Annotated in this window: 41 protein-coding genes (2 of these 41 running past the window's edge); 23 read left to right on the forward strand and 18 right to left on the reverse strand. The window is 48.1% G+C overall.

Features of this window, described 5'->3' with window-relative positions; translation table 11 throughout:
* The 5 genes from HJG54_RS32745 to HJG54_RS32765 form a co-directional block, all read left to right on the forward strand.
* Positions 1-27 carry the 3' end of a glycosyltransferase family 2 protein gene (locus HJG54_RS32745; RefSeq protein ID WP_316436027.1) on the forward strand. The gene continues 1,050 nt to the left of window position 1, outside the view, so the window shows 27 of its 1,077 coding nt (coding positions 1,051-1,077); its start codon lies beyond the left edge, outside the window; it ends in the stop codon at positions 25-27.
* Positions 28-67: 40 nt separating this feature from the next.
* Entirely contained in the window at positions 68-1,033 is a 966-nt protein-coding gene (locus HJG54_RS32750; RefSeq protein WP_051926087.1) for an aldo/keto reductase, read from the forward strand.
* Positions 1,034-1,080: 47 nt separating this feature from the next.
* On the forward strand, positions 1,081-2,970 hold the full coding sequence (locus HJG54_RS32755; protein WP_316436031.1) for an ABC transporter ATP-binding protein: 1,890 nt from the start codon (positions 1,081-1,083) through the stop codon (positions 2,968-2,970).
* 73 nt (positions 2,971-3,043) lie between these two features.
* Positions 3,044-4,279, forward strand: coding sequence for a histidine phosphatase family protein (locus HJG54_RS32760; protein ID WP_316436033.1), 1,236 nt, complete (start codon positions 3,044-3,046; stop codon positions 4,277-4,279).
* Complete coding sequence (locus HJG54_RS32765; RefSeq protein ID WP_316436035.1) at positions 4,272-5,321, forward strand: NAD-dependent epimerase; 1,050 nt, start codon at positions 4,272-4,274, stop codon at positions 5,319-5,321. The genes HJG54_RS32760 and HJG54_RS32765 overlap by 8 nt, the downstream gene beginning before the upstream one ends.
* Before the next feature lie 326 nt (positions 5,322-5,647).
* Here the strand turns inward: HJG54_RS32765 and HJG54_RS32770 are convergent, their stop codons facing one another.
* Positions 5,648-6,673 (reverse strand): LysR family transcriptional regulator, encoded by a 1,026-nt coding sequence (locus HJG54_RS32770; RefSeq protein ID WP_316436038.1) that lies wholly within the window; start codon positions 6,671-6,673, stop codon positions 5,648-5,650.
* Between the two features lie 465 nt (positions 6,674-7,138).
* Between HJG54_RS32770 and HJG54_RS32775 the strand changes: the two genes are divergently transcribed.
* A complete protein-coding gene (locus tag HJG54_RS32775) occupies positions 7,139-8,362 on the forward strand; it encodes an S-layer homology domain-containing protein (RefSeq protein WP_316436041.1) in 1,224 nt (407 codons plus the stop codon).
* Between the two features lie 379 nt (positions 8,363-8,741).
* Here the strand turns inward: HJG54_RS32775 and HJG54_RS32780 are convergent, their stop codons facing one another.
* The 5 genes from HJG54_RS32780 to HJG54_RS32800 form a co-directional block, all read right to left on the reverse strand.
* Positions 8,742-9,068, reverse strand: a complete 327-nt coding sequence (locus HJG54_RS32780) for a hypothetical protein (protein ID WP_316436042.1) — start codon at positions 9,066-9,068, stop codon at positions 8,742-8,744.
* Positions 9,069-9,234: 166 nt separating this feature from the next.
* A complete protein-coding gene (gene ltrA, locus HJG54_RS32785; protein WP_316436043.1) occupies positions 9,235-11,016 on the reverse strand; it encodes a group II intron reverse transcriptase/maturase in 1,782 nt (593 codons plus the stop codon).
* A gap of 634 nt (positions 11,017-11,650) precedes the next feature.
* Positions 11,651-13,102 (reverse strand): sensor histidine kinase, encoded by a 1,452-nt coding sequence (locus HJG54_RS32790; RefSeq protein WP_316436045.1) that lies wholly within the window; start codon positions 13,100-13,102, stop codon positions 11,651-11,653.
* Between the two features lie 19 nt (positions 13,103-13,121).
* A complete protein-coding gene (rppA, locus tag HJG54_RS32795; RefSeq protein WP_316436048.1) occupies positions 13,122-13,799 on the reverse strand; it encodes a two-component system response regulator RppA in 678 nt (225 codons plus the stop codon).
* A 293-nt stretch (positions 13,800-14,092) separates the two neighbouring features.
* Entirely contained in the window at positions 14,093-14,965 is an 873-nt protein-coding gene (locus HJG54_RS32800) for a hypothetical protein (RefSeq protein ID WP_316436050.1), read from the reverse strand.
* Between the two features lie 231 nt (positions 14,966-15,196).
* On the opposite strand from HJG54_RS32800, the gene HJG54_RS32805 reads away from it, so the two are divergent.
* On the forward strand, positions 15,197-15,916 hold the full coding sequence (locus HJG54_RS32805; protein ID WP_316436051.1) for a DUF2459 domain-containing protein: 720 nt from the start codon (positions 15,197-15,199) through the stop codon (positions 15,914-15,916).
* Positions 15,917-16,077: 161 nt separating this feature from the next.
* A complete protein-coding gene (locus HJG54_RS32810) occupies positions 16,078-16,335 on the forward strand; it encodes a hypothetical protein (protein ID WP_211627482.1) in 258 nt (85 codons plus the stop codon).
* A gap of 61 nt (positions 16,336-16,396) precedes the next feature.
* Here HJG54_RS32810 and HJG54_RS32815 read toward each other — a convergent pair whose 3' ends face one another.
* The gene (locus HJG54_RS32815) at positions 16,397-19,822 is read right to left on the reverse strand and encodes a hypothetical protein (RefSeq protein WP_316436054.1); all 3,426 of its coding nucleotides are present in this window, start codon (positions 19,820-19,822) and stop codon (positions 16,397-16,399) included.
* 718 nt (positions 19,823-20,540) lie between these two features.
* Here HJG54_RS32815 and HJG54_RS32820 point away from each other — a divergent pair.
* The 3 genes from HJG54_RS32820 to HJG54_RS32830 all read left to right on the forward strand — a co-directional run bounded on the left by HJG54_RS32820 (position 20,541) and on the right by HJG54_RS32830 (position 21,905).
* Entirely contained in the window at positions 20,541-20,885 is a 345-nt protein-coding gene (locus HJG54_RS32820) for a hypothetical protein (RefSeq protein ID WP_316436056.1), read from the forward strand.
* 311 nt (positions 20,886-21,196) lie between these two features.
* Positions 21,197-21,502 carry a hypothetical protein gene (locus HJG54_RS32825; protein ID WP_316436058.1) on the forward strand — a complete coding sequence of 102 codons (306 nt, stop codon included), beginning with the start codon at positions 21,197-21,199 and terminating at the stop codon, positions 21,500-21,502.
* 43 nt (positions 21,503-21,545) lie between these two features.
* Positions 21,546-21,905: a DUF4359 domain-containing protein gene (locus tag HJG54_RS32830; RefSeq protein ID WP_316436059.1), complete on the forward strand. Its 360-nt coding sequence runs from the start codon at positions 21,546-21,548 to the stop codon at positions 21,903-21,905.
* A 25-nt stretch (positions 21,906-21,930) separates the two neighbouring features.
* On the opposite strand, the gene HJG54_RS32835 is transcribed toward HJG54_RS32830, so the two are convergent.
* Positions 21,931-22,914, reverse strand: a complete 984-nt coding sequence (locus HJG54_RS32835) for an S-layer homology domain-containing protein (RefSeq protein ID WP_316436061.1) — start codon at positions 22,912-22,914, stop codon at positions 21,931-21,933.
* A gap of 466 nt (positions 22,915-23,380) precedes the next feature.
* Here HJG54_RS32835 and HJG54_RS32840 point away from each other — a divergent pair, with 466 nt between their 5' ends.
* Together HJG54_RS32840 and HJG54_RS32845 are read left to right on the forward strand one after the other, a co-directional pair.
* Positions 23,381-24,250, forward strand: a complete 870-nt coding sequence (locus HJG54_RS32840) for a DUF2382 domain-containing protein (RefSeq protein WP_316436063.1) — start codon at positions 23,381-23,383, stop codon at positions 24,248-24,250.
* A 350-nt stretch (positions 24,251-24,600) separates the two neighbouring features.
* Positions 24,601-25,584 (forward strand): alpha/beta hydrolase family protein, encoded by a 984-nt coding sequence (locus HJG54_RS32845; protein WP_316436064.1) that lies wholly within the window; start codon positions 24,601-24,603, stop codon positions 25,582-25,584.
* Positions 25,585-25,833: 249 nt separating this feature from the next.
* Here the strand turns inward: HJG54_RS32845 and HJG54_RS32850 are convergent, their stop codons facing one another.
* Positions 25,834-26,907 (reverse strand): class I SAM-dependent methyltransferase, encoded by a 1,074-nt coding sequence (locus tag HJG54_RS32850; protein WP_316436065.1) that lies wholly within the window; start codon positions 26,905-26,907, stop codon positions 25,834-25,836.
* A 346-nt stretch (positions 26,908-27,253) separates the two neighbouring features.
* On the opposite strand from HJG54_RS32850, the gene HJG54_RS32855 reads away from it, so the two are divergent.
* Positions 27,254-30,856 (forward strand): pentapeptide repeat-containing protein, encoded by a 3,603-nt coding sequence (locus HJG54_RS32855; protein ID WP_316436066.1) that lies wholly within the window; start codon positions 27,254-27,256, stop codon positions 30,854-30,856.
* 28 nt (positions 30,857-30,884) lie between these two features.
* Here HJG54_RS32855 and HJG54_RS32860 read toward each other — a convergent pair whose 3' ends face one another.
* From HJG54_RS32860 to HJG54_RS32870, 3 genes are all read right to left on the reverse strand, one after another.
* Complete coding sequence (locus tag HJG54_RS32860) at positions 30,885-32,588, reverse strand: mechanosensitive ion channel family protein (RefSeq protein WP_316436067.1); 1,704 nt, start codon at positions 32,586-32,588, stop codon at positions 30,885-30,887.
* 53 nt (positions 32,589-32,641) lie between these two features.
* Positions 32,642-33,616, reverse strand: coding sequence for a TIGR03885 family FMN-dependent LLM class oxidoreductase (locus tag HJG54_RS32865; protein ID WP_316436068.1), 975 nt, complete (start codon positions 33,614-33,616; stop codon positions 32,642-32,644).
* A 211-nt stretch (positions 33,617-33,827) separates the two neighbouring features.
* Positions 33,828-35,132, reverse strand: a complete 1,305-nt coding sequence (locus tag HJG54_RS32870; RefSeq protein WP_316436069.1) for an FAD-dependent oxidoreductase — start codon at positions 35,130-35,132, stop codon at positions 33,828-33,830.
* 267 nt (positions 35,133-35,399) lie between these two features.
* On the opposite strand from HJG54_RS32870, the gene HJG54_RS32875 reads away from it, so the two are divergent.
* Positions 35,400-35,849 (forward strand): orange carotenoid protein N-terminal domain-containing protein, encoded by a 450-nt coding sequence (locus HJG54_RS32875; RefSeq protein WP_316436070.1) that lies wholly within the window; start codon positions 35,400-35,402, stop codon positions 35,847-35,849.
* Positions 35,850-36,138: 289 nt separating this feature from the next.
* On the opposite strand, the gene HJG54_RS35675 is transcribed toward HJG54_RS32875, so the two are convergent.
* The gene (locus tag HJG54_RS35675; protein ID WP_420717421.1) at positions 36,139-36,315 is read right to left on the reverse strand and encodes a thioredoxin domain-containing protein; all 177 of its coding nucleotides are present in this window, start codon (positions 36,313-36,315) and stop codon (positions 36,139-36,141) included.
* Positions 36,316-36,422: 107 nt separating this feature from the next.
* Between HJG54_RS35675 and moaB the strand changes: the two genes are divergently transcribed.
* The 3 genes from moaB (at position 36,423) to HJG54_RS32890 (ending at position 38,183) form a co-directional block, all read left to right on the forward strand.
* Complete coding sequence (gene moaB, locus HJG54_RS32880) at positions 36,423-36,941, forward strand: molybdenum cofactor biosynthesis protein B (protein WP_316436071.1); 519 nt, start codon at positions 36,423-36,425, stop codon at positions 36,939-36,941.
* A gap of 88 nt (positions 36,942-37,029) precedes the next feature.
* Positions 37,030-37,344, forward strand: coding sequence for a hypothetical protein (locus HJG54_RS32885; protein WP_316436072.1), 315 nt, complete (start codon positions 37,030-37,032; stop codon positions 37,342-37,344).
* 2 nt (positions 37,345-37,346) lie between these two features.
* A complete protein-coding gene (locus tag HJG54_RS32890) occupies positions 37,347-38,183 on the forward strand; it encodes a DUF3598 family protein (RefSeq protein WP_316436074.1) in 837 nt (278 codons plus the stop codon).
* A 148-nt stretch (positions 38,184-38,331) separates the two neighbouring features.
* On the opposite strand, the gene psbA is transcribed toward HJG54_RS32890, so the two are convergent.
* A complete protein-coding gene (psbA, locus tag HJG54_RS32895) occupies positions 38,332-39,429 on the reverse strand; it encodes a photosystem II q(b) protein (RefSeq protein WP_316436075.1) in 1,098 nt (365 codons plus the stop codon).
* A 210-nt stretch (positions 39,430-39,639) separates the two neighbouring features.
* Between psbA and HJG54_RS32900 the strand changes: the two genes are divergently transcribed.
* Together HJG54_RS32900 and HJG54_RS32905 are read left to right on the forward strand one after the other, a co-directional pair.
* On the forward strand, positions 39,640-40,281 hold the full coding sequence (locus HJG54_RS32900; RefSeq protein ID WP_316436077.1) for a TetR/AcrR family transcriptional regulator: 642 nt from the start codon (positions 39,640-39,642) through the stop codon (positions 40,279-40,281).
* Positions 40,282-40,598: 317 nt separating this feature from the next.
* Positions 40,599-41,237, forward strand: coding sequence for a peptidylprolyl isomerase (locus HJG54_RS32905; protein WP_316436078.1), 639 nt, complete (start codon positions 40,599-40,601; stop codon positions 41,235-41,237).
* A gap of 10 nt (positions 41,238-41,247) precedes the next feature.
* On the opposite strand, the gene HJG54_RS32910 is transcribed toward HJG54_RS32905, so the two are convergent.
* Positions 41,248-41,913: a sugar transferase gene (locus HJG54_RS32910; protein WP_316436079.1), complete on the reverse strand. Its 666-nt coding sequence runs from the start codon at positions 41,911-41,913 to the stop codon at positions 41,248-41,250.
* A gap of 376 nt (positions 41,914-42,289) precedes the next feature.
* Positions 42,290-44,674 carry an NACHT domain-containing protein gene (locus HJG54_RS32915; protein WP_316436080.1) on the reverse strand — a complete coding sequence of 795 codons (2,385 nt, stop codon included), beginning with the start codon at positions 44,672-44,674 and terminating at the stop codon, positions 42,290-42,292.
* Positions 44,675-46,553: 1,879 nt separating this feature from the next.
* Here HJG54_RS32915 and HJG54_RS32920 point away from each other — a divergent pair.
* A complete protein-coding gene (locus HJG54_RS32920; RefSeq protein WP_316437107.1) occupies positions 46,554-47,960 on the forward strand; it encodes an SLBB domain-containing protein in 1,407 nt (468 codons plus the stop codon).
* Positions 47,961-47,996: 36 nt separating this feature from the next.
* Complete coding sequence (locus tag HJG54_RS32925) at positions 47,997-50,135, forward strand: GumC family protein (protein WP_316436082.1); 2,139 nt, start codon at positions 47,997-47,999, stop codon at positions 50,133-50,135.
* Positions 50,136-50,275: 140 nt separating this feature from the next.
* Here the strand turns inward: HJG54_RS32925 and HJG54_RS32930 are convergent, their stop codons facing one another.
* Together HJG54_RS32930 and HJG54_RS32935 are read right to left on the reverse strand one after the other, a co-directional pair.
* A complete protein-coding gene (locus tag HJG54_RS32930; RefSeq protein ID WP_316436083.1) occupies positions 50,276-51,481 on the reverse strand; it encodes a glycosyltransferase family 4 protein in 1,206 nt (401 codons plus the stop codon).
* A gap of 15 nt (positions 51,482-51,496) precedes the next feature.
* Positions 51,497-52,141 carry a WecB/TagA/CpsF family glycosyltransferase gene (locus tag HJG54_RS32935; RefSeq protein ID WP_316436084.1) on the reverse strand — a complete coding sequence of 215 codons (645 nt, stop codon included), beginning with the start codon at positions 52,139-52,141 and terminating at the stop codon, positions 51,497-51,499.
* A gap of 1,137 nt (positions 52,142-53,278) precedes the next feature.
* Between HJG54_RS32935 and HJG54_RS32940 the strand changes: the two genes are divergently transcribed.
* Positions 53,279-57,671, forward strand: partial view of a non-ribosomal peptide synthetase/type I polyketide synthase gene (locus HJG54_RS32940; RefSeq protein ID WP_316436086.1) — the 5' portion only. 3,221 nt of this gene lie beyond the right edge of the window; 4,393 of the gene's 7,614 nt are visible here — the first part of the coding sequence; it begins with the start codon at positions 53,279-53,281; its stop codon lies beyond the right edge, outside the window.

Here is a 57,671-nt window from a genome sequence, read left to right on the forward strand (position 1 = left end):
CATGTGACAGCTACGCTGGTGCAGTAAGCTCTCAGGATAGCTTTGAGTCAATAATCAGGAGAACATCATGCTGTATCGTCCATTTGGCAACGCAGGATTTAATGTTTCCACCATTGGGATGGGAACCTGGAATATTGGTAACCAGTGGGGTGAAATCGATCAGGAAACGGCTTTAGCTACCGTTCGCAGTGCAGTAGAGCACGGCATTAATCTATTTGATACGGCAGAGTCCTATGGTATCCCGACCGGATTGTCGGAAGAACGACTGGGCAAAGCACTGATGGGGCTGCGCGACCGGGTACATCTGGTGTCTAAGATTGGTCGCTGGGGCAGACGTACTGGGCAGATGGTGCCGATGACTACTGTGGATATGGTGCGGCTCTGTGTCCATGCTTCGCTCTACCGGCTACGAACCGATTACATTGACGTGATGCTGTGTCACGATGGCAAAATCGAAGATCCGAGCGTATATCTAGAGGGATTTGAGCGACTGAAGGAACAGGGCTTGATTCGCGCCTACGGTATTTCCACCGACAAACTTAAGGTGCTAAAGCGGTTTAATGTTCACAATACTTGCAGCGTTGTGGAAGTGGAATACTCGTTGCTCAATCGCAAAGCCGAAGCAGAATTCTTCCCCTATTGTCAAGAACATGGCATTGCCGTGCTGGTGCGCGGTCCGCTTTACAAGGGTCTACTGTCAGGCAAATACTCGCCGGATACGGTGTTTACCGATACGGTTCGGTCCGAGTGGTATAGTGACGAGAATCGCAGCCGCAAACTAGCCGAACAACTGGCAATCGTCGAGCGGCTCAAGAACCTGTTGCCGCCAGGAGAAGACATGGTGACCGCAGCCCTGCGGTTTGTCACCTCCCATCCGGTGCAGCCGGTCGCGATTCCGGGAGCCAAATCCCCAGAACAGGCGGCCATGAATGCCAGAGCTGGAGACAAACTGCTGACCCCCAGAGAGCGCGAGCTACTGCTAGAGGCGATCACGCCTATTACGGCTGGAGAACCAGCGGCAATGGCTGGATAATAGAACTCCAATCGTCCTTCGACCTACTGCAATTACTGACTAGAGCAATGAAACACACTGCCAGTTTAAAAGAAACGTTGCCGGGAATGGGGCGAATCCTACGCCGGTTTGCCCCACAGATTAGCAAACAGCGGACACTGCTGTTCCTATCGTTTCTAGCGCTGCTGGCAGAAACCTTGCTGCGCTTGCTAGAACCCTGGCCGCTGAAGATTATCTTCGACTACATTCTGTTACCCGGTGCCAATCGTACGGCACTAACGTTACCGGGAATTGGTCCCGTTTCAACGCTGCTGCTATTGTCACTGCTGACGCTGGGATCGATCGGGTTGGCAATGTTGCGCGGTGCGGCGGCCTACTCTAGTACCGCAGGCATGGCGGTAGCGGCTTCACGGGTGATGGCCGAAATCCGGGGTGACCTCTATAGCCATTTGCAGCGGCTGTCGCTGTCGTTCCACAGTCAGGCCAAGACCGGCGACCTGATTGCCCGCGTCACGCAAGATATTACCCGCCTGCGGGAAGTGACGGTGATGGCTCTCTTGCCTCTATTCGCCAGCACTCTTACCCTAGTGGGCATGATTGCCGTAATGTTCTGGCTGCACTGGGAAATGGCCGTGATTGCCATCGCCATCTTTCCCCTGTTTGTCTGGTCCATGACCCGCACAAGCCGCCAAATTCGGGAGGTCGTGCGCCGCCAGCGGAAGCGCGAAGGAGCGATGGCCGCCACTGCCGCCGAGGCAATCGGAGCGATCAAAGTGGTGCAGGCTTTGTCGCTACAAAATCTCTTGGAGTCTACGTTCTCCAGCCACAACCGCGAAAGTTTGCAGGAAGATGCCGAAGCCCAAAAACTCAGTGCGGCCCTAGAGCGGACCATGGAAGTGCTAGTCACGGTGGGAGTGGCGCTAGTACTATGGCGAGGCGTGCAGCTCGTGCTCGCAGGAGCGGTGACGGCAGGCGAACTGCTAGTATTCATCACCTATCTCAAGACGACCTTCAAACCGATTCGCCAGCTGGCCAAATACGCTGGCCAGATTGCCAAAGCCACCGCTTCGGGTGAGCGGGTTATTGATGTTCTGGACCGTATTCCCGATGTGCGAGATATGCGCGGCGCAATCGAGGCTCCTGCCTTTCGGGGTGCAGTCGAGTTTCAGCAGGTGACCTTTGCCTACAACCGACCCGATTTTGCTGACCAAAAATCAATTGAGATGAACGCGGATACCCTCTGTGATGTCAGCTTTGTGGTGCAGCCCGGTGAACATGTGGCGTTGGTCGGACCCTCCGGTAGCGGTAAATCCACTCTGGTCAGTTTGCTGTTACGCTTCTATGACCCGCTGGAAGGGCGCATCCTGATCGACGGCCATGACCTACGCGAATACAAAATTGATTCCCTGCGACGGCAGATCAGCATCGTTTTGCAAGACAGCATTCTGTTTGCCTCAACCGTGCGGGAAAACATTGCCTACGGCTGTCTGGGCGCGACGGATGCAGATGTAGAAGCCGCTGCCAAATTAGCCAACGCCCATGAATTTATCATCAAGTTACCCCAAGGCTACGATACGGTTCTGGGCGAACGGGGAGCCACCCTCTCTGGCGGCCAGCGGCAGCGGATTGCCATTGCTCGAGCTGCGATCCGACGCGCCCCCATTGTCATCCTTGATGAACCAACCACCGGTCTCGACAACCACAGCGAACAGGTGGTGAATCAGGCATTGAAACGGTTAACCCAAGGCTACACAACCTTCATTATTTCCCATAACCTGCATACCGTAGAGCAGGTCGATCGAATTCTCTATGTAGAAAATGGCCGAGTTCTAGAACAAGGCACTCATCAAGAGCTACTTCAACTCGGCGGCAAATACGCCAAACTATACCACGCCCAATCCAAAGTCTATTCCCTCCAAAATAAACGCAATGGTGGCAATAATGTCATCGCCATCTAGCTGAACTCACCCCACCCCCACCCTCTACCCCCCACCCCCTCCCCCCACCCCCTACCCCTCCCCCCTCAGACCTATGAATCCAACCAACCGGGCAACTCGCGTCATTTTAATGCGACATGGACGCAGTACCTTTAACCAACAGCAACGCTATCAAGGGAGTTCGGATGCATCAGAATTAACCGAACAGGGATGCGAAACAGCATGTCAGATCGGCCAATGGCTGCAAGATCTGGAGATTGATGCGATCTACGTCAGTCCGTTGCGCCGCGCCAAACAGACCCTGGAGCAGATTCAACCCTATCTGGATCACCGCATTCCTGTTTATGTTCGCCCTCAGCTCCGAGAAATTGAGCTGCCAGACTGGGAAGGACTGCCCTATGAGCAGGTAAAAACTGAATTTACGGAGCTGTATCAAACCTGGAAACAGCAGCCCCATAAGTTCAAGATGGGCCATCGACATGCTTCAGAGTATGAATTAGAGAAGCATTACGGGAATACTGCTGTCCTGACTGCTCCTGCCCCAACAGCTACTCAAACCGAATATTTCCCCGTCCTCGATCTCTATTTACGCGCCGAGCAGTTTTGGCAAGACGTTCTGCCCCACCGCCCCGGTCAGACCATTCTGGTAATCAGCCACGGTGGGACAAATCATGCCCTGATTAGCACAGCGTTAGGATTATCACCGGCCCACCACCACAGCTTGCAGCAATCCAACTGCGGTATCAGTATCCTTAATGTTGCGGCTGATTTGCAAACTGCCCAACTGGAAGTTCTGAATTTGACAACCCCTCTGGGAGAAACCTTGCCCAAACTCAAGGAAGGCAAACAGGGGCTGCGGTTGTTGCTGGTGCCGTCTGATACCAATGCCACGGATGCTGCTAAACTAGCTGAATTTCTCAAATCTGTTCCAATCGAGTTCAGCCTCGCCAGCGACCTCGATCATCCTACTGTAGATCGCCTCTTAGTCCACCATCCTAGAGCTGTGAACCTGCAGGTTTGCCGCGAACAGTTTTTGCAGGATTGGCTGGGAACCTTACGCTGGAAACCGATTACCATTTCCGATCTGACCACTGGACTAGTGGTTGCGCCCCCAGCTAGCTTGCAGTTGCTCCTAGCTGAGGCGACTGGACTCCCCCTGAACCAACACCGACGGTTCCAACTCCATCCTGGTTGCCTGTCTGTATTGCACTACCCCAGTGCTAACCAGCGCCCAGTTGTGCAGGCTATTAACTTGTCTACTGCAGGAACTGCCGGATTAGCTGCCGCAACTCAAACTAGTGTCACGTTAGGAGGTAGGGTCAATGGCTAAAATTCTTGTCACGGGTGCTGCGGGCTTTATTGGGTTTCATGTCTGCCAAGCGCTGTTGCAGCAGGGTGAAACGGTTATTGGCCTCGATAACCTGAATGACTACTATGATGTAGCCCTGAAGCAAAGCCGTCTGTTTTTGCTGAACCAGCCCAATTTTCAGTTCCATAAGCTAGATGTGGCCGATACGGAAGCGGTGATGGCTCTGTTTGCCCAGCACCAGCCAGAACGAGTGATTCATCTAGCGGCTCAGGCGGGCGTGCGCTATTCACTGCAAAATCCCCATGCCTATGTGCAAAGTAATCTGGTTGGCTTCACCAATATCTTAGAAGGTTGCCGCTACGCCAATGTTCGCCATTTGGTGTTTGCTTCTTCGAGTTCGGTGTATGGAGCCAATCGCACTACGCCCTTCTCGGAACACCACGCTACGGACCATCCCGTCAGCCTCTATGCGGCCAGCAAAAAAGCCAACGAGCTGATGGCCCACACCTACAGCCACCTCTACGGCATTCCCACCACCGGACTGCGGTTTTTCACGGTCTATGGTCCTTGGGGGCGGCCCGACATGGCGCTGTTCTCGTTTACGGAAGCGATTTTGCAAGGCAAGCCGATTCAGGTCTACAACTACGGCAAAATGCGACGCGACTTCACCTATATCGATGATATTGTAGATGGCATTCTGCGGGTTTTAGATCGCCCGCCTGCCTCGAATCCCGACTGGTGCGCCACTCACCCCGATCCGGCTACGAGCTACGCCCCCTACCGCATCTACAACATTGGCAATAATCAGCCGGTTGAGCTGTTGCGCTTTATCGAAGTCTTGGAAGCTAGTTTGGGCCTTAAAGCCAAGAAAAACCTGCTGCCGCTGCAACCCGGCGATGTGCTGGAAACCTATGCCAATATTGATGACCTAAACCGCGACGTTGGCTTTGAGCCGACTACTCCAATCGAAGTGGGCATTCCCCGCTTTGTAGATTGGTACCGCAGCTATTATCAAATCCCGATGATTGCGGCATCCCGGCTGGCCACCTCGGTAATGGGCTAACAATCAAAGTAAGGGCGAAGCATTTGCGTTAGCAGCTCTGTAGCCACGCCTTGGATTCATTTCGCAAATGCTTCGCCCCTCCTATCCTCCTAATTATGGCTACTTCTCCTACCGTCAAATATCGCATCAACCTCCACTACCAGGAACAGCGCAGCCGTTATTACGCCGTCAATTCTGATTGTCCCCGACCTGATCACCCCCGATCTAATTAGGGTACATAAAACCTGCTAACTGTACCCTAATTTTTTATTCAAATGCCTGCCTCAGCCAGTAGAAAATCGGCGTCTATCAACTAGACGTGCTGGCGAGCGGGGGTTGACAACCTGCTACGAAACCAGACTCGCTTCCATCCTCTGCTGATTACTCTCTAGGTTTGCTATGTGTGTAGTTTGAGCAATTGAAATTGGATGGACCTGACAATACTGCGAACTTTCTGCTAGCAGGTAATCGACGAATGTTCTTGCAACCGTTGAGAGAATTTTTTCTTTAGGGAAAACGGTATACCACTGTTGATGGATTGGAAAATGGTCTACGTTGAGCACAGATAGCTGAAGCTCTGAATCCCGGTCTGTCAGGCTATGCAGTGATAGAATAGACAGCCCCAGCCCTTGGCTAACGGCTTGCTTGATGGCTTCATTACTGCCTAGCTCTAGCTTCACTCGCACAGGGATGCCCTGCTGCCGCAATAGGTGATCGGCTGCTTCACGGGTCGCAGAACCTCGCTCCCTCATCACAAACGGGTACTCAGCTAAATCGGTGAGTGTAACCTGCGGTTTGTGCATCAGCGGATGCTCAGTAGGTGCAACCACTACTAGCGGATTACAGAGAAATGCTTTGATCTCAATATCGTCTCGTTTCGGTAAACGACTAAAGATATAAATGTCGTCTAAGTTGTCATTCAATCGGTCTAGTACGGTATCATGGCTGCCCACTTCTAGGGAGACATTAATGCCAGAGAATTGCTGACAAAATGGCGTCAGCAGTTTGGGCAGGAAGTATTTTGCCGTCGTTGTGGCAGAGAGGCGTAGCCGGCCCTGCGCCACTCCTTTCAACTCGAATAGGTTGATTTCCAATCGGTCTAGACGCTCGAAGACCTCCTGGCAGGTTTTGAACAGTACTTGACCTGATTCGGTCAAATAAAGCCGTTTGCCAATTTGTTCGAATAAAGGGGCGCCAATGGCTTTAGCAAGATGCTTCACCTGCATCGATACGGTGGGTTGTGTTAAATGTAATTCTTCCGCTGCGCGTGTAAAACTTCCAAGTCGTGCAGTTGCCTCAAATACCTGCAACTGGTGTAGCGTCATTGTCTGCCAAATGAACGGTCTTTTTAGCTTGCCTTTGATCTGTGCCATAGCATCTACAAATCACCAGAGATCTCTTGTTTATTGGCTTTGAGCCATGTCGGCTCTTCACAGAGAACAGATGCCCCTGCACAAGATTTAAACAACAGAGCTGTTGTTTAAACTAACTATACCCTACTTTAGCAATAGCCATGTTGTCAAAGTAATGCAAAAGCTGAGGTTCCTAAAGCATCGCTGGACAGGCAATGAATCGCTAACGATGCGAAACGGTGAAAAACCATAGCCAACAACAAGCGGGAACTTTCGTCGTCTGGCGCAGGTCAATTCATCTAACCCTAAACGGAACAACTATCCCAAACGAACGGACAAGGAATCGGCCCCATCCCTTGTGCTGAACGCTCAAACGATGAATCTGGGTTGCATTTTAGGGAACGGTTAAGGGAACTAAGTTTAGGGAACTTTATTGAGGGGACTTCACCCAATCGTTATTCTATTTTTGCAAAAGGACCTTTGCCGATGTCTCGTTTCAACACCTGGCAGTCTGGTACTGCGCTATTTTCCATGCTCGCTCTAACGGCTGGAGCTGCTGCACCTCTAGTGGCCTATGCTCCGGTTCAAGCGCAAACCCAATTTTCCGATGTCTCAGCCAGCTACTGGGCGGCAGGATTTATTCAAGAACTGAACCAGCGCAATATTATTCGAGGATTTCCAGACGGTACATTCCGCCCCAATGATCCGGTGACACGGGCGCAGTTTGCCGCCATGGTACGTCAGGCGTTTTCCCGTGCGCCAATGCGGCAAGAAGCCCGCTTTGTGGATGTGCCGAACAACTACTGGGGGGCGGCGGCTATCCAGGATGCCTATAAAACTGGGTTTTTAAGTGGTTATCCCGGCAATGTATTCCGCCCTGAAGAAAACATTCCTCGTGCTCAGGTTCTGGTATCTTTGGCTAATGGATTAGGATACACTGCTAGCAATTCGGCAGGTAATGTACTGCAGGTTTATAACGATGCGAGCGCTATACCAAACTGGGCGACGAACAGCATTGCTGCCGCGACTGAAAAGAAAATAGTGGTTAACTACCCGAACGTGCAAACCCTCAACCCGAATCGGGCTGCAACGCGAGCAGAAGTAGCCGCCTTTATTTATCAGGCGATGGTAAGTATGGGACAAACTGCTGCTATCTCGTCTCCCTATATCGTTGGTCAAGCAAGTAGCCCAGCGGTTTCCCAATTGCCCGCTGGTACTATGCTAACAGTCGGCCACCAAGCTGAGAAAATTTTGGTTTCGCTTGAGGAACCCAAACCGGTACCGCTGACGCTGACGCTGAACCGCGACGTGATGATGGATGGGAAAGTGCTGATTCCAGCCAATAGCCAGGTGGTCGGTGAGATTCGCCTGGAGGGAGAAGGGGCACGATTCTATGCCAATGAACTGTTGGTGAATGGCTCTCGCCTGCCTTTGAGCGCCACCTCAGCGGTTGTCACCAAAACGCAACGGGTGACACGAGGAGCCAATGCCCTCGAAATTATCGGAGGAGCTGCCTTGGGTGCTGGAGCCGCTGCTGCCATTACGGGACTGACGGGCGACCGGGAAGTCGAACTCATCACCGTATTGGGCGGAGGTGCTGCTGGTGCCCTAGCCGGTTACTTCCTAGGCCGTGATTCGGTGACGCTGATTTCGATCAATCCCAATACCGACTTGAACCTGACTCTAAGTGCGCCGTTAGCCATGCGCTAGATTGTATGACCGGTGAGGGGGAGAGGAGTTAGCGGTTTGTTTACGGCAGGTTGCTATCTCCCATCTCCTCCCATCTCTTCAATCGTTCTCAGTAGAGCGCAAACCTTGTGAGATCCCCCCTAGCCCCCCTTGAAAAAGGGGGGAACCAAGCCAGTAGAGCGCAAACCTTGTGAGATCCCCCCTAGCCCCCCTTGAAAAAGGGGGGAACCAAGCCAACTGTGGTTTGAAGTTCCCCTTTATCTACGCCGAGGGCGTATCCCCGTAGCGGTTTAGGGGGATTGTGCGATGCACACGCTGCGCGAACGAACCTAAGACTAGTCATCAAAACGAATTCATCTTCGATCGACTGATTCTAGTTTGCTAAAGGTCGTTGAGTTGCTTACCGAGCCAGCCGTCTCCGCCCACCTGCCCAGGGAGGAGGACCACCCCCCTCGCGAATTTGAATTACTTCTCCATTACTGCGGGTGATGCGAAAGGCGTCAAAATCGTAGTCATCATATTCACCTACAACCGTGACTTGTTCTCCTGGTTCCAGGCTCAATTGGTGATACCAGCGGGGTCCTGCATCTACAATGATTTGGCCGGTGCCGTCATCCAAAATGAATTCATTGCCGACCACACTGCGAATCTCGCCAGAAATGCTGGTTCCCGGATTGCGCTGCAAATCACGGATTGGAATCTGTGCTTCTGCAACAGGAAGCGTCATTGCAACTAGAGTAGAGGTTAAGACTGTAGTTAGGATTGGTTTCATAGACTTAAATCAAACTACACTATCGACTATGACAATAGACTAACGAGAGATTATGACCAGATTATGACCAGCATTACTGCTAGAGAGATTTGTTTACAAAGCAGAGCGTAAAGCCGCTGACCTAAGCATGGAGGTCGCCCCCCATGCTCGGCTTCAAAACCGGACGTGAGCGTTTCCGCTCATCCGGCTTCTCTCCAGATTGACCCTTGACATGGGTACTAAGCTGAGTTGAAAGATTGCCGCTTCCACCGTGTATCCGGTCGTGGCAGTGACGGTGGATGGCTGTCAAATTTTCCATTTTGGTATTGCGGTGATTTCCATCAAGGTGATGAATTTCAATCACGTCGTCCATATGGAAGTGAAGTCCACATTCGGCGCATTTGCCTTTTTGCCGCTTGATTGCGGTTGAGACGGTTGTGCTGACTCCAGGGTATGTGCCCCGTCTTTGACTCCAGTATGTCCAGTTTCCGTCGTAAGGGGTTGCCTTTCCTTTGACTTTGATGTGGTCACGGATGGGCGTCTCGATGTGACGCAGAAGCTTATGCTTCCCATCACTGAATCGCCATCCTTCACCCTTGTCAATCAGCCAATATCGGTTGGCAATCCATCGTTTTCCTTTCTTGGGATGTCTGAACTTTGCCCATCGCCAGAGTTTCTTCCATAACAGAAAGTCGAGCTTTGAGTAGATCGCTTTGCTGCTTACAGTTGAGTAATAGTTACTCCAACCCCGAATTGCTGGGTTGAGATCCCTAATAATTCTCTGTTGAGGGGCTGCCTTAAGCGACTCAATATGCTCCGCTATTTTGCGATACTGAGCTTTGATATTCGCTTTGCTCGGCTTGATGATTGTTTTGAATCCAGTTAACTTGCTATTGTTCTTACCGCTATGTGTTCTACCTACCGGGTACGACCGGACATTAAATCCGAGGAAATCGAACCCAGGTTGATGTTCCCCTACGGGATTGAGCGTGTGAACAATTCTGGTCTTGCTGGGTTTTAGTTCCAATCCAAGAGCTTTTAACCAGTCTGAAATCAAGGTTTGACATTCCTCGACTACCTTCAAGTCGGGGTGGAGAACCACAAAGTCGTCGGCGTACCGAATTAATTGCGGTTTCCAGTTCTGTCCCTTCTTGTTGTGCGGGTACTGACTGAGAATGAACGTTTCTATTCCGTGCAGCGCGACATTCGCGAGTAACGGGCTGATTACTCCGCCCTGCGGTACGCCTTCAGGCGTGGGGAATAGATTGTCTCCATCCATCACACCCGCTTTGAGCCATCCACGGATAGCTCGACCTGCTAGGGAAAAGGTGTTCAGTTTTCTCAATAGCTCGTCGTGGTTAATTTTATCGAAGCATTGAGCAACGTCTGCATCCAAGACAAACTTGGATTTCTGACAAATTGCTATGTGAATTTCTTCGATAGCATCTTGGGCGGAACGTCCTGGGCGGAAGCCGTATGAATTTGGCTCGAATTTTGCTTCCCATTCTGGCTCCAGTGCCAGTTTGAGAAGTGCCTGTAGTGCTCGGTCATGCATTGTCGGAATGCCCAAAGGTCGCTTTTCAGCCTTGCCAGGTTTAGGAATCCAAACTCTTCTAACGGCTCGACTCCTGGACTTGAAATCCATTGAGTTGATCAGTTGGAAGCGTTGGGCAGGAGTGAGGGATTTGACCCCATCTACTCCGGCAGTTTTCTTACCCTGGTTATCCTGTGAGATTCGTCTAACTGCCAAGTATTTAGCATACCAGGACTTCATCAAAAGCCGTTGGAGTCTGTGGACTTGTTTGACATCTCCACTTAGCGAAGCTCGATAAATTCGACGTTGGAGCTTAAAGATTTTCACCTGAATTTTCTTCCAGGGGATGTCCTTCCATTCATACCTAATCGGGTTTAGCGATTGGCTCATGACATTTAAACTCTACTAATGGACTTTATCGTTCAATCTGTAGTGGTTACGTCTGCATATCCCTGACGTTACTCAGGGCGTTTGCTTCTTAACCAATCCCACCTTCTGGGACATTCGGTTTGACACCTGCTCTAGGGTATCGACCTCCGCTAGAGAGCCGTCAGAAGGTTATCTCGTTCCCAGTGTTCGTTTGATGTTAGGGTTAGGACTCCACTGTTCTCCGGGTTGCTGGGATTGCTCCCTGAGTGAATGTTGCCTGTCGCGTGAACCAGACAACCAACAACCGTTACCTTTTGGTCAAGCCTATCAGCCTGATTTGGCTTGTCACTAATGACGAAGATTCGGACATGGATTCGTCTCCTATCCATACCTAACTGTGCTGGAAGAGTTTCCGGCTTAGGCTACCAGATACTTCCGTGCATCCCGCTTCATCTTTTGAGAGTCAGTCGCTAGATGGGGATGTGCTTTCACCTTGTCACCACAAGAGGTCGGAATTGCACCGACACGAACAATGAGTTGTCAAGGTTCCTTAGACCTCTCGGTCTTGTGGCTCCTTGCCGCTAATCTTCTAATCTATTGCTAGATTAGTTTCTAGCGAACGAGTCGCAGCACGCGCTTTTGCCGTGGGAGTATGTCAATCTATCAAAGCTGCACTGGTGGGTAATACAATCTGGAATACTGATCCCTTGCCCACAGTACTAGTGACGCTAATTTGGCCTCGATGGGCCTGAGTAATTTGTTGGGCGATTGCTAGTCCTAACCCCATTCCACCGGACGCTTTAGACCGTTTTGAATCCACGCGATAGAAGCGCTCAAACACGTGGGGTAGTGCGTCAGGAGGAATGCCAATGCCGCTATCTTCTACTTGAATCAGGCTCTGATTGCCTTGCACAAGTAGGCGTAGTTTCACCGTCCCCCCAGCAGCCGTATAGCGGCAGGCGTTACTGAGCAGATTGGCAACTGCCTGACGGAGCAAACAAGCATCGGCCTTCACAATTACAGGATGACTGGGTAATTGCTCGATCAACTGTAGCTGATGGGCTTGAGCCTGGGGCAACCAGTCCGCCTTGAGCTGATGCAATAAGTTTGTCAGATCAACGGGTTGCAGCGTTTCAGCCGCCAATAACCCTTCATGACGGGCTAGAAACAACAGCTCATCGACTAACCCACTCATCTGCTTGGTCAGGCTGACAATTTTATTCAGTCGCTTGTGGAGCGGTGGCGCAGGCTCCTCTAAGTCTTCCAGATCCATCAACCCAATTTGGGCATTGCTCAGCATGGCAGCTAACGGTGCTCTCAGTTCATGGGAGGCATTGGCAGTAAATCGCTGAAGCTGGTCACAGGCATTTTCTAGCCGCTCATTCGTCTGCCGTAAAGCAACTTCTCGGTTGGCTAATTCTCGCTCCAATTGGTAAAACAGGTGAATTGCAAACCAGGCCCCTACTGTACCGATTATTCCTGAGATACACAGCGCCATCCAGGTAATTTGGCGATAGAAATCCTGATGTTGTTTTCGTTGTGTTAACAGATCCTCTTCCGTTTGAATAAACCGATCAATTGCAAGACGTGCTTCATCCATAGTCGTTCTTCCTTCCTCCAACCATTCATATAGGGAGGCGGCTGGAACTAGAGTATCGACGCCAGTATGAATGCGTCTTAGTTCTCGCTGCAAGGTCAACTTCTGCTGCAAAATCGCTAAATTTTCAGCAACCAGAACACGGATATCTCGAATACGACGGGTCTGCTCCGGATTGTCTTGTACTAGCCGTTCTAGTTGATCCAACGAGCGGGGAATCACGGTTTGAGCGCGATTATAGGGAGTCAAGAACTGATCGCGCTGCGTCAAGCCATAGCCCCTCACTCCTGTTTCTGCATCAATTAAAGCATTCAGCAGATTTTTGGTTTCCAGACGCACAGTTTGTGTGTGCTGAACCCAGGTTTCATCTTCTACCAGGCTGGCTTTTAACCAGGCGAAGGCAGACAGAGCTGTAAATAGACAGGTTACAGGAATGGCAATAATGACGGTTCCCCGGACGCGGATGGGAAGAGTTTGCCAGTATTTGTGCAGCTGCCGTAGGTCAGGCATGGTGATCAATCAAGCATGGTTAGGGAGCAGGAGGTTCTAAGCGATAGCCTATGCCATAAACGGTCTCAATCCAAGTATCAATTCCGATTTCACGCAGGCGTTGCCGCAATCGCTTGATGCGACTGGCGACGGCGTTACTTTCCGGTTCTGCTTCCCATTCCCACAGGGCCTGCTCGATCTGGTCATGAGTCAAGATTTGGCACGGATGCCGCATCATATATTCCAGGAGCTGGAAATCGCGGCTTGCTAGCTTTAGGCTGTCGCTGCCTCGGGTCAGACGCATCGTATCGAGGTGCAGCGATAGATCTGCAACTTTCAGGGTATCACCACACCAATGGGGCGAACGCCGCCGCAAAGCCCGAACCCGCGCCAGTAATTCCACAATATCTACGGGTTTGACCAAGTAATCATCGGCTCCGGCATCTAATCCCATTACTTTGTCGGCAGTTGTATCTTTTGCAGTCAGCATGAGAATCGGTGCTGTTTTACCAGCCTGGCGATAGTGTTGACAAAGGACAATGCCATCTTCACCCGGCAACATCCAATCTAGAATCAGCAGGTCATAGCCCTTTTCGCCAATTAACCACTGAGCGGTTGTCCCATCTTCAACGGCATCCACAATATGACCAGAGCGGGTGAGGGCTGCATAAAGGGGTTCTGATTGCTCAGGATCATCTTCCACCAGTAGAATCCGCATACAAAACCTGTATCGCTTGCTAGGCTGTCATTTTTATTTTGAACGAATCTACAGCCTTTTTCAGGCTAGTGAAGTACGAAAAACCGGGTGTAGGGCACTGCCCCTGCGTGGGGGCTTCGCCCCCAACCCCCATACCTTCCATGAGTGAAAAACGCTGTATGTCTTAAAGCTAGGGCAATAAAACGTACTAAAAGAGGACAGAGCAACGCTCTACCCTCTCAGGATCCGGTATATCGTTAACCACTAAATAGAATAGAAATAAATTCATCTTAAGGGAACACAAGAACGAAACGTTAGAAGATGGATGAATCGACATCAAGGGGCTGTGCCCAGGACTGGTCGGTGGATTGGAGAAAACTGCGAGGACCACCCGGTTGCCCAGCCCAAGGCGGCGGACCAGCAAATTCATCCCCTTGCCAGCCTCTTGGACCGCCCGGTCTTCCTGCCCAAGGCGGCGGGCCGCTGAAATCACCGTTCTCTCTGCCGTCTCTGAAGTCTCCATCTCTCCGTCGATTTCGGGGTTGGGCTGGCTGGGATGCCACGATGGAACCATCCGGTCTAGTAATTCTCAACGCATCAAAGTCCTGATCATCTAAATCTCCAACTACCGTCAGCCGATCGCCAATGGCAATATCGAGACTGCCACCGCCTCTGCGGATTCCATCGACCAGCACCTGACCAGTCCGATCACGCAGAATAAACTCATCGTCCCGAATCTGAGTCACAGTGCCAGTAATGGTCACAAAGAGATCATCACGCACACGCAAATCGCCAATATTCACTCGCGGGGCAGCATCGAGGTCAATCGGGCGATCGTTCTCCGGTCTACCGTTTCCTGGCCTACCGTTTCCTGGCCTACCGTTTCCTGGCCTACCGTTTCCTGGTCTGCCGTTTCTTGGGCGGGGTTGCCCAATCACCTCTGATCCATCTGCGCGAGTAATCCGAATTGCATCGAAGTCTTCCAGATCATCCAAATCCCCCGTCACGGTCACCTGTTCGCCTATTGCTAGGTCGATGGTGCCCGAACCTCGCCGGATGGCATCAACCCAAATCTGCCCTGTGCTGTCCTGGAGCAGAAACTCGTCTTCACGGACATTGATGACTGTTCCAGCAATGGTAACAATAAAGTCATCGCGAACTTGTAGATCCCTGATATTTGTAACCATCTCGAAGACCTCCAGCAAAGCAATAGAGTATTGAAGCCAAACAGAACTGATTTTTTCTGGTTACAGAACAATGTTTAGCAGTGAATGATGACCAGAAAATGACCAGAAGGCTACCTCCTGCATTGCGGACTTCAGAGATTTTCTGCGCTTGAAATAAAATTCCTTGGAAAGTATCTTGGTAAAATTGTACTGGTGGTGTCATACTTTACTGCCCCTCTCAAATTCAGCACAATGAAATCAAAACAATTGGTTGCTTATTGTTTAATGGCGGGGTTGACGATTGGGCTAGTGGCCTTAGTCAGCCTATTTACTCCTAGGAAAGGTGAAGGCAACGCTACTGCAACCTGTGCCTATCGAGTCTGTATGGCGCGCTTTGGTTACCATTCGATGTTGATTATCCCGGCTGAAAACCAACTGTATAGCTGGCGAGGTCGCTTCAGTGGTGTGGATCAGACTATTCAGTATGTCGGCATTGGCTGGGGCGAGAGAACTTGGTACGTAGATCCACCTAGCTCATCGGTTGCTCAATTGATTCAGGGCACTAGAGCACTGCTGTTGCCGAATGCGTCGATCATCAAAATTCAGCGCTATTCTGATTTTCCTGGCCATTACGAAACCGAATGCATTGGGGTGACTGCAATCCATTATCTCAAGCTGATTGAATTCATTCAACAAACGTTTCAAACTGATGCTAATCATCAGCCTATCCTTGTTACAACCGATAAAGAATTGAATGCTACCTTCTATGAGGCTAAGGGCACCTATTCGCTGTTCAATAACAGCAACCATTGGACAGCGCGAGGCTTGCATGTGGCCGGTGCTGATACTCCCCTATGGGCAGCTCATGCTGCGGCAACTATGCATGTGCTAAAGCCAACCTGTGCTGAACCATACTCAACGAGTTCGCAAGCTAACAAAATCACAAAGCAACAACTGACAAATCTGAATTGATACTTGCAAACCGCTTCCAAATGGCGCGAAAGTAAAATATTTATGAAAGGGTGTCCTATCTACTTCCAAAAAATCTGCTTTTTGGCTAAGCTATCGTATGACCCAAAAGGGCATTCCTAAACGCAAATCTATAAAACTCACTACTCAATCCCTATTCAACTATGTCAACCCCTTCCAAGCTCAAATTTGAGCAAATCAATCGGATAGTTGATTCAATTGTGAAAATAAAGCGGCAAAAGAATCAACTCGATTTACAGCAGGATATTACGATGGAAGAAAGAGAAGCTGTGATTATAGATGCTTTAGGAACCTATAAGTTTTTAAGTGAGAAGAGCATTAAAGACAACGGTAAAATTTTGGTGGAATATAGAAGAGGAATTAGCAAAATAATTGAGGAAATTGTTCTGTTTGAGCGTTAAATTCAAGAATGCAATAATAATCTTCAGGTAGTGGCTGTATACCTTAGCTTCATGTATTAACCTAAGACGTTATATCACTATACCCGCGAATAATTTCAAAAATATTTGCTACGATTTTATTGCGATTATCGATAATATCAAGAGATTTGAGCTGCTTAGATTTGAGCTGTGCAAGCAGTTGAGAAAAATACTGCTCAACGTTTTTAAAGTGCTCAGCCAGATGCCCATTGTAGCGTTGTTGCCCCAGCGTTTCCGGTGTGGGAAAGTTGTTATTTGAGCGCAGTTCTGCCATTAATTGGACAATTTTGGCTAAGTGAGTTTTCACCGACTCATTCACCTTGTCCCATTGCTGAATTTCACCTGTGTAAAAGCGTTCTACGGATGGATCAGAGATAACTAAGAGCAGTTTGCACACGGCCACAAAAATTTTGCCTAGATCGGCAAACTGAGTTAGCCGATGAGGATATAGCCCTCGTAACAGCAAATCTCCTGATTGGTTGAAGGTCGCATCTTCAAACACTCGATCTAGAACAATCGCATCTTCTGGAAAAGAACTGTCCGGGTTGCGCTCAGTGCCATCCGAAGCAATTGCCCAGCAGTAGGTAAACATGCGCAGCGCCTTCTGTTCAATCGACTGCAGTAACTGCTGTCGATTTTGCAGTTCCTCACAGAGTTCTAGCATTCCCATTGCAAACAGAATAATGCTGGAGATGCTGCCGAACAAATAGACTGAATCCCAGTCGTTAGGTCGGATTTCCTTGAGAAGCGACATATCTAAACTCAGCATATTGTTTTGCACATCGTAGATCTGAGCATCTCTGCCGCTTTCGCCACTTAGTTCTTGAATTAGCGGCACTATTTGCACCTTAGTTTTACCGTAAGATTCGTAGTATTTTTTTCCAACAATCGGTCGAGTCTTGGGTTCTCCCGTTGCTAGTGTTTCAGAATCTTGGGACTGTGAGTGACGTGGATCATATTCATCCTCGGTAACTTTGCCACCGTTGTCTTTGATTTGCTGATAGCAGGTTTTTCCCGTAGAAGAGTAGCAGAGCAGCGCATGGGAAATTAATCGCTTTGCCCAATCAATGCACTTGTCTTGGCTAAATTCTGGGTCAGGAAACTGGCTTTGCTCACTTCTATAAGCCAGCATCAAATAGCACCAGCTTTGATAGGCTGACCATTGGGCATAAAGGGTGGGATCGCCATCCCGTGCAGCACAGATTCTGGCTTTTTCCAATAGCTGTAATGCTTTTAGCAGCGAATTCCACCGGCTAACTTCTCTGGTATAGGCTGGAAAGAAAATGTAGAGTTTAGCTTGGTGGGCATAGAGCCTTGACAGCAAATGAAAGTGAGGATGAAAATTACTTTGGGGCAATTCATTGAGCTTACAGTACTTCTCTAGGCGTCTATCAAGGCATTTCTGTGCTTCTTCTAACTGACTCTCGGCTGCTCGTACCGCCTGATAGCGATCTGGATAAGGACATTCTGGATCGTCTAGATCACTTAAGTAGGCATAGCGAAACAGGCAGAAATGATATTTGGCATAGATGGCATTGCCCAAAAACGCAATCGAATTTTGATTAAAGTAGTCCTGAACAGCTTCTAGATATTTTTTAGCAACTCGGTAAAGCCCCTCTTTTAAATTTGCTTCAGCAATTTCGAGATGGGCATCATAGGCAGTGAAACTCCAGGTTGCACTTTCCTCCTGCTTAACGAACGCAAAATCTTTATCCTTCCTGCGATAGCGGCTGTTAAAAATCGTCTGTTCTAATTCTCCTTCCATTGCTCTTAGCGAGAATGGATACACAGAAAGCCGTGACTTGGCTCGCATCAATGCTTCTCGTTCTTCAACTCGATAACATAACTCCTTGAGATACTGTTTAGGATCAACTCCAAGCTGTTGAATCACCCTCAATCGGGCATGAAGCGCTGCGTTTGCCGCAACTTCCACTAGATCAAAGCCACAAAATTCACCGTAAGCTACAACTGGTGATTCAGCAACTTGTTCACATTTTTTTCCTTGAAGAATTGCTCTATCAATATCGTCAAACTTGTATAGTCGTACCAAACTGTAGGACCAGACCGGGCTATGGTTACTACCACCCACCGATTCGTCATGATTCAGAACCTCATCAGGAATGGGCAAATAATCTTTGATTGCCGGAATATCCCAAAATAAAATGCGATTGATCACTGCAATGATGTGGGAAAGCGGGCTACCAATTCCGGTGATTTCTTCAGAAAAATCGAGCCGTCTATAGCCCGATTCCTGCCTGATTATCATAATGTGGGGAAAAGCGACTTCATATTCATCGGGCAGTTTAATGTAAAAGTGTACTTTGACTTTGTAAGCAACCTGACGCTCTAGGCCATTAATTCGATCTTCGTCTTCTCCATGTTCTAGCAGTGCTGGGTTCAGCAAGCCTATCTCTCGCTCTGCTGCTTTGACATAGAGCGGCAACGGCCTAACTTTTTCAACTTCAAAGTATTTTAAGTAAATCGGAAATTCGTCGGTTAAAATTTCATTTTCAACAACCGAACGAGCCAAGCGTTTCACAAATTGCGGCGTCAGGTATTCTGCATACTTTTGTTGAATTTCCTTCTTTAGCTTATTTCCCAAGAAAAACTCCGCCTGCTTGATTCCGGCTTGAAACTCAATGCGGCTAATTTCTCGCTCGACTTTCTCCACCAAATCATCAGTTTTTTCTTGTTTGCGTTTATCCCCTGACTCATTGAAATACGGATTGATCAGGTGAATTACGGTCTCTCGGATCAAATCCTTAGCTATGCTTTTTCGGTCACCATCATGAGGAAACAAAGTTTCAGTTTCCAGGGTAGGCAGCAGCGATGATTGCTGTAAAAAGCTTGTATAGAGTTGTACCGCATTTTCAAACTGCATGCCTTTAATTGGATCAGTTGCATCCTCAAATAGGCGTTGAAGTAAGACTTCGGCAGGATGAACGGGCAGATCTAGAGTTTCTCGTTCGGTGGTTGAGAGCTGAAAGAACTTTTGCAAAGCCCGCAATTTTTCGGCACGAGTGAGAATGCGTGGTACTTTCTGGTCTGTTACCGAAAGTTGCTTGCGGTGAATCTGGAGAGAAGTCAATATTTTGATTAATTTACCCAAGGTCAATCCTGGTACAGGCTCTTTTTCTTTTTTTTCATGGGCATAGTAGGTTTCATAGAGTACAGAACGAAGTACCCGGCGAATGAAAATTCGTTCAACTCCCCACTGTTTGGCAAGGCTGCTTTCGTTCGGCGTCGGAACTTCGACCTTCTCCCTGTCTTTGCTGTCATGATCTTTTTTCCCTTTGCCGCGCCTGCTGACTGATAGATCTAGATCGCTGAGGCTGAGCAGATACTCATACACAGCCTTGTCCCGATTTTGATCGTCTTGATCACGACGGCTGCGGTCAGCCTCCTCTAGGTTGGCTTGGCTGCTAGTTATTTCTTGAGACGAAAACGCTGATTTGTCCTGATCCTGCATACAGGCCTCGCGATTTGTAATGAACAGCAAACAGCGATATTAATCTGTTTGATATGTACAAAATGTACAGAATAAAGCTACCTTTTAGTTGAAGTTCTTCTTTAGGTGCATTATTATAACAGCTTAAGCTAGGAATGAGCGATTTCAACGGAATTAATTTGTGATTTGGATGGGTTTTACTTTGAAGGTGAACCTTGACTGGTGTAAATATGTGCCTTAGATAACAGTTTGACGCGATTTTTAATGTATTACTAGAGATGTATGGTATGCCTGCCCAACTTGGACATATGGCTTGATCATAAACACACAAATAAATAGACAGTTATGAATTCTTGTAGTATTCTGATGATCAAGCTGAATTCAAACTTTGAGGATAGTCTTCAAGCTCTATCTATATCCTTGCTTCGATTTTCTTTGTTTTAATTGTTGATTTCAATCCTCCATCGGCCAACTGAAATGTCGAAGGCGTGATGCATCACCAGTTTGGCCAATGTATTCACCAACTGTTTCCGGCAGCTCAGCCACATCGTACGACGGACAGATACCAAACATACTCTACGGTCTGAAGAGCAGGGCAGGCTCACCATTTTGCTCACCAGTAATCCACTAATAACCACCCATGCGTTGAATGGCTATACATGGTATGAGCGCTGTCCTGAGATGGTTTAGTTACTTTGGTTCAGCAACTGATTCGCTTTAGCAATTAAGGACACCTTCAATGGAGCATTTCGTAGATTTGTCGCATTTGATTCAAACTCATCCGGAACGAATTCGATTGGAACTGACGTATCAGCATCCAGCAACGTCGTCTGGAGCAGAAGCGTCATCAAGCCCGATGGAACTGAGTGTGAAAATCCCCCCCGATCTTTCGCTTGTACTGGGCATGCAACTCGATATTTGCTTGACCTCAGGGTTTGGTGAGTTCCAGATTGTGACGGATCGATCGCAGAAACATAAGGTACGGCTGCTGATGAAAGCTGGCAGAAGCTACAACGTTTATATTCCTGATCAAGATCTCGCACCTATTGTTCGTTGGCTTCAGCAGGTTCAAAAATACCTCTAGTACATCAAGAGCAAATTCAAGAGCAAATTCTGCTGAAATTGAAACTGCAATCCAGATTACGAGAGGTTGGTACAACGCGAATATACCTGTACAGCCTTCTTCAGGCTAGTGAGGTACGAAAAACGGGGTGCAAGGGCACTGCCCCCACACCCCCTGTACCTCACATGAGTGAAAAACGCTGTAAATCAATCGACTAGACCGTTTGATGCATGTGAGTTGCACAAGCCGGTGGAGGTGGTAAATACCATTTCTTCCGGCTATTTTATTGCCGTTTTGTCCATTGCCAATCACATTCTTACTTGAAATGACCTATGAAACCTCCCACACGCGAAATGTTTCCCCAAGGAACTCCAGCCACTGTGATCAAGCCAATTGCTGTTTTTGCACCAGGACGGATTAGATGGCAAGGAAGAGACTATCCAGCCCGGCTCCATGAACTGATCTGTCATGCCACATTGCAGATGGGCCAGCCAGTGCTAATTATTGGGCGAGAGAACATCACGATGATTGTAATTCCAATGCATTGCATTCTTTGGGAACAATACCTAACTGATGATTTTGGCCTCTTCCTCAACGACTCGGATGTACAACAGATCCAACGCTACGAGAATTTTTAGAAAATGATGTTCTGATCAATTTAGCTACTTTAGGAGTATCAAAATGCCACGACTTATTCCCGTTCCAGCCTTGTTTCTTACTGCCCTATTTTCGCTATTGGCAGCTACGAACCCAGACAAGCAGGAGTATGCAGAACATCTAGTCTGGACGTTTCAAACCACAACTTGTCAACAGGTGCAGCAGCCTCCGGCGATGCATGTCGCCTGTTCAACCATTAGCCTTTTGCCAACCGATCAGGCTGCTAAGCTAATCGCTAGCTACAGCCAGCAGCAGAACTTTGTTTTCTTCAGCCTCTACACAACAAACTTTTTGGGGTTGCAGCATCGCAGTATCGGGGTTGGCAAGATGTTTGTGCCCCAGCCTAAACTCCATAGCCAGCAAAGCTTGCTGGCCGTGAGATGACCTGAGATGACCTGCTTATTTCAAGCTAACTGCCTCCAACAATATAGTTTGTAGCCGCAGTATCGTCAGGCAATGGCTCTAGCCTGCCTTGAGTGACTAAAGCTTGGTGGATCAAGGCTGCTACTTCTCCGCGTGTTGCAGGCCGATTGGGGTTGAGCACCTGAGGGTCGGGGTGGTTCACAACCACTCCTGCTTTGGTTGCTGCGAGTACATTCTCAGTGGCGGGTTGAGGAATCTGGTCAGCATCAACATAGTAGTCGTTGATAGTCAGCGGAGTTGGGGATTGGGCTGGCTCGGTCTGGGGATCTGCCGCTTGCGCTTCAGGGCTAGGTGCCGGGGCTGCGGGTGTGGGCGACTGCGGCTGTACTCTTGCCGGACTCGCGACGACAGGGGCCATAAAGTAGGTCAACGCCAGCGGAAAAGGAAAGGGGTTTCTTGCCGCTCGCCGCCGAGCAGAGCGGGTTGGTGTAGTGGCTTGGGGCGTGTCGGCTGAGTCCTGAGTGGCCTCGGCGCTACTGGGAGCTGAAGCTGCTAAATTCAAATTGCTGGCTAAAGTGGAAATAGCTTCGACTCTGGAAATAGAATCATTAGGCCGAAACGTACCGTCCGGATAACCTTGCATAAACCCCATTTCGGCAGCTTCTTCAATGGCTGGGGCTGCCCAGTAATCGGTTGGTACATCCTCGTATACACTACCGCTTTCCAGTTGTCGTTCTGCCTCTTGATTAAAGGACTGTCGAACCATTGCTGCAAACTCATCTCGCGCTACCGGATTTTCTGGTCGGAAGGTGCCATCTAGATAACCGGCAATAATATCCTGTGCTGCCAAAGTTTCGATAAAGGGCTGCGCCCAATGGTTTTGAATATCTGGAAAGGGAGCTGTTTGATTTTGATTAGGGGCAGCTTGCTCCGGAGCAGCGAGAACGCGGTTGCAGAGAGGTAGAATTGTAGCGGCTCCAGCTACCGATCCAGCGATCAAACCTGGAATCAATAGAGCTTTACTGGTCAATGCACGATCAAAAAGCCTAAACACTGTACTTCTCCAATTCTTTACGCCATGCCTATATATTTACTTCCACCTCAGTTTAATGACTACATGCTTTTGATTTCTCTATCTAATGGAATAGTAGTATAACCATTCAGTGTATTGAGCGATTAGTTTAACGCATAAAAATGTATTGTTCTATACGAAGAGTTCTGTTAATAAACTTGTATCACCTACTGAGGGTTTGATTGTTAAAGTTTGATTGTCAAAGTTCTCTTGCCAAAGATTTAATTGCTGATTTGTTCAATAGCCTGAGCTAATCTGATTTACCCAGATACATCCTCACGTTTAATTTTCTACGGATGATTGCCATAGCTGTATGCTTGATTGGATTTGCTCCGTTTCTGACATTTCATCCGATAGCAAGATGTTCTAGCTTAGCCGATCCTTACTATGGGAAACAATGATGAATTGCAAGGAATACTGAGATATGCCTCTAGTAAAGCTAGCAGATTTTTATCCTGAGCACCGCGACGCTGACACGGATGGTCGGTCAGACATAAAAGGTTTTGATGTTTACACACAAGCTGACGAAAAGGTCGGTTCAATTGACGATATTCTGGTTGATGATCAAACCGGGCGAATTCGCTATCTGGTAGTGGATACAGGCTTTTGGATCTTTGGTAAGAAAGTGTTGCTACCCATCGGTTTAGCAAACATTAGCTACAGCGATCGCCGCATTAATGTCAAGGGTTTGACGAAGCAGCAAGTCCAAGATCTGCCGAATTTCGATGAACTGGATAAGGTTGATTACGACTATGAAGAACAGGTCAGAGGCACCTATCGTCCGAACGTGATGAACACGGCGACTGCGCCAAGCACGACAGCCTATGACCGCAATACCTATAGCTATGACCGCGATCCAGGTCTCTATCATTTGAATGAGCAGAATCACCAGTCGCTCAAACTCTATGAGGAACGCTTGGTTGCCAACAAGCAGCGCCAGAAGACTGGGGAGGTCTCTGTCGGCAAACATGTCGAAACTGAAACGGCTCGTGTCGCGGTTCCAATCGAAAAAGAGCGCGTTGTGATTGAGCGGACTACTCCGACCTCTGGTGCGGTGTCTAATGCAGCCGATGCCTTCCAAGAAGGAGAAGTGGCTCGGATGGAAGTCTACGAAGAAACTCCTGAGGTGCGGAAAGAGGCATTTGTGCGTGAGGAAGTTCGGGTCAAGAAAGTGGTGGAGCAGGATACGGTTGAAGCTGATGAAACGGTACGTCGAGAGGAACTCGATTTGGACACAGAAGGCCGCTCAGCTGTAGATCGTAATAGAGATCAAAACCGGAATCGGAATCGTTAAGCTGATCTGTATAACTTTCATTAGGGCAGGACTAGCCAATTTGTGAATCAATTGCGGTTCAGATTGGTGGTTCTGCCCTTGTTGTTTTTGATGCCATTTTTCCCAATTAGTCCTATCTGTTCGTATACAGCGGTTTTCACTCATGTGAGGTATAGGGAGTGTAGGGGTACTGCCCCTGCACCCTGTTTTTCGTATCTTCATTAGCCTGAAAAAGGCTGTAACATTGCTGAACATACTGGGTAGAGAATTAAGCAAAAAAGTGACTTTCTCATATATCTTTCAAGCTTTTTGGCTTTGTTACAAACTGTTGATAAAATGGACTGAATTTAGAGTAGCTAGAATTTTATGCCATGAATATTCGAGCATTTTTCCGAGCTGCTACGGTTGAGGAGGCTGCTTCTCCCTATAACACTATTCATCTCAAGGTTTTTTATCCAGCTCACATGACTGGCAGTGATCAAGAACAGGATCTGGGTGTTGTGCCTGCGGACACTCGACAGGCTCCATTCAAGGTTGTGGTTTTTTTTAACGGAATTAACTGCGGCCCTGAGCTGTATCAATGGCTGGCGGTTCAGTTGGCAGGGTGTGGATTGGTAGTTGTGACCTTTGCCTGGGTGTCTGAAAATATACCAGGAATGGTAGCTCTCACGCCAGGAGTTGATCTGAAGATGTTGACTCCTGGTATGTATGGCAAAGGTCCAACGGCTTCTGCCCTACCGGCCCTGCTGAGAGCGTTGGAGCAATTACAAGTGGATGGGGTTTTGGCCGGTCTGCTTGACCTAGACCAAATCATTCTGGGCGGGCATTCTGCTGGTGGTCGGGTCGCCATCGAAAGTGCAGGTTCTCAGTTTTTTCCACAGATTGTCGGATCGTTTGCCTACGGTGCCCATACAGCGGCAACAGTCCAGCTAGGGTATCCGCCGAATACAATCTTACCTCTGCCAGATTCCTTGCCACTCCTATTGATTGGCGGAACCGAGGATGGTGTAATTGCCAAGAGCAGCCATCGCTATGGAGTGACTTGGGAAAACGCGACCACTCCAGTTCTGCGCACCTTTCAAGATGCGATTGCCGGTGGTCGAGGGGATAGCTATCTGCTGCTGCTGGAGGGGGCCAACCATTTTTCGATTGCCGATCCGTTTGATGCCACTACCGGTCGGCCCTTTCTGGACTTTCCAACGACTCAGCCACCAGCACAACTGCGGGAATTAATGGCGGAAGCAATCGGTTTATTCATCGATGCCCATGTTCGTCACCAAACACCAGCCCTCGAAGCGCTCGATCGCCTGCTAGCTGCCAACAATCCCCTGGTCGCGGCATTCGAGCGAAAGTAAGTTCAAGTAACACATCATTCTTGTTTCAGAAGTCGGAGTGTTGTATGAGGCCATGATTTCTAGGAATTTGGGTGTGATCATGGTTCTTCATTCCAGAATTTTCCAGTGTAGTTCTGATTTTTGAAGTTGATGGGGTTGCCTCAATGGTTGCTGCAAATTGGCTGGTAGTTTGCCCAAGATTTTTTGCTTGATTGCGCTGCAACCGTTGTGTGATTGAACCCAATTGACAGAATTGACACATCGGTTTTACTAGCCCTTTTTGACTATGTAGTAATCGTTCATGATGTCATGCGGTAGCTGCTTGATCTCAATGCTGGCAAATCCTGCAGCTCTCAGCAGCTGTAAGGCTTGCTCTTGCCCCCACATCGTACCCAACCCCATGCCACCTGCTGCTAACGATACGGTCATACAATGCATACAGGAAATCGTATACAAAAGTGGAGCAAGCGGGTGATCGAGATTACCGCTGACTTCAGTGGACGCATGAATATCCTGCATCAGATAAACGCCATCTGGTCGCAGTGCGTTGTAAATATTGCGCAGTACCGTATCAGGTCTGGCCTGATCGTGAACTGCATCAAAGGTGGTGATCAAGTCATAGCGTTCAACTTCATTGAGCAGCGTTGTATCTTTGACTTGAAATTGCACATTCGTGAGTTTGCGTTCTTGAGCTGCATTCATCGCGACCGCAATCGCGTCTTCACACAGGTCATAGCCCGTGAACCGACTATTGGGAAATAAGGTTGCCAATCGGTTCAGCGCACGACCGCTGCCACAGCCCACATCCAGTACATCAATGCCACGAATCAGCGCATCAACCAAACCAGGCACTAGCGGCAGAATATGATCCTCTAAGGCCGCCACAACGGTCTGTCCACTGTCCTCGGCCATGACTTCGTGGAAGCGATTAAAGGCAGAGTAAGGCACACCACCGCCCTTGTGGAAGCACTCCACGATTTGGTCTTCTACCGGTGCCAAGACTCCAATTTCTTGGGCATAGGTGGCGATGTTGTCCGCCCCTGCCGATCGGGTTAGAAAGGCAGCATGCTCAGGTGGCAGCGCATAGGTGCGTTGGGTTGGGTCATAGTCTACAAACCGTCCGACAGCCATTGCATTCAGCCATTCCCGCACATACCGCTCATTGAGTCCGCTAGCATCGGCAATCTGTTGGCTGGTAGAGGGCGGCAGTTTGGCTAAAGTGTCGAACAATTCAGTCCGGTGTCCAATTGAAATCATCAGGCACAATGCGCCGCTGTTGAGAATTTCCAGCATACGTTCTGCAAATTGTTCAGCTTTGGTTGAATCCAGGGTTTGAGTTGTCATAGGTTTCTCCTGTTGTTACAAGTTACAGTTGTGTACGCATACATTTCTAATTGGCGGTTCACGCTCGTTGTCTCCTACATTCCCCAATTTTGGGGGACTTCTATGAATAGGGGGTTGGGAAAGGAAATTCGCCGTTCAGCACCTTTTGGTGATGTTTCTACAGTAGCCCTATAGTCTCAACCTGAAGTTCAGGAAAAGTTCAGGTATTTGATGATTCTGAACCTGAGGATCAGCCGGTCGGGCACCAGCTAAATCGGCTTAGAAATGCTAAGAAACTCTTGCAATGGGGCATTGTCAGACCACATCAGAGTAGGATTGACGAGTAGCCCAATCGCGTTCGCGTCCAATGGAGTTTCAACACGCCCTAGAGACTGCAAACGAAGCTGTGCTGGCTTACCGGGGCAGTTCTCTCAACAAGTTAGAAGTTGCCCTGCTCGATGGAGTGTGGCACGAGCAAACCTATCAGGAAATTGCCGACGCTTTAGGCTACTCTGTCACCTATGTGGCTCAAGATAGCGGCCCCAAATTCTGGAAACTACTGAGCCAAGCCTTAGGGGCGCGGGTGACGAAAACCAATGTTCGAACCGTTTTGGGGCGATGCTGGCAGGAGAAATGGCGAGAAGGCGCAGGAGAACGGTTTGCTTCTACCTCAGCCCTCGATCCCATCACTCACACCGACTGGGGCGATGCCATTGATATTAGCTCCTTCCACGGGCGCAGCCAAGAACTGGCTACTCTAGAACAGTGGATTAGGCAAGACCACTGTCGTCTGATTACCCTGCTAGGGATTGGCGGAGTAGGCAAAAGTTCGCTGGCAGTCAAATTAGCACACCAACTGGTTGGGAGTGGGGGTACGGAGGGGCAGATTTTACCCCATCACCCCTCCACCTCTCCACCCACCCACTCTTTCGACTACGTGATCTGGCGTTCGCTCCGCAATGCCCCCTCCCTTGAAACCCTGCTAGCCGATCTCGTTCTATTTCTATCGCATCAGCAAGAACCCCACGGTGGACTGAACCAGCTATTGCGTTATTTCCGCTCGGCTCGCTGTTTACTGATTCTGGATAACGTAGAAACTGTGTTTCAGGAGGGCGATCGGGCTGGGCACTACCGCGCTGGCTATGAGAATTATGGAGAACTGTGGCAGGTGATTGGCAAAACCGCGCATCAAAGCTGTGTTATTCTAACCAGCCGCGAGAAACCGTTGGAGCTTCTGGAAATGGAAGGTATGGATGCGCCAGTGCGATCGCTGCAACTAAGCGGCTCGATCGAGATCACCCAACCCATTTTGCAGCAAGAATTAATTGGTTCTGGTACTCAATGTCAGCGCTTGAGTGAACGCTATAGCCATAATCCGTTGGCGTTAAAGGTAGTTTCCAGTATTATCCATGAACTGTTTGATGGTGAGATTGAATTGTTCTTAGAACAAAACGCTAGCTTGTTCAATGGTATACATCGGCTGTTAGAACAGCAGTTCGAACGACTTTCCTATTTAGAACAAGTTATTATGTACTGGTTAGCGATCAATCGGGAATGGACAACGATTGCTGAACTGGTAGAGGATATTATTCCAGCCGTATCTCGAACTCAGTTGCTCGAATCACTGGAATCATTGAAATGGCGTTCGCTGATCGAAACCCGAGCAGGTCGCTACACGCAACAACCTGTAGTGATGGAATATGTCAGCAATCGATTGATTGAAAAAATTAGCAGGGAATTAAACACAACAGAACTGGCTGCATTTCTGCGTTATGCGTTAATCAAAACCACCGTAAAAGACTACATTCGCGAAACCCAGGTTCGGCTAATTTTGCAACCCATTGCTGACCAATTTCGCAGCACCTTCAGTTCCCAGGCTGCGCTCAATCAGCAAATTCTAAAGCTCTTGCTCAGGATTCGGCAGACGGAAGCGACCTGTAGCGGCTATGGTGCCGGCAATTTGATCAACCTCTGCTGTCATTTAAACCTTGATTTGACTGGCTTTGACTTCTCAAATTTAACGCTTCGGCAGGCTTATCTGCGGGATGCCAATTTCCATCACGTCAACTTTTCCCAGTCCCGCTTTGATCGATCAGATTTTATCCAAAACTTTACCGCTATCTTTTCAACTGCCTTGAGCCGCGATGGCAAGTGGATGGCAACTGGAGAATACGATGGGCATGTTCGACTTTGGCGCATCGCAGACACTCAACTCATCCGCTCCATCTCAGCCCACAACAACTGGGTCTGGGCAACCCACTTCAGCCCTGACAACTCGACCTTAGTTACCGCCAGTGCCGACCGCCTGATCAAACTCTGGGACGTCCAAACGGGGCAATTGCTGCGCACGATCCAGGAAAGCATGAGTGTCATGACGGTTCGCTTCAGTCCCGATGGTCGGCTACTGGCTAGCGGTGGCGCAGACTGCGCAGTGAAACTCTGGGATGTTAGAACTGGCGAACTGGTCGCTACCATGCAGGGGCATGACAAATGGGTGTGGTCCGTTTGCTTTAGTGCCGATGGCACGACGCTTGTCAGTGGCGGAGATGACTGCATCATCAAGCTGTGGGATGTCGAGACCGGGCGGCTTCTGAGGGCGCTAGAAGGTCATGACCACTGGGTCTGGTCGGTTTGCTTTAGTCCGGATGACAGGATCGTTGCCAGCGGCAGTTACGATCACACAGTGAAACTCTGGGATATCAGTACCGGCAAGCTATTGCACACGCTGCGAGGGCACCAGGATTGGGTCGGGTCCGTGAGCTTTAGCCCTGACGGCACTCTGCTCGCCAGTAGCAGCCATGATCACACGGTGAGGCTATGGGATGTCGAGACCGGCAGCCTTCTGAACACTTTGCCAGGGCATCAGGACTGTGTTTTATCTGTTGGTTTCAGCCCCGATGGTCGGGTCCTTACTAGCAGCGGGGCAGACTGTACAGTGAAGTTTTGGGATGTGCAGACAAAGCAATTGTTGAACAGCTTGCAAGGCTATACCAATTGGGTCTGGTCAATTGATTTCAGCTCGGATGGTCGATGGCTGGCCAGCGGCAGTGCTGACTATACGGTAAAGCTCTGGGATCTGAATACAGGCAAGCGTTCAGCAACACTGCTAGGCCATCGCGGTTGGGTCCTATCGGTACGCTTTAGCCCGGATGGTCGGCTGCTGGCTAGCGCGAGTGCTGACTACAGAATCAAGCTATGGGATAGTCAGACTGGCAAGCTTTTGCGAACCTTCCAAGGCCACACGGATTGGGTATTGTCGATCGATTTCAATCCAACCGGCACGATGCTCGTGAGCGGTAGCTACGACGGCACCATCAGGCTATGGGATATCCAAACTGGAAACCCCATGCGCCCCCTACAATCCGCTGGCAATTGGGTCTTGGCTGTTGCTTTTAGCCCCGATGGAACAACTCTGGCGAGCGGCAATGCGGATGGGACGGTGAACTTGTGGGATGTCCCAAGCAGAGAGGTGTTGCAGACCCTATCTGGTCATACCAGTGCGGTGTGGGGGATTGCTTTTGCCCCTGATGGTAAAACCCTCGCTACTAGCAGTGAGGATTATATGGTTAAACTATGGGATACGCAAGATGGAAAACTTTTGCGAACGTTTTTAGGCCACCAAAATTGGGTGATGTCGGTTCAGTTCAGTCCTGATGGTACACAGTTAGTCAGTGGCAGTAAGGATTCTACAGCGAAACTGTGGGATGTGCAGACGGGAGAATGTCTACATACGCTTCAAGATCATAGTGATCGCATCTTATCTGTGAGTTTTCATCCTGCTGGAGAACAACTTGCAACTAGTAGCGCAAATGAAACGATTAAGCTGTGGAATAGCAAAACGGGAACATGTCTAGGGGCATTGAGAACCAATCGTCCCTATGAGGGTATGAACATCACCGGAATAACAGGATTAACTGAGGCACAAAAAACAATATTGTCAGCATTGGGAGCGATCGAAACCGATCTTTAAGAAGCTTGGCATACCCCTTCTAGCTCATTCAGTCATTCTGATTCTCCTGCTTGTTTGGTTGACCGTTAGATGGAAACTGGTTGGAGAGACGAATTAGCGCTGATTCAAGTTGGGGCGATAGCCCGAAGTTACCAGAGCGCAAATGCAAATCGTGCTGTGGAAAGGGAATTTCGATTTGTGCCTGTTTCAGTGCAGCGTAGATGCGGTAGTTCAGTTCACTTCTAAGGATGTACTGGCGGCTTGGATCTCGTGTCCAGACCAGGAGTTCAAATTGGAGTGCGCTGTCTCCGAAGCCGGTAAACCAGACCTGCGGTAAGGGCATGGCCAGCACATCGGGATGATTTTGAGCCACCTCCGTCAGGGTCGTTTGTACTGCTTGTGGATCTGTACTGTAGGCAACGCTAACCGGAATATGCAGCCGTGATAGGGGATTGCTGTGACTCCAGTTGATCACCTCTTTTTCTAGAAAGCGAGAATTGGGAATCAGAATCGAGACATGGTCAAGGGTGCGCAACTCAGTCCGGCGGGCACCGATCCGCTCCACCACGCCTTTGAACTCTCCTACCTCAACAAAATCACCGGCCTGAATCGGGCGTTCAAACACCAACACCAAACCGCTGCCAAAGTTTTTAGCGATATCCTGTAGCCCAAACCCAATCCCAACCCCCAAAGCACTAGCCAAAATGGTTAAAGAGCTGATATCCAGCCCCCAAACCTGAAGCAGCACCAAAGCCCCAATTGTAATCAGCGTGTATTTGGTGATCACTGCAATCGCTTCTTGTGGGCCGCGTCCGATTCCGGCTAAGCTTAGAACTCTGGACCTGATGATGTTTGTTACCATGCCGGCGGCAATGATCAGCGCCAACATCAGCCCCAGCAGAATCAGTAAATCGGTAACAGAATAAAAATTTCTGCCTAAGCTGAGGACGGGAGCTGTGAAACTAGAAATCAGCACCGCCGTGATTTGGTAACTCCATTGCCGGGTGAGCGGAAACTGGTTTGTGATATAGAGGATGGCAATAACCCAGACGCCAGTCCGAGTCAGTAACAAAAGCAGTTTGAGCAGTAGTCGCGATGTTTTGGTGACACCTTGGTCGCCAGCCTGATCGCTCGATTCTATCCACTGTTGCGCGGAGCGAGACGCTTGGCGATGCAGCCAACCCAAGCACCAGTGGAGACCAGCCGCCAGAGCGAGTACGGCCACGGCTACGAGCGCCATTTGCTGTAAATAGCTGCTGCTGCGTTCGGTTTGGGCTTGGGATAGGGCGTCTTGCAGTTGCTCGGTCCAAAGCGCGGCCTGTTCGTCGGCTGTGTAGCCCAATTCGGCATCCCGATTGGTTACCGTCAACAGATGCCGGTTGTTGAGTAAAATCACCGGCATCTGATTGCGCGTCTCCAACTGAACCTGAATTGGTTGGCTCGACTGTACGGCTTCCCTGAGCTGCACGTTGATCAATCTAGCTCGCTCCTCCGCGCTGAACTGTTCAGAACTGCTGATTTGAAACAGAGGTTGACCATCCAGAACAACTGTTGCTTGATTGGCAATTCGACTGGCAGTTGGATTGGTCGTTTGAGCCGCAGATGAATTTTGCAATTGAGCAATTGCAGGCGATAAAAGGCCAAATAACAAACTGACGCTAAGAATAATCGAGATTACAAGCGTAAACCAACGAAAGCTGGAATTTAAGCAGATCCGTGAACGGCGAGAATAAAACAACTGAAAGCAAGGCATCGGTTCTTCAACGCAACAACTGGTTTGATCGTATCCTTCACTCCAATCTGGCACTAATCTCGTTTGGCTGCCAGAACCGGAATCACTTTCTCACCAAATGTATGAATAAACTGCTCTTGTTTCCGATTGACGTTGTGTAGAATCAACTCATCGAATCCCAGTTCGATGTCTTGCTGCAACCACGCGATATGCTGCTGAATATCGGTTGCGATGCGAACATGCTGATTCAATTCATCGGGTTGAATAAATTCTCCTAGGGCATCAAATTGCTGAGGCGTGCGTAACTCGGTCAGAACATGGTTAGGGAAAATATTACTACGCCATTGCTGATGTGCTCCGTGTTGGGCGCTTGCCAGATCCCGGTCATAGGAAAGTTGTACTTTGAGGATCATTGGCTTGCCTGTTCCGCCACCACGACGAAAGGCTTCTACAACCGGCCTCAGCTTTTCCGACGGACGAGATATCGTAATCAGGCCATCAGCCCAGCTTCCTAGCCACTCGGCGGTCTTCGCAGTTACGGCGGCTCCAATAATCAAAGGTGGTGTTTGGGGGCGGGTGTAAAGCCTGGCCTCTTCTACACAAACCAATCCCCGTTGGGTGACGGTCTCTCCAGCCCACAGAGCACGCATAATATCGGCACATTCCTTCAGGCGGGCATTGCGTTCGTCTTTACAGAGCCATTTGTTGCCGGTAATCCGTTCGTTTAGCGCCTGTCCGCTGCCAATCGTCAGCCAAAAGCGATTCGGAAACATCTCGGCTAGGGTGGCGGCGGCCTGAGCAATAATTGCAGGATGGTAACGGTCGCCGGGTGCATTGACAATCCGATAGGCTAAACTGGGAGTCGCCTGCATCGCTGCACCAAGCCACGACCAAGCAAAGCCACTCTGCCCCTGCTGCTCACTCCAGGGATGAAAATGATCCGAGGAAAGAACATGGGTAAATCCAGCTTGTTCTGCTAATTGTACATATTGGAGGAGTTCACTGGGTTTGAACTGTTCGTGGGATGCATGAAAACCAATCTTGACCATAAATGAACTCATCTCCTAAACCGAAAAGTGAACACAAAATATGAGCAATCCAGTAAACACTAGAGCTTATATTGATACAATCTAGGCGATGCAATTGAACTGACTAAGCATGCCCCTAAGCATTCCACTCTTAGCAACTTTGCTGTCTCTCGACGTCCTGCTAAGGTTAGAAATTATGAAAGCTGTAATCATCGCCAGCTAATTTTGTTCGCTAATTTATTGGTTGATTCCGCTGGCGCTCGGTTGCGCGTTTCACTTTATTAATCCAAGGTTGATAAATTTTTAGAATTTCAGCATAAGGAACGGTGGTTTCAAATACCAATTGCGAGAGTGACGGTGGGCACTGCTGCGGCAATAGGCGATGCAATAGTTTGCCAAGCTGTTCTCTTAAGATGAACTCAATGAACAGGCGTGTCGAGCTAGGAAACGAGTAGTTGCTCAGTTCTGTTAAGGCATGGGCATCCTTTTTACGGCGTAGGGTGAACTGCTCTAGGGCAATTTTCAGATCATCTCCAGTTTCGTTCAACAAACTATTCAGCATGGCAACATCTTCGAGAGCGGCGTTACATCCTTGTCCAATCGCCGGTGATACTGCATGGATGGCATCGCCGATCAATAATACGCTGTCGCTGTAGTGATAATGACTGCAACTCGTTGTTAAAACCCGAGTTATGGGGCGTTTTAGAAAAGCTTCGGCTTCAGCTTCAGTCATCATCTGACCAACTTCGGGAAAATGCTGCTGAAAATACTGTAAAACATCTTCGCAACTGGCGAGCTGAGCGACCTGATTATGCTGACGTGGAAACAGGATCACGCCTCCCATCGTACCGTCATACTGATGCAGCAGTACAATAAAGGTGCCATCGTTAGTTCTCCAGGAGTGAATTTTTCCCGCTTCTAACTTGATTTCGGGATGGGACTGAGGGTGAGCCAAAAAAATTGATTTGTAGTCATTCAAGACATACTTTTGCTCAAATTCAAACAGATCGTGAGTTAGAAAAGCCGCTCTTACAATTGAATGGGAGCCATCTGCTCCTATCAGCAGGTCATAGGGAACCGTATGACTTTCTCCTGCTGTCAGGGGTTGAATCGTTGCTGTTTTGGCTTCTAGATTAACTTGAGTGCATAGATGGTTAAAGTAAAAATTCAAACGGTTATTATCATAAGCTTGCAGTAATTCTAGTAGCAGTATAACAAGGTTCGTTCGATCCAATGTTACCAATGGTCTTTTCCGCGTCGTTACCCTGGTTTTACCCGCTTGGTGAAAAACCGTTCCATACATTTCCAAACTGACTCGTTTAACCGCTGCTTCAACGTTGGGAATTTGGTACAGAGCATCAGTTCCTCGATCGTTTAAGGAAATCGGAAAGGTTCTAGCATTAGGGAAAGACATTAGCCGTGGATCGCTTCGCCGCTCATAGATAGTGACCTGATACTGATTATCTCGACGCAATAGATAATGGGCTAACAGAACTCCGCTTGGACCTGCACCAATGATTACCACTTTTTTGCTCATAGGAGCCTCCCCACTAGTTTGAATTCTAATGTGCCACAAAATTAGCTGATTCCAAAATAGTGCTTGAAAAACTCCATCTATTTGCAGATGTCTGTTTCTATTTGCAAAACGTCCCAGATGGATGTTATCCAGCCTACGTTTACTCGTTTAATCAAACAATTTCATCTCCGTCTTTTGTTGGATTATTCGGTTTCGTACATTCGTTAAGGTATGCCAAGACAAGGCTTATCGCCGGGTCAGTAAACGAATTTTCCAATGGAGTTGTCTATGACTTATACCATCGATGAACGCACAAAATCTGCGTTAAACGCTTTTCAGAATTTCGATGTCGATACCCAACTAGCATTGCTTTGGTATGGTTACCTCGATCTCAAAGATCAACTCAAGCCCGCTCCACCCGATAGTGTGGAAGCTGTAGGAAAAGCTGTATTTGATCAGATCCAGGTGCTATCTCCCGAAAATCAACTGCAAGCTCAGCGGGATTTGATTAAGGGTGCCGGGAACGAAATCAACCGTGCTTACAAAGCCCTCAGCGCCAACGCCAAATTGGAAGTCTGGCTGCTGCTAGCCCAGGGCATGGAAAAAGGCACAATTATCCAGGTGCCGTCTGACTACCAGCTTCCTGCCGAAACCGATCAATTTACGTCGATGGTAAAACAGCTAGAGTTTGAGCAACGGGTGAACTTTATGCTCAATGCAGTGCAGGCAATGGGTTAAGCTACTGACTAACGATTCCGGGATCCTGCTTCCCCAAATCCTATTTCTGGACTAGCGTAGGAACTCAGTTTCTACGTTGGTCTTTTTCATTTAAGCCTTACCAGAAGGCTGGCTCGAATTGCGGCTGAATATCGATATTCTTCCGTCGCTAGTCGGATCTAGTGCAAATCACAAGATGAGGCTTTGGGTCACTCGTCTAGCTGGTTGCAATTAGCTTGCTGACGATAACAAACCCTGCAATCGGGGCATAAACCGCTCAACTGATAGTAGGTGCTCGGTTTGTTCTACTTCAATTTGCCCAATCGGTCTCGCTGTTGATTTTAGCGATTCGCAACTCTTGACTCATACAGGACTCAACCTGCTCTAGTACCGCATCCATTAAATGAGATGGTCTACACCAAGGAGCATAGAACATCACCAATAAGGGCAAATCTGAATCTGATAAAAGCGTTTCCAAGCTACTCAACTAATTCCGCCTAGCGCTCCACCAGCAATTCTCCTAAATCCAATCTGACAAACGGTAAGATTTTAGAAGGCTCTGGCCCTCACCGTCGCGCTAATTCAGAATGTGTTATGGCTGACAGGCAGTTTGTTCCACTGAATATTGCTGTGCTGACCGTATCGGACACTCGCACCGAAGCAACGGATAAATCGGGGCGGCTTTTAGTCGAGCGACTGACTCAGGCGGGGCATCATCTGGCAGAAAAGGTGATTGTGCCCGACAATATCTACAAAATTCGAGCCGTAGTTTCCCACTGGATTGTGGATGAAACAGTACAGGTGGTGATCACAACGGGCGGCACTGGACTGACAGGCCGAGATGGAACTCCAGAAGCAATTTTGCCGCTGTTAGATAAAGAAATTCAGGGCTTTGGCGAATTGTTTCGGATGATTTCTTATCAAGAGATCAAAACCTCGACGATCCAGTCTCGGGCCTTGGCGGGGGTGGCAAACGGAACCTATATTTTCTGTCTGCCGGGTTCCTCCGGAGCCTGTCAAACCGGATGGGATGCCATTCTTAAAGACCAACTCGACTACCGCCACCGCCCCTGCAACTTTGCGGAGCTAATGCCACGTTTGACCGAAACCTAAACTCCTAAAACCTAAACTCCTGAAACCTAAATTCAGCCCTATCTGTCCCTCGTTTCACTCGTTTCACTCGTTTCATTAGAGCATGACTATGGTTGCCGTGTTTCGTTTAACAGTCGTTTCAATCGCCACGGTTTGTTTGTGGGGAATCCAAGCGCTGGCTCAGGGGAACGAACCTGCCCCAGATCTCCGTCCTGAGTTGCCCCAACCCTCCCAGCCTCAGCCTGACCGGGTAGAGTCCCAACTTCCAACCGTCGAGCGGCCGACTTGTCCGGCGGGCCAGTTTGCTTCCGCCTTTCCCGATGTCCTGCCCACTGACTGGGCCTATGAAGCAGTCAATCGCTTGGCGGTCGGTCCGATTCGATGTTTTCCCCTACCTTCCCAGTCATCTCTTGAGCAACGCTGAATATGAAATCGCAATGGGAATGTGTCCTACAGAACTTAGGAGAATGGCAGGGGTCGTTTACGCAACTGTCGCCTACGGGAGAAATCCTGAAACAGATCCCCAGCCTGATTTCCCTGCGGGGCGTAAACAACAATCAATCGATTCATTTGCGGTTACAGCGCTACTATCCGGATGAATCGGGTGCCGTTCCAGCCCAACCCCATGAGCTGGTTCGAGACTTTAGCACCACCGGAGCCGGGGCGCTGTTTTTTGAGAGCGGTGCTTTTTCAGAAGGCTCTAGCTATTTTGCAACCGGGATCCAGTTTGGCGCAGAGTTCGCGTTTATCTACAATGATCGCCGCATGCGCCTAGTGCAAATGTTTGACCCAGCAGGCCAACTTTCCCAACTCACGCTAATTCGCGAGCAGCGCGTTGGCACAGACGCCCCAGAGCGCCCGCTGCTGCAACTCAAGGATCTTTTAGGCGACTGGCAAGGCGAGGCTACTACCCTCTATCCTAACTCCTTGCAAGTGGAAACAAGTTCCACCACGCGCAGGCTAGTTTGGCAGGGCGAACAGGTACTCCAGATGGCTGACTCTCAGTCGTTGCTGCTGCAACCTGCTCAAACTCAGTTGGGTGTTGCCCATTTTAGCTTTGAACAGGATGGTTTGCTGTTTCAGAGTTTGCTTTTACCCGATGGAGCTTCTGCCACGTTCCCAACTGAAATTCGTCTGGGTCGCGCCTTTTTCTTAGAAACTGGATGGCTGCTGCAGCCCAATCTGCGACAGCGTCTGATTCGCCGCTATGATGCAAATGGCAAGTGGTTGAATGTAACATTTATGATCGAACAAAAACGGTGATTCATAGCCTCTCAACCTACCGCCAATTGGCTAACTAAGGAAAATGCCTCCACGCATTTGAATGGAAGCATTTGCTTGTTAAGCACTCATTATGACTACGACATGTCTACAACACCTACATCCCTAAAGCAGCTTTTAGTTCAAATCTTTAGCTCATCAGTGAGGGAGGTGTAATCGCTACTGGAATTGCTTCACCTGATGCTAAATCGAGCGGGAAATTATGAGCATTGCGTTCGTGCATCACTTCCATACCCAAGTTAGCTCGATTGAGAATATCCGCCCATGTTTGAATCACTCGACCCTGTGAATCCAAAACACTTTGGTTAAAATTGAATCCATTCAGGTTAAATGCCATGGTGCTAATTCCCAGTGCCGTGAACCAGATACCCACTACAGGCCAAGCCGCCAGCAGAAAATGGAGGGTACGGCTGTTTGCTTTGGTGCCCAAAATAATCTCATTGGTTCGACCAACTAAGCGACCAAAATAACCATGAGCCGCCACAATATTGTAGGTTTCTTCTTCTTGTCCAAATTTGTAGCCATTGTTTTGTGACTCGATCTCGGTTGTTTCCCGTACTAGTGAAGATGTCACTAGTGAGCCGTGCATGGCACTAAACAAGGCTCCTCCAAACACACCCGCTACACCCAACATGTGGAATGGATGCATTAAGATATTGTGTTCAGCTTGAAACACAAACATAAAGTTAAACGTCCCAGAAATGCCAAGCGGCATCCCATCCGAAAATGAACCTTGCCCGATTGGGTAGATCAAAAATACAGCAGTAGCAGCAGCAACGGGTGCAGAATACGCGACACAGATCCAAGGCCGCATACCAAGCCGATAGCTCAATTCCCACTCACGACCCATGTAAGCAAAAATACCAATCAGGAAGTGGAAGACGACGAGCTGGTACGGACCACCGTTGTAGAGCCACTCGTCTAGAGAAGCGGCTTCCCAAATCGGGTAGAAGTGCAGACCAATCGCGTTCGAGGAGGGCACGACTGCACCGGAGATGATGTTGTTGCCATACATCAAGGAGCCAGCCACGGGTTCGCGGATGCCGTCGATATCGACCGGGGGAGCCGCGATGAAGGCAATAACGAAGCAGGTTGTTGCAGCTAGCAGAGTAGGAATCATCAGGACGCCAAACCAGCCGATGTACAGCCGATTCTCGATACTGGTAATCCAATCACCAAACCGCTGCCACAAGCCGACGGTTTCGCGTCTTTGCAGAGTTGTTGTCATATCTCTATGAAGGAAAAAACGACAGGGCTAGATTAGCTAAGCAACGAAAAAGCTCTAGCTATTAACTAACCTGTTAGTTAGTTTAAGTAATCAATTTTCTGTTGTCAATAATTTCTTAACTGGTTAGTTAGTTGATTTGAGACAGGTGAGATCGTTGAGTAAAAATGGCTGCCTGTATCCTAGATAAAGAAACTGATTAGGGAATCTGTGGTGAAGTCGTCAATCAATGCCAAATCCTCTGCAACTCGTCAACGCGATCCAGAAGCGACCAAGGCCCAAATTCTAGACGCGGCTGAAGAGGAGTTTGCCCGCTATGGTTTGACTGGTGCCCGAACAGAAGCCATTGCGGCTAACACAGGAGTGACAAAAGCGATGATTCATTACTACTTTGGCAGTAAAGAAACTCTTTACAAAGCTGTTTTAGAACGCCATGCTACCGACTTTATTGAGGCGTTTGAGCAGCTTAATTTGCAAACCTTACCGCCTGAAGAAGCCCTGAAGGTCGCCATTCGAGAAGGGATTAGACATGAAGCGATGCACCCCCATCAAGGCAAGGTTTTACTTCATGAAGCGATGCAAAACCAAGGGAAATATTTCAAGCTGACTGCTTGGGAGACACCAATTAACTTACTGATATCGATATTGCAGCAAGGCATAGATGAAGGGTGCTTTCGTCCGCTGAATCCTTGGTTGATGGTGATTCACATCATGGGGATTATTAGCTTTTACTTTAATGCTCAAGCCAACCTTAAAACTCTCGCCCCCAATTGGGATAGCATGAGTACGGTAGCCATTGAAGAATTCACAGAGTCCGCGATTGCACTAATATTGGCAGGAGTGAAAAAGGGTTGAGTTGTCGGATACACTACACTTTTGCTCATCTCTCCATCTAAGATCTATCTAAGAGAGTGTTTGAAAAGTATCAGAAGTACTGCATCGCCCCCTAAATCCCCCACTAGTGGGGGACTTCCGATCCCGTATCTCTGGTTCAAAGTCCCCCATTGATGGGGGATTTAGGGGGCGGTTCGGGTTGCAATAGCGACTTTTAAAACATCCTCTAAGATCTATCTACAGATGCATAGGTTCATCCCTGACCCCTTCAGCGCTTGGCGCTATGCTGGAAATAAGCCATAAGTAAGCCACTATCCTCCGATCGCCAGTGCCTCGTCATGAGTTCCCCACCCTTGTTGTCCCAAGTTTTCTATCAGCTGATTCTCGATCAAGCCATTGCTACGGTTGAGTGTAGTGAAGCAGAGCGCCGCCAGTTTCGACAAGCTTATGAATGGACGCAGCAAGACCAGGCGCGGCTTCAGCAGGAAGGCATGACGCCAGAGCAGTTTGAGGCTTGGGCAGAACGAGAGCTAAAAATTCGCAAGTTTCAACAGCAGCGGTGGGGCCGAGTGCTGAACTCCTACTTCTTTCAGCGTAAATATCAGCTTGACCAGGTAGTTTGTTCGCTGATTTATTTGCACGACCGCAACATGGCCCAAGAGCTGTATTTTCGGATTGTGGAAGGCGAGCAATCCTTTGCCGAAGTGGCTCATCTCTATTCTCAAGGCACAGCTGCCGCAGTGGGTGGCAGAACTGGGCCAATCGAGCTAGGTAAGCTGCATCCTCAATTGGCGCGGATGTTTTACGGAGCGCGTCCAGGCCAGGTATGGGCACCTCAGCGCATCGGTGAATGGATTGTAATTGCTCAGCTCGAAGCAGTATTACCTATGCAGTTTAATGAATCAATCCAACAAATGCTGCTGAACGAATTATTGGAACAGTGGTTGCAAGAGCAGATTAAACAGCGGTTTTTGTAGGAGTCAGTTGTTAATAGGCTCCGTGTCGCAGCAGAACGATCCAGATAGTTTTAAGAATCAGCAGCAAATCGTATCTAACGGACCAATGCTGTAAATAGCGCAGATCAAGGTCTACAACTTGTTCAAAATCTCGAATTGTTGACCGCCCTTTCACCTGCCATTCGCCCGTAATGCCGGGTTTAACAGTTAACCGCTGCCAATGCCGCAGATCATATTGATCGACTTCGTTAACAGTTGGCGGCCGAGTTCCAACCAAACTCATTTCACCTTTGAGCACATTCCAAAACTGAGGCAGCTCATCTAAACTGGTGCGCCGCAGGAATTTGCCGACTCGAGTGACGCGAGGATCCGCCTCGTTTTTGAAAATCAGTCCCTTAGCCTGGTTCTGTACAGCATGCTGTAAGTATTCTGCATTTGGGATCATTGATCGAAACTTCCAAATCCGAAAGCGCTTTCCCAGCAATCCACAGCGAGTTTGCTGGTAAAAAATTGGACCAGGGCTGTCTAACCGAATCGCAACTGCAATTGGAACAAAAAGCAAGACTGTGATGCTTAATCCAATCACAGCTCCAACAATATCAATCAAACGCTTTAGCTTACTGCTAACTGAAGCGTGAGTTTCCGGCAAACCACTTTTGAACGACTGGTTGATGCCGGTATCGGAAAGAGTACTCATAGCAGCATCCATAAAGTATGACTATTCTGTGTCAATGTCTATGTCAATAGGCAGGATGATAGATTTATGAATATAAATTTATTCCTATCACTCAAACCCATGCTTCAGGTTTAATCCTGGTCTGTTTGATTTCGCGTATAAGTAAATGCTGACCCTAGGTTAATTATTCGGGATTTTTTTAAGCTTAACCTGGGTTATATAATTCCCTAGGGATAGCTGTATGTAAGCTATCGTGAACGTGTATATTAGCTGCCACAATTATGGTTTTTAATACAGTATTAGAGGTCACAAATTGGTTGATTTTCTTCCAGAAGTTCTATCCAGTGGTTTTGAAGAAGATTGTGGATCAGAACTTGCTTTGTAGCAGATTAACCGCTTAAATCAAAGTGAAGGAAGAATTTGATTGATGGTGGCTTAGAAAGCTAGGCAGCTCGTCAGTAGAGGTTGTATTGTCAAAGTCGAAAACGGAAAATAGCTCAGATAGCTGAAGCTGTAGGCTCTCTAGGCTATCAGACTCACTCTTCCCCTGTAGGTCTGCCAGCAGTTGAACAGTATAAAGACAGAGCTGAAGCGATTGCATTTGCTCACGATTGAAGCGAAAATTCCCAAACTTACTCGCATAGTCATTGACTGCTCTTTCCAAGCACTCCAGCCACAGTCCTTGGCTAGCCCAATTGGGGCATAAAAGTTGCTCTCTCAAATCAGCCAAGCTGTTTGCCAACTTTTGATACTGATAGGTCGTTGCCAATAGAATGGCGTGGTCAAGCAGAGGTTGAATCAAAATTGAGATCTGGGAGTTTTGCCAATTTGGAACTGCAAACCAGAGAATCAATTTTGCTAAAACAACCTCAAATAAAAGCTTTTGAGCTAGAACGCTCATGTAGGTTATGGAAGTTGCAAGGCGGCAGAGTAGGTCGGGAGTCCGAGCGATTTTATATAGTAAATTGTGAGTTTCAGCAATCTGACGATAGACCAACCATTTACCAGACTTTTGCTGTAACTCGTCCAGCAATGTTTTGATGTAGGGCTGATGGGAGACTAAGGACTGCACTTCCAGCTTAATATAGCTAAGCAACAGGTTGCGATCTTGCAATCTAGAGCTGACTAGAGCAATCACTTCCCGCCAATGGGGTTCGGCTAAATGGCCTGAGAGATCCGCCAAGTCATGCTTCAAGTTAAAACTCGAAACAATTTGCCTAGAAGCTAAATACTCCTGAAATGCGATATGGGAAAAGGAAAATACTCCACGAGCTTGTTCCAGCAAGATACCTTGGTGTAGAAAAGACGATCTCAGTTGGTTGACGATTTCTTCCCGTAGGATCTGCTTTTGCTCGATTTCCTTATGAAGTTCACAAATGCCCGTTTCAATAAAGTGCTCTAGCTCTCGCTGTTCAAGAAAGCGACTTCCCCTTTGCAAAGCAAACGTGGCGATTCGCCCCAAAAGATAAAGCTGTTCAAAAGAAGTGATTCGCCAACTGGAATGACCAGCTTGAATATTCTGTTCTCTACTCCGATCAATTAAATACAAAGACAAACACTCTTCATAAATCCGAATTCGATTCTCAGATAGTTTGCTTTTTCCGTCGAAGGTTTGACAAATTCGATTGAGCAGTAAAGGAATTCCCGCTATTTCCCGAATGCGATGATTGCCGGACACACAAAGCTGTTGCAGAAAACTTTCGGTTCTAGCGGGCGCGTTAGTCTGAGTAGACTGCTTGTTAGGCTGATCAACAGCCTCACTCGGTTTGCCAAATACACTAAACCACTTCTGTGCCAGTGATGCCACTTGGGCATCATTGAAATCTACAAGCTCAAGATCAGTGAAGTGAGCTAGCTCAAAGCTGGAACTGCCCAACCTAGAAGTAACAATAATGCGGTTCTTATAGTAAAGTTCAGAAAATCTGGAAATCTCCCGCAGGATTAAGGAATAATTACTATAGCCAGAAATTTCATTGAGTTCATCTAGCAGAATTAAAAATTTACCCTCGTTCAGCAACGTCTCAATCACTTGCGGATCGGACACGTCACATCCTATTAATTCCTGCTGAACGCAATGCCGCAGATTGAATTCAGTCGGCCGGGTAGTTTGCTCTACGTAGCTGCTTAGCTTGATGAAAACTGGGATCAAATGCGGCTGAAATTGCCCTCGACTGCATTGGAGTGCAACCCACTGCAAAAAAGTGGTTTTGCCGCTGCCTGGTTTACCCAGAATCCGCAGCTTAGCTTGGTTCTCTAAAACCGGCAAAGGTGTGCTGATTGAATCATTTAGCTGTTGTTCTCTCAGGTTACTGAGATTGCTGCCACAGCTTTCCTTTAGTACAGCAATATCTAGATATTCCTGACTGATCAACCGACCCAGAAAACGAGGCTCAACATACAGATCATTCAATTGAACGGGAAAACTCGTTCCAGAAATACGTAGCATGCCGCACTGATGCTCGATTCGATCTTGATGCTTCAGGCGAATCTGCTCCACCAACGGGCTGATCTCGCTCTCCAAATGTGGTGCTTTACCCTCAACGTTCAATAAGTGGTCAGGAGCTTGGGCAACTATCTCCCACCAATTGAGGTCTAGGATTGTACAGATCTCAATAAAGATATGACGTTCAATCGGACGACAAGTAAAAAAGCGCCAGATAGGCTGGCGGGTCCTCAGGTCTAGCTCTGCCGCTAGATTTTCTTGCGTCCAACCTCTGCGATCAAATACTTTTCGGGCTAGCTTAGCACCTTCTGGAGTCGCGTACAGGGATCTTTTGGCCATGGGAGCCTCTTAACCAAAATTGTAAAAATGATGCTTGAAACCTAAGGAACACTGGAGCAGTGCCATGAATGGCTGAGCATTACCGTAAATTAAGCAAGGATAGCAAATAAGTAACGAAGAGCGTAAGAGGAAAGGTAACCGTATTTAAAAAGCACAAATATAGAACACTTCGGTGAACTAAAAATTCCTCCTACAGGCTTCGCTGGTCTACACGCTGGCAAGAGTAAGCAGGCCAGAGAATAAATCTGTTACATAGCAGGGAATACGATCATGTCAGTAGCATAAAGGTTAACCTTTACTTTGTACTACTAACTTCAATTACATACACTAGCATGCATTTTGCTAGTTTAGATCAAATTTATAAACCAAATTACGGCTTGTCGTCTAGTCAATGTTACTAAATTTTAAAGTCAAGCTTCTTCGCTTACATACTTATTCGTTCTGATTGACGGATGGGTGGCTAACACTTATACGTGACAATTGCATGACAGTGAACGACGGTTAAGGCTGGCAATGAAGGCTAGCATGCCATTCTCCAGGTTAACCATCTACTGAGCATTAGTTGAGTTCTAGCTAGATGCCAACAGTTACCAAATTTTCAAAAACTGCTCGAAATCTGGCTTTCCCTACGACCAATAAGGCTTAATGATTCTGGTGTACACTACACCAGAATCATTAGTGCGGAAAATACCATCCAATGCGTACTTCCATCATTGAACACGTACTGAAAAGTTCCGCTCTTTCATCCCAATCGCTTCACGAATGAGATGTTCGCTCACAAAAATATCTAGATGCACCTGAATCACTGGCAGTGATAGGAATCCATCTGACAATATATTTGCGATCAAGACCTTAAGAGTTCCTATCGGCCTATACTCATATAACCATGTGCATCAATATTGGCGATTTAGACCATACCCTTGGCGTATCCTCAAAGTACAGCAATATGTTACCGCTGGCTTCTCAACTAGACAGAAACAAATACTCATTCGTGACCAAGATTACTCAAAAGACCAATGGATACGGTCGGCTGTTGACTGCACAATACACAACCCTAACCTGCTTTAGGTGAGAATTTTCCCAGATATCTAATCAAACCACATGCAACGTTGATTACAAGTAAGCTGCCAGCATATAAACCGTGCCACTTGGTCCAAAGACGAAACAAATTTGAATGCTTGGCTGCTAACCTTACTTAATAAAACAATCATCCTAACTCTAGCCCCAAGAGCTGGATGGCAGACTGCTACTTCAACGCAGTGCACATCTAAAATCAACAGCTGCTAAAACGTAATATCATTCGTGTGTAAAAAAACGACCAGTAGATTGCATCGCGCCTGATCTAAAGAATTGAACTTAAGAATCATCCAAGACCTGCACCCCTAGTATAAACACAGGGCAAATTGTACCATAATTAATTTTTTTTCAAACATCTTAATAATTTTGAAGGAATTTTATGAGATGACTATCTAACCAGTATACCTGAGTACCCACACAAGTCTAGTATATTAAATTACTTTAATGGAGAATAGCTTAAATTTAGTGCTGCTCTCAACCGTGCTTCAAATAACGAAATGAGTAATAGGTATCCATTCAGCAATTTGAGTTGCTATAGTGTAAATCTCACAAAAAATTAGTTTACAATCAGGTGACGATAATTAAGGTTCTAAATGGAGCTGAAGTCACGTTGTATATTGGATTGCGTGTTAGATAGACTTTGGCGGTTTGCCTCTTGTTTTAAGAGAGTCCTAATTAGACGGCATGTCTTATTGTTTAACTGTTTAACAAAGAGTTTTTTGCATAGGCATGAATTTGCATGGCACTATTAGACACGATGCAGATTAGTTCTCTAGTATTAAATATTTATAAAATTGGATTAATGGGAACTTTTGGTGTGAGTTGTCTTTGCTTGAGTCCAGCTATTGCTTCAGCTACTCTGCCAACTGATTCACTTCAAAGAGAAACGACTTCTTCGAGGGCGGAGGACCCCTATACCTTGGGGGCAGGGGATCAAATTAGAATCGATATCTTTAAGCTAACCCAATACAGTGGCGAGAACACTGTTCTCGTAGATGGTACACTCAATCTTCCTGTGGTTGGTAGTGTATATATTCGAGGAATGACGCTTGAGCAGGCCGCCAGTGCGATTGCCGCGCAGTACTCCCAGCGGCGGATCTTGCGGAGCCCAATTGTAACCGTTAGCTTGGTTGCCCCCCGTCCAGTCAAAATCGGGGTTTCAGGCGAGGTGAATCATCCGGGATCGTATACCCTAGAGCGGCAATCTGGGCAGGTGCCAACGTTGACGCAAATTTTGGAAGAAGCTGGAGGAATTCGCCAATCTGCGGATCTGCGGCGAGTACAGTTACGGCGACTACAGCCTTCAGGGGCTGAGGAGGTTATCGTAGTTGACCTTTGGCAGTTTTTGCAGACTGGCGATGCTCGATACAACGTCACCTTGCGAGATGGTGATGCGATTGTTGTGCCTACTGCAAAAGACATGAGCTTGGCCGAGTCTTCTCAGGTGGCGGCAGCCAGTTTTGCAGCTGATGCGGATCAGTCTATTAATATTGCTGTAGTGGGAGAGGTGTTTCGTCCCGGTCCCTACACGGTGACCGGAACGGCGAGGACGGCAGAGGCGGGTGTCCCGGGGGGGACCACGATGCTAGGAACGGCTCCAACGGTGACTAGAGCTATTCAGGTGGCTGGAGGGATTACTCCTACGGCAGATGTTCGTAAAGTCCAGATTCAACGGCGGACCCGCACAGGTTTAGAGCAAAACTTTACAGTTGATCTTTGGCAATTGTTGCGGGCTGGAGACTTGAACCAGGATGCCATCTTGCAAGACGGAGATACGGTACTCGTTCCTACGGTCACCAATTTAGATCCGGAAGAGGCGGCTCAAATTGCTGCTGCTAGTTTCTCTCCTGATACGATTCGCATCAATGTGGTCGGAGAAGTTGTCCAGCCCGGTGTGGTAGAAGTTCCGCCGAACACGCCACTCAATCAGGCTCTACTTGCAGCAGGAGGATTTAATAATCGTGCTGAGCAGACGGTGCTGCTGGTTCGTCTAAATCCCAATGGTAGTGTCTCTCAGCAGCAGGTTGATGTAGACTTTACTCAGGGAATTGATAGCGACGCCAACCCAGCCCTACGCAACAATGATGTGATTGTGGTCAAACGGTCAGGGATTGCTGCTATTTCTGACGCTTTGGGCACTGCCACCGATCCCCTCACCCGATTCTTCACCCTGTTTAGCATTCCGCTTAACTTCTTCCGTTTGTTTTAGCTTGTTGTGCCATCAAACGTTTCTGAGAACGCCACTATGAAGGCAACACAAAATCTTCCGATCCTGCTATCGACTCCTCCAATATCGGCACCGCCCGAAAACGAAGGTGGATTAGAGCTAGGGCGCGTGGTAGCGGCACTGCGACGGCAGGTCTGGCTGATTGCTGGTGTGACAACTGTGATGATAGGGGCAGCCGTTCTCAAGATCGTGACGGCAACGCCGATTTATCGATCTGGTTTTGAGATTTTGACGGAACCGGTTACGGTGGAGACAGAAGTTTTGTCTTCGCTTCCCCAAACCCTGAGCAGCCGCCAAGATCAGTCCCTAACGACGACGACGCTGGACGAGACGAAGATCCGAGTTTTGCGTAGCCCCGATGTCTTAAACCCGGTTGTAGAGGAACTCAAGCGTGACTATCCTGAGATTACCTACGAAAGTTTGATTCGCGATCTGGTGATTCAAGTTGATGCAAAGAATATTTTGCAGGTCTCTTATGGCAATCCCGACAAAGAACTGGTTCAAACTGTTTTAGATCTACTTTCTGAGGCATACCTCCGGTATAGTCTGGAAGATCGCCGTCAAGATATTCGGCGGGGGATCGACTTTGTAGATAGCCAATTGCCTGCCTTGAAAAGTCAGGTGGCTCAATGGCAAGGCCAACTCCAGGAGTTTCGGCAACAGTATAATTTGATTGACCCAGAGTCACAGGCTAGTTTGTTGTCAGATCAGATGGGTAGCCTCAGACGGGATCTGATCGAAACTCAAACTCAGCTGCGCGAAACTCGCTTGACCTATCAACAATTACAAACTGCTTTATCACAGCCGTCTCTGGAACAAGCCGGTTCGTCTCCGCTCGTTGATAGTCCGCGCTATCAGAAATTGCTCGATCAATTATTGGAGATCGACAGTCAGCTAGCGCAAGATTCTATTCTCTATCTAGAACGCAGCCCTGAACTGAACGTATTGCTCCAACAGCGGCAGAGTTTGTTGCCTTTGCTACAGCAAGAGGGCTTTCGAGTGGCACAGCAGGTAGCTAGTCAAATTCAGGAACTCCAGGATCGGGAGCAGTCCTTGAGTGCCTCAATTGGCTCAACCAATCAACAGATTAAGCAGCTCTCTGCTGTGATGCGCCAATATACCGACATTCAGCGAGAGCTAGAGATTGCCACCGACAACCTCACCCAATTTTTGGCGAAACGTGAGGGGTTACGCATTGATGCGGCACAGCGCCAGTTGCCGTGGAGATTATTAACTGCACCCAATGAGCCTTATCCTAGTGCGGCAAGCACCAAACGAACGCTAGCATTAGGAGCGATTTTAGGATTACTGCTGGGTACAGGAGCAGCGTTGGCGATTGATCGATTGAGTAGTGTGCTACACACCTCTAAAGAAGTAAAAGATAGTGCAAAGCTGCCAATTCTAGGAATTATTCCGACGAATAAATCACTGAACGAGTTGGATCAATGGCTCAGTTCAAATGCAGTGTTAGGCTCTCTAAACGGAAGCGGATCGATCGATTCTCTTCAATTCCATCGACTAATGGCCGATCCATTTCTAGAAGCCTTCCGACTACTCTGTGTGAACGTGAGACTGTTGAGTCCAGATCGGCCAATCCGTTCGTTGACCGTAAGCTCGCCCGTTCCAGCCAATGGTAAAACCACGGTTGCCTTCTATTTGGCGCAGGTGGCGGCAGCAATGGGTCAACGGGTTCTATTAGTCGATGGGGATCTGCGGCGTCCTAGCCTGCATCATCGGTTAAATTTGTCGAACTCCCGCGGCCTGACTGATCTGATTGCTCATAGTCTGGAGTATGAGCAGGCGATTCAACAAACACCTTGGGAAAGCAATTTATATATTTTGCCGGCTGGCTCGATTCCGCCGGAGCCTACCCGCATTCTCTCTTCTGAATCGATGCGACAAATCATCGAGAAAAATCGAACTGCTTTTGACCTGGTAATTTATGATGCTCCTCCGCTGTTGGGCTTTGCAGATACCTATCTGCTTTCCGAGCATACAGACGGCATTTTGCTTGTGGCTCGCTTGGGACAGTTGAAGCGTTCGCTCCTAGAAAAAGCATTGGAGGACTTAAGAATATCTTCTATTCCAGTTTTAGGACTTGTTGTCAATGACTCTGCGGAGAAGATGGGCACGCCCTATACCTACTATCGGTATTAGGCTGCAGTTCAAGCATGCTTACATAGTCAAAGAGAATGAATTGAAACCCCATAGTAAGTCATTCAACTTAATTAAAACTAAGATCAGGGTGTTGTCGCCGCCCGAAGGGCGGCGACAACACCTCCTTATCCTATGGAATCCTATGGAGTCGAACCAACGACCAATCCTGTTTTTGTCGGTAATCTGTTATCTCGAACTTTTGCATAAATATTGATTAGTTGGTCATAGTTTGCCGCTGCGGTGTAGGTTGTTTCAAATTCTTTTCGAGCTATCTGGCGCATCTGGCTCAATCGATCTGAGTTGTTGAGCAGCCATTCTACTTGAACAACTAAATCTTTTATGTCGCCAGGTTGAAAATGTAAACCAGTTTGATGGGGAGTAATTAAACTGCTCATTGAACCCAAGTTAGATGCGACAACCGGGGTTCCTGTCGCAAACGCTTCCAATAAAATTCGCGGTTGCCCTTCATACCATTCTGATGGAAAGACCAAAAAAGCGGCTGCTTGCAAGAGCCTATAAACCTGTTCTAGGGGCTGATGACCCAGCCACATGATTCCAGGTATTTGTTGTGCAGCTTCAGAGACCAAAGACGATAAAGGGCCATCTCCGACAATCTTGAGTGGGATTTTATCTCCTAAATGCCGCCAAGCTTCCAGCAAGGTGGCAATCCCTTTTTCCTGTGATAGCCTACCGGCATAGAGGGCATATCTGCCTTGGCCGCTGCCTATTCCAGGATCGGGATGGACAAAGTTTGGTTTGACAATAATTTTGTCAGCTGGCAAGCCGCCTTGAACGAGTTTTTGTCGAGCAAAATCAGTTAGCGCAATGTAGGCATCTACTTTATTGGTCCAAGTTCCTAAACTGCGATGCAGGGTGAGCATCGCAGCCACAGCTCCACTGGCGGCCCGACTGCCTCGATAACAGGCATGTTTGACCCCTGACCAGGGCACGAATTGCGTCAAGCAAGCTTCGCAAACTCGACCTTCTCGTAAAAACAATGCATTGGGGCAGAGCAAGCGATAGTTATGGCAGGTTTGAACGACTGGCACTTGCTCAGCTTGGGCGGCGTAGTAAGCCGAGGGAGAAATTAAAGGAAAGGTATTATGACAGTGGACAACCTGAATTTCCTGTTCTCGAATCAGCGATCGCAAACTTCGATAGGTTTTTTGATTCCACACCGTTTTGCCAGCCAGCACCAACGGCGAAGTAGTTTTGATGCCGTCATTGTGAACTGTGTAGCGGTAGACCTGATGCCCATGCAACTCTAACAGGTCGGCTTCTGCTTGTAAGATTTGATCTTCGCCACCTGCGACTTGGTAGTAATTATGAACAAAAAGAATGCGCATCTGATTTGACATTTGCTAGCGGTCATCCACAGCTTCAACTTGAGGTTGGCCGTGAGGAGTCAAGTGAAGCCATTGTTCGATCAGCAGTTGTTTTAACGCTAAGTATATAAACGGTGGAATTGTTGCCGCATACCGTTTCCATAACCGTTGCGGTTCTTGAATTAAACGATAGAACCACTCTAACCCCATCTCCCGCATCCATCGGGGTGCTCGTCTATGGATGCCAGCATAGACTGGAAAGGCACCTCCTACCCCAATCAGAACGGCCTGGATCCGATGCTGATGTTCGGCCATCCAGTACTCTTGCTTCGGGCAGCCAAGAGCTACAAAGACAATGCCTGCCCCACTATTATTAATCCGCTGCACAACTGCTTCGTCTTCAATGGAGGTGAGTGGACGGAAGGGGAGTGGCTCTATCCCAGCAATTTTCAGACTGGGAAAATCATGCTCCAACTTTGCCTCAATGCGGCTAAGAACATCAACATGAGAACCTAGGAAGTAGATACTAGTTCCGTTTCTGGTAGATGTTTGGCAGAGTCCAAGCAAAATATCTAGTCCCGCCGCCCGATCCTGTTTCTTAAATCCCATAAACCGCATCATCCAGACTAATGGCATACCATCTGGAACCACAATATCTGCATTTTGCAGAACAGAATTCATTTCTAGGTGCCAATGAGCTTCCATCAGCATGTGTACATTAGCCACGCAGATGATCTTGCTCAATCGCTCCTCAGCCCAGCTTGAAATTACTTCAAGTTGAGCACTTAATGGCAAAGCGGTCACAGGACAGCCAATGACCCTGACAATAGGTAAACTCACGTTTGCGACTCCCTTGCAGTAGTTGGAGAATTCACACGTAAGTAGAAAGCTACTTATCACACGTAAGTAGGGGGCTACTTAACAGAGTAATACTAGCGAAAAGGTGTCTAAGATCACGTATAGAAAAAATGGGAGATACTGTATGGGTTGTATAATTTATTTTGAGTCACCTTTAGATGAGCAGTTTTGTAAATCTGTTAGATTGCTTAACTCTGTACAGTTCAAACTTAAGGTGATTTAGGCTTTGCAGTTGAACAGACCTTTTTCTACAGTGAAGCTGAATTCACAAACTTGTAGTAGCAAAACTCCTGTATGTGATATTGCAATTTGTTGCAATTTTTCTGGTGACCGTGCTCTGCACTGGGAGCAACCAAACTGCGTGTCGTGATGTAATTGTAATCAAACTATGTTCGCTCAGCTAACAGCACAAGCATGAAATGCAGGTGCTGCTTACAATGGTTGTTGAATTTAGTGGTTTAATTGAAGAACTTATACAACTTATACCCATCAACTGAAGTTAAATCAAACATGATTTGAAACATCGGTTGGTTACCATACAGCAAGCTTTATATTCTTGTTTTTGGCTAATTTTTGGCTAATTATTTTGGGCTGATTTGAAATTATGGCATATGTATTTGAGATAACTTGCTGATTGAAGTGATGCGAATATAGTTCTGGTACCCAGTTAAATTGAGTAATTTGTCTAGTGTCTACGTTTTCTCGTAGTCGCCTGATTTGCTTCATGTATTCTATGGTTGCTCTTAAAGTTTTACGCTGCTCTCGTTTTTGTGTTTGAAATCATTAACGATTCAACTCGTTTAGCTTTAGCTCAATTGGTTCCTTATTGGTTTCTTAAATATTTGATGAAGATTGCTGTTTTGTCGTCGGTGTCGAGCAATCCAACGCTTATTTTCAGTACTAAGAGTATTAGTGTTAAGGATATCTTTCTAGCCTCAGTTTTTCTGCAGGTCGCGTGATATGTTAGCCAGTCCTCAAAACTCCGATTATCTAGAATCTAATCCTGGCCAGGGGGGGCAATTATCTTCGATGGAATCCTTCTGGCAGGAATGGTTGCGGGGATTTATTGCTCCAACGCCGTTAGCGGTTGCTGATGCAGCATCGCAGCAGATCTTACCCCAACAGGGAGAAAAGGCGGCACCATGTCGATGTCATACCTTTCGGATTCCGGAATTAGGTACTGGTCTAGACTTACTCAGTCAATCTCACCTGAGTCTACAGTCGCTTCTACTGGGAGCTTGGGGAATGCTGCTCAGTCGTTATAGTGGGGAGACAGATGTTGTCTTTGGGGTGCAGGTTATTGATCCAATCAACGGGCAGGAGTACCTATCTCATTTGTCTGGTAATCCATTGCCTTTGCGCCTCCAAGTTGCATCAGATATGCCTTTGATTGATTGGTTGCCAATGGTTCAAAAGCGTTGGAACTTGATGCAGTCGCACGGGCAAGTTTCTCTGGCCCAAGTGCAAGCTTGGAGTGAGATTCCATCTACTGAGCAATTATTTGCAAGCGTTCTGTATATATCTGAATTTCCGCTTGATCTTGCTTCAGCACAAGTTTCAGCACAATTCACAGAATGGCCTTATCCCCTTACCGTTACGGCTGATCTAGCAGCATCGACTCTACAGGTGCAATACGACGGTCAGCGGTTTGAAGAATCAACAATTGTCCGATTAGGGGGACATTTACAATCATTGCTGACAGGGATAGTTGCAGCGCCTCATACGCCTCTGGCTGCTTTACCGTTGTTAACTAGTGCCGAACAGCATCAACTGTTGGTGGAATGGAATAACACCCAGACGGCCTACCCGCGAGATAAAACAGTTCATCAACTGTTTGAGGAGCAGGTTCTCCGCACTCCTGACGCTATCGCTCTCATCCTACCAGAGTTGGAAACTCAATCTGAACAATGTCTCACCTATCAAGAATTGAATAACCGAGCCAATCGTCTGGCGGCTCAACTGCAACAGATGGGAGTTGGCTGTGAAACCTTCGTGGCATTGATCATGGAACGCTCGATCGAAATGATCGTTGCCATTCTCGCCATTCTCAAAGCTGGAGGGGTTTATGTGCCGCTTGATCCCAGCTATCCTCCAGAACGACTAGCTTTCATGCTAGAAGACAGTTGTGCTCCGGTGTTGTTGACTCAATCTCATCTGAGGGACGGCTTGCCGCCCCATCAGGCTCAGATTGTTTATCTGGACGCAGGCTGGGGAACAGGAAACGAAGAGCAAGTTGAGTTACAAGCTTGTGCAGTTCATTCGCAGAACCTAGCTTATGTTAATTACACCTCTGGTTCAACGGGTCGCCCCAAGGGAGTTGCCATACCTCATCAGGCTGTTTTGCGATTGGTGTTTAACTCCACCTACACTCCGCTAGATGGCAATCAAGTTATTCTGCAATTAGCCCCAATTTCGTTTGATGCTGCAACATTCGAGATCTGGGGAGCATTGTTGCATGGCAGCGTTTGTGTGTTATATCCCGCTGTTGGCATCCCAGATCCACGGGAATTGGGAGCAATTATTCAGAGAACGGGAATAACAACCTTATTTCTGACCACTGCTCTGTTTAATACCATCATTGCAGAAGTACCAGAAGCGTTGTTGAGAGTCAAAGAATTGTTGACCGGAGGGGAGGCGATATCTCTACCGCATATCTGCAAGTCCCTGACCTGTTTACCCGACATGGAGTTGATTCATGTCTATGGCCCTACCGAAAGTACGACTTTCTCCTGTTCTTACCGCATTCCTCGCCAACTCAATGCCGATCTGAAAACGCTACCGATTGGTAAACCGATTGCCAATACACAGACTTATATTTTAGATGACTATTTACAACCTGTTCCCATAGGCGTTGCTGGAGAACTCTACATTGGGGGCGATGGGCTGGCTCGTGAGTATTTAAACCGTCCAGATATTACTTTGGAGCGGTTTATCCCTAATCCGTTTAGTGCCGATCCTACAACCCGACTATACAAAACGGGTGATCAGGTGCGCTACTTATCCGATGGCAATATTGAATTCATTGGACGCCGCGATTTTCAGGTCAAGCTGAGGGGCTTCCGCATTGAGCTAGGCGAGATCGAAGCCATATTGAGGCAACATGAGCAGGTAGCTGATGCGATCGTAATTTTGCGTGAAGATCGACCAGGAGATAAGGCTCTAGTTGCCTACGTTACAACCAAGGGAGAGCAAGCACCTGGGGTGAAACAGTTGAAAGACTATCTCAGGGAGCGGGTGGCCGAGTTTATGGTGCCTGCTGTTGTGATGGTGCTGGATCATATGCCTCTCAGCCCAACCGGAAAAATCGATCGCCGTGCCTTACCCAAGCCAGTGATTCGGTCTGCCCCAGTTGATGGAATTGCTCCTACAACCCCCAGCGAACAGGTATTGGCCGAAATTTGGGCCGGTGTCCTGGGGATTGACAGGCTCAGCGTCGAGGAAAATTTCTTTGAATTGGGTGGCACCTCGCTGTTGGGGTTACAGATGATCGCTCGTGTCCAGAAGCGTTTTAACTCTCAGATCCGAGCCGTCAAGCTCTACCAGTATCCGACAATTCGGGCTATGGCTCGATATTTGGACCAAGAGCAGCGGTCCATGGTACAGCACGTTGACGATTGCTGGGCCACCTTCTCCACAGATTCTCACCCGACTGCAACAGGCGACATTGCCATTATTGGCATGGTGGGTCGGTTTCCTGGTGCAGATAGTGTCGAAGAGTTGTGGCACAACCTCTGTGCTGGGATTGAATCTACCACTCGCTTTACCGATGCCGAATTAGACCCAATCGATGATCAAGAATTGCGACGCGATCCTCACTATGTACCAGTCAAAGGCATTGTGAGAGGGGCAGAAGAGTTTGATGCGGCTTTCTTTGGCATTAGCCCTAAAGAAGCTGAAGTCATGGATCCCCAGGCTCGGGTCTTTTTAGAGCTAGCCTACGCAGCGTTAGAAAATGCTGGCTATACCTCAGCCTACAACGGTTTGATTGGGCTATACGCCGGATCAGGGCAAAACACTTATTTTGAACGGCATATTTGTGGGCGGAAAGAAATCATTGAGCCGCTGGGTGCCTTCCAGACTATGCTGGCCAATGAGAAGGATTTTGTCACAACTCGCGCATCCTATAAGTTAAACCTGACCGGGCCTAGCGTTAGCATTAGCACGGCTTGTTCCACCTCGTTGGTAGCGGTGATTCATGCCGTTCAGGGGCTGCGGAGCCATCAATGTGATCTGGCCTTAGCCGGAGGGATTTCAATCAACACGCCTCAGAACACGGGCTACTTGCATCAGGAAGGCGGCATGCTCTCTCCAGACGGACATTGTCGCCCCTTTGATGCTAAAGCGCAAGGCACCATGTTTAATAACGGGGTTGGAATTGTTGTATTGAAACGGGTTGAAGATGCGCTGCGAGAGGGCGATCGCATCTATGCCACGATCAAAGGAGTGGGCATCAACAACGATGGTTCTGATAAAGCCAGTTTCACTGCTCCCAGCGTGCATGGACAAATGGGAGCGATTGTTAGAGCTTATGCAGACGCAAATATTCATCCGCGGACGATTTCCTACATTGAAGCGCATGGAACTGCTACACCTCTAGGCGATCCGATTGAAGTTGAGGCACTAACCCAAGCTTTTCGCACTCAAACTGCAGCTACTCAATTTTGTGCAATCGGATCGATAAAAGGTAACGTAGGACATCTGGTGGCTGCCGCTGGCGTGACTGGCTTAATCAAAACCGCATTAGCACTCTATCATCGCAAAATTCTGCCTAGTGTTAATTTCGAGTCTCCGAATCCAGAAATTGATTTTGCCAACAGTCCCTTCTATGTCAACACTCAGTTAACCGATTGGCCGATCTCAGAAAACCCGCGGCGAGCGGGTGTGAGTTCCTTCGGGGTGGGGGGAACCAATGCCCATGTGGTTTTAGAAGAAGCACCGATAGCCGAGGAATCTGTCGCCCCCTCCTGCCCCTATCAACTGCTGCTGCTTTCTGCCAAAACTGAAACGGCTCTTGAGCAAGCAACCGCTAATTTACGTACCCATCTCCAGCAAAACCCTGCCATTAATCTGGCCGATGTCGCCTACACCCTGCAAGTGGGGCGAAACGGGTTTAACTATCGCCGGTTTCTTGTGTGTCGAACTCAGCAAGAGGCAATTGCCGATCTAGAGATCCTGCCGGCTCATCGCAGCGCCACTCGCTACACAGACCGGCGTGATCCGGAGGTGGTGTTTATGTTTCCCGGCCAAGGAGCACAATATCTCCAGATGGGGCAGACCCTTTATCAGAATGAACCGGTTTTCCGGAATGCGATTGATCGCTGTGCCCATATTCTTCAACCTCTGCTCAACTGCG

Source organism: Leptolyngbya sp. NK1-12 (genome assembly GCF_032598965.1).
Classification (GTDB): Bacteria; Cyanobacteriota; Cyanobacteriia; order Elainellales; family Elainellaceae; genus Elainella.

Excerpts from the sequence above, each read along its gene's own strand:
- HJG54_RS32750 (WP_051926087.1), top strand. The coding sequence starts at position 68 with ATGCTGTATCGTCCATTTGGCAACGCAGGATTTAATGTTTCCACCATT.
- HJG54_RS32755 (WP_316436031.1), top strand. The coding sequence starts at position 1,081 with ATGAAACACACTGCCAGTTTAAAAGAAACGTTGCCGGGAATGGGGCGA.
- HJG54_RS32760 (WP_316436033.1), top strand. The coding sequence starts at position 3,044 with ATGAATCCAACCAACCGGGCAACTCGCGTCATTTTAATGCGACATGGA.
- HJG54_RS32765 (WP_316436035.1), top strand. The coding sequence starts at position 4,272 with ATGGCTAAAATTCTTGTCACGGGTGCTGCGGGCTTTATTGGGTTTCAT.
- HJG54_RS32770 (WP_316436038.1), bottom strand. The coding sequence starts at position 6,673 with ATGGCACAGATCAAAGGCAAGCTAAAAAGACCGTTCATTTGGCAGACA.
- HJG54_RS32775 (WP_316436041.1), top strand. The coding sequence starts at position 7,139 with ATGTCTCGTTTCAACACCTGGCAGTCTGGTACTGCGCTATTTTCCATG.
- HJG54_RS32780 (WP_316436042.1), bottom strand. The coding sequence starts at position 9,068 with ATGACGCTTCCTGTTGCAGAAGCACAGATTCCAATCCGTGATTTGCAG.
- ltrA (WP_316436043.1), bottom strand. The coding sequence starts at position 11,016 with ATGAGCCAATCGCTAAACCCGATTAGGTATGAATGGAAGGACATCCCC.
- HJG54_RS32790 (WP_316436045.1), bottom strand. The coding sequence starts at position 13,102 with ATGCCTGACCTACGGCAGCTGCACAAATACTGGCAAACTCTTCCCATC.
- rppA (WP_316436048.1), bottom strand. The coding sequence starts at position 13,799 with ATGCGGATTCTACTGGTGGAAGATGATCCTGAGCAATCAGAACCCCTT.
- HJG54_RS32800 (WP_316436050.1), bottom strand. The coding sequence starts at position 14,965 with ATGGTTACAAATATCAGGGATCTACAAGTTCGCGATGACTTTATTGTT.
- HJG54_RS32805 (WP_316436051.1), top strand. The coding sequence starts at position 15,197 with ATGAAATCAAAACAATTGGTTGCTTATTGTTTAATGGCGGGGTTGACG.
- HJG54_RS32810 (WP_211627482.1), top strand. The coding sequence starts at position 16,078 with ATGTCAACCCCTTCCAAGCTCAAATTTGAGCAAATCAATCGGATAGTT.
- HJG54_RS32815 (WP_316436054.1), bottom strand. The coding sequence starts at position 19,822 with ATGCAGGATCAGGACAAATCAGCGTTTTCGTCTCAAGAAATAACTAGC.
- HJG54_RS32820 (WP_316436056.1), top strand. The coding sequence starts at position 20,541 with ATGGAGCATTTCGTAGATTTGTCGCATTTGATTCAAACTCATCCGGAA.
- HJG54_RS32825 (WP_316436058.1), top strand. The coding sequence starts at position 21,197 with ATGAAACCTCCCACACGCGAAATGTTTCCCCAAGGAACTCCAGCCACT.
- HJG54_RS32830 (WP_316436059.1), top strand. The coding sequence starts at position 21,546 with ATGCCACGACTTATTCCCGTTCCAGCCTTGTTTCTTACTGCCCTATTT.
- HJG54_RS32840 (WP_316436063.1), top strand. The coding sequence starts at position 23,381 with ATGCCTCTAGTAAAGCTAGCAGATTTTTATCCTGAGCACCGCGACGCT.
- HJG54_RS32845 (WP_316436064.1), top strand. The coding sequence starts at position 24,601 with ATGAATATTCGAGCATTTTTCCGAGCTGCTACGGTTGAGGAGGCTGCT.
- HJG54_RS32850 (WP_316436065.1), bottom strand. The coding sequence starts at position 26,907 with ATGACAACTCAAACCCTGGATTCAACCAAAGCTGAACAATTTGCAGAA.
- HJG54_RS32855 (WP_316436066.1), top strand. The coding sequence starts at position 27,254 with ATGGAGTTTCAACACGCCCTAGAGACTGCAAACGAAGCTGTGCTGGCT.
- HJG54_RS32860 (WP_316436067.1), bottom strand. The coding sequence starts at position 32,588 with ATGCCTTGCTTTCAGTTGTTTTATTCTCGCCGTTCACGGATCTGCTTA.
- HJG54_RS32865 (WP_316436068.1), bottom strand. The coding sequence starts at position 33,616 with ATGGTCAAGATTGGTTTTCATGCATCCCACGAACAGTTCAAACCCAGT.
- HJG54_RS32870 (WP_316436069.1), bottom strand. The coding sequence starts at position 35,132 with ATGAGCAAAAAAGTGGTAATCATTGGTGCAGGTCCAAGCGGAGTTCTG.
- HJG54_RS32875 (WP_316436070.1), top strand. The coding sequence starts at position 35,400 with ATGACTTATACCATCGATGAACGCACAAAATCTGCGTTAAACGCTTTT.
- moaB (WP_316436071.1), top strand. The coding sequence starts at position 36,423 with ATGGCTGACAGGCAGTTTGTTCCACTGAATATTGCTGTGCTGACCGTA.
- HJG54_RS32885 (WP_316436072.1), top strand. The coding sequence starts at position 37,030 with ATGGTTGCCGTGTTTCGTTTAACAGTCGTTTCAATCGCCACGGTTTGT.
- HJG54_RS32890 (WP_316436074.1), top strand. The coding sequence starts at position 37,347 with ATGAAATCGCAATGGGAATGTGTCCTACAGAACTTAGGAGAATGGCAG.
- psbA (WP_316436075.1), bottom strand. The coding sequence starts at position 39,429 with ATGACAACAACTCTGCAAAGACGCGAAACCGTCGGCTTGTGGCAGCGG.
- HJG54_RS32905 (WP_316436078.1), top strand. The coding sequence starts at position 40,599 with ATGAGTTCCCCACCCTTGTTGTCCCAAGTTTTCTATCAGCTGATTCTC.
- HJG54_RS32910 (WP_316436079.1), bottom strand. The coding sequence starts at position 41,913 with ATGAGTACTCTTTCCGATACCGGCATCAACCAGTCGTTCAAAAGTGGT.
- HJG54_RS32915 (WP_316436080.1), bottom strand. The coding sequence starts at position 44,674 with ATGGCCAAAAGATCCCTGTACGCGACTCCAGAAGGTGCTAAGCTAGCC.
- HJG54_RS32920 (WP_316437107.1), top strand. The coding sequence starts at position 46,554 with ATGGGAACTTTTGGTGTGAGTTGTCTTTGCTTGAGTCCAGCTATTGCT.
- HJG54_RS32925 (WP_316436082.1), top strand. The coding sequence starts at position 47,997 with ATGAAGGCAACACAAAATCTTCCGATCCTGCTATCGACTCCTCCAATA.
- HJG54_RS32930 (WP_316436083.1), bottom strand. The coding sequence starts at position 51,481 with ATGCGCATTCTTTTTGTTCATAATTACTACCAAGTCGCAGGTGGCGAA.
- HJG54_RS32935 (WP_316436084.1), bottom strand. The coding sequence starts at position 52,141 with ATGAATTCTGTTCTGCAAAATGCAGATATTGTGGTTCCAGATGGTATG.